Annotated in this window: 57 protein-coding genes and 3 pseudogenes; 57 read left to right on the top strand and 3 right to left on the bottom strand. The window is 51.7% G+C overall.

Annotation, left to right across the window (positions count from 1 at the left end; genetic code table 11):
- Positions 1 to 171: 171 nt before the first annotated feature.
- The 9 genes from LKD70_RS13700 to LKD70_RS13660 all read left to right on the top strand — a co-directional run bounded on the left by LKD70_RS13700 (position 172) and on the right by LKD70_RS13660 (position 9,770).
- The gene (locus LKD70_RS13700) at positions 172 to 1,020 is read left to right on the top strand and encodes a Cof-type HAD-IIB family hydrolase (protein ID WP_227708510.1); all 849 of its coding nucleotides are present in this window, start codon (positions 172 to 174) and stop codon (positions 1,018 to 1,020) included.
- Positions 1,014 to 1,841 carry an undecaprenyl-diphosphate phosphatase gene (locus tag LKD70_RS13695; protein ID WP_227708509.1) on the top strand — a complete coding sequence of 276 codons (828 nt, stop codon included), beginning with the start codon at positions 1,014 to 1,016 and terminating at the stop codon, positions 1,839 to 1,841. The genes LKD70_RS13700 and LKD70_RS13695 overlap by 7 nt, the downstream gene beginning before the upstream one ends.
- A gap of 135 nt (positions 1,842 to 1,976) precedes the next feature.
- Positions 1,977 to 3,734: an A/G-specific adenine glycosylase gene (gene mutY, locus LKD70_RS13690; protein WP_227708508.1), complete on the top strand. Its 1,758-nt coding sequence runs from the start codon at positions 1,977 to 1,979 to the stop codon at positions 3,732 to 3,734.
- Positions 3,735 to 3,862: 128 nt separating this feature from the next.
- Entirely contained in the window at positions 3,863 to 4,480 is a 618-nt protein-coding gene (locus LKD70_RS13685) for a TetR/AcrR family transcriptional regulator (RefSeq protein WP_227708507.1), read from the top strand.
- Between the two features lie 15 nt (positions 4,481 to 4,495).
- On the top strand, positions 4,496 to 5,449 hold the full coding sequence (locus LKD70_RS13680; RefSeq protein WP_227708506.1) for a diacylglycerol/lipid kinase family protein: 954 nt from the start codon (positions 4,496 to 4,498) through the stop codon (positions 5,447 to 5,449).
- A 131-nt stretch (positions 5,450 to 5,580) separates the two neighbouring features.
- Positions 5,581 to 6,267, top strand: a complete 687-nt coding sequence (locus LKD70_RS13675) for a phosphatase PAP2 family protein (RefSeq protein ID WP_227708505.1) — start codon at positions 5,581 to 5,583, stop codon at positions 6,265 to 6,267.
- Positions 6,268 to 6,290: 23 nt separating this feature from the next.
- Positions 6,291 to 7,382, top strand: coding sequence for a tryptophan--tRNA ligase (gene trpS, locus LKD70_RS13670; RefSeq protein ID WP_227708504.1), 1,092 nt, complete (start codon positions 6,291 to 6,293; stop codon positions 7,380 to 7,382).
- Positions 7,383 to 7,492: 110 nt separating this feature from the next.
- Positions 7,493 to 9,199, top strand: a complete 1,707-nt coding sequence (locus LKD70_RS13665) for an ABC-ATPase domain-containing protein (RefSeq protein WP_227708503.1) — start codon at positions 7,493 to 7,495, stop codon at positions 9,197 to 9,199.
- Between the two features lie 37 nt (positions 9,200 to 9,236).
- Complete coding sequence (locus LKD70_RS13660) at positions 9,237 to 9,770, top strand: prolyl-tRNA synthetase associated domain-containing protein (RefSeq protein ID WP_227708502.1); 534 nt, start codon at positions 9,237 to 9,239, stop codon at positions 9,768 to 9,770.
- A gap of 59 nt (positions 9,771 to 9,829) precedes the next feature.
- Here LKD70_RS13660 and LKD70_RS13655 read toward each other — a convergent pair whose 3' ends face one another.
- Positions 9,830 to 11,599 carry a vWA domain-containing protein gene (locus tag LKD70_RS13655; RefSeq protein WP_227708501.1) on the bottom strand — a complete coding sequence of 590 codons (1,770 nt, stop codon included), beginning with the start codon at positions 11,597 to 11,599 and terminating at the stop codon, positions 9,830 to 9,832.
- A gap of 109 nt (positions 11,600 to 11,708) precedes the next feature.
- Positions 11,709 to 12,614, bottom strand: a complete 906-nt coding sequence (locus LKD70_RS13650; RefSeq protein ID WP_227708500.1) for an AAA family ATPase — start codon at positions 12,612 to 12,614, stop codon at positions 11,709 to 11,711.
- A 169-nt stretch (positions 12,615 to 12,783) separates the two neighbouring features.
- On the opposite strand from LKD70_RS13650, the gene LKD70_RS13645 reads away from it, so the two are divergent.
- The 23 genes from LKD70_RS13645 (at position 12,784) to rpsR (ending at position 34,213) form a co-directional block, all read left to right on the top strand.
- Positions 12,784 to 13,683, top strand: a complete 900-nt coding sequence (locus tag LKD70_RS13645; RefSeq protein WP_227708499.1) for a Cof-type HAD-IIB family hydrolase — start codon at positions 12,784 to 12,786, stop codon at positions 13,681 to 13,683.
- An 83-nt stretch (positions 13,684 to 13,766) separates the two neighbouring features.
- A complete protein-coding gene (locus tag LKD70_RS13640; RefSeq protein WP_227708498.1) occupies positions 13,767 to 15,122 on the top strand; it encodes a MurT ligase domain-containing protein in 1,356 nt (451 codons plus the stop codon).
- Entirely contained in the window at positions 15,119 to 15,880 is a 762-nt protein-coding gene (locus LKD70_RS13635) for a type 1 glutamine amidotransferase (protein ID WP_227708497.1), read from the top strand. The genes LKD70_RS13640 and LKD70_RS13635 overlap by 4 nt, the downstream gene beginning before the upstream one ends.
- A 34-nt stretch (positions 15,881 to 15,914) precedes the next feature.
- The gene (locus tag LKD70_RS13630; RefSeq protein ID WP_227708496.1) at positions 15,915 to 16,205 is read left to right on the top strand and encodes a hypothetical protein; all 291 of its coding nucleotides are present in this window, start codon (positions 15,915 to 15,917) and stop codon (positions 16,203 to 16,205) included.
- Between the two features lie 40 nt (positions 16,206 to 16,245).
- Entirely contained in the window at positions 16,246 to 17,283 is a 1,038-nt protein-coding gene (locus LKD70_RS13625) for a leucine-rich repeat protein (protein ID WP_227708495.1), read from the top strand.
- Complete coding sequence (locus LKD70_RS13620; protein WP_227708494.1) at positions 17,273 to 18,613, top strand: vWA domain-containing protein; 1,341 nt, start codon at positions 17,273 to 17,275, stop codon at positions 18,611 to 18,613. Before LKD70_RS13625 ends, LKD70_RS13620 begins: the two co-directional genes overlap by 11 nt.
- Positions 18,614 to 18,624: 11 nt before the next feature.
- On the top strand, positions 18,625 to 20,136 hold the full coding sequence (locus LKD70_RS13615) for an AAA family ATPase (RefSeq protein WP_227708493.1): 1,512 nt from the start codon (positions 18,625 to 18,627) through the stop codon (positions 20,134 to 20,136).
- Between the two features lie 19 nt (positions 20,137 to 20,155).
- The gene (locus LKD70_RS13610) at positions 20,156 to 20,791 is read left to right on the top strand and encodes a lactate utilization protein (protein ID WP_227708492.1); all 636 of its coding nucleotides are present in this window, start codon (positions 20,156 to 20,158) and stop codon (positions 20,789 to 20,791) included.
- A 359-nt stretch (positions 20,792 to 21,150) separates the two neighbouring features.
- A complete protein-coding gene (locus LKD70_RS13605) occupies positions 21,151 to 22,425 on the top strand; it encodes an AAA family ATPase (protein WP_227708491.1) in 1,275 nt (424 codons plus the stop codon).
- 186 nt (positions 22,426 to 22,611) lie between these two features.
- Positions 22,612 to 23,526: a class B sortase gene (srtB, locus tag LKD70_RS13600; RefSeq protein WP_227708490.1), complete on the top strand. Its 915-nt coding sequence runs from the start codon at positions 22,612 to 22,614 to the stop codon at positions 23,524 to 23,526.
- 69 nt (positions 23,527 to 23,595) lie between these two features.
- Complete coding sequence (locus tag LKD70_RS13595) at positions 23,596 to 23,814, top strand: DUF951 domain-containing protein (protein ID WP_227708489.1); 219 nt, start codon at positions 23,596 to 23,598, stop codon at positions 23,812 to 23,814.
- Entirely contained in the window at positions 23,795 to 24,199 is a 405-nt protein-coding gene (locus LKD70_RS13590; RefSeq protein WP_227708488.1) for a DUF3842 family protein, read from the top strand. The genes LKD70_RS13595 and LKD70_RS13590 overlap by 20 nt, the downstream gene beginning before the upstream one ends.
- 378 nt (positions 24,200 to 24,577) lie before the next feature.
- On the top strand, positions 24,578 to 25,333 hold the full coding sequence (gene larE, locus LKD70_RS13585; RefSeq protein ID WP_227708487.1) for an ATP-dependent sacrificial sulfur transferase LarE: 756 nt from the start codon (positions 24,578 to 24,580) through the stop codon (positions 25,331 to 25,333).
- A gap of 84 nt (positions 25,334 to 25,417) precedes the next feature.
- Positions 25,418 to 26,209, top strand: a complete 792-nt coding sequence (larB, locus tag LKD70_RS13580) for a nickel pincer cofactor biosynthesis protein LarB (RefSeq protein WP_227708513.1) — start codon at positions 25,418 to 25,420, stop codon at positions 26,207 to 26,209.
- On the top strand, positions 26,209 to 27,648 hold the full coding sequence (larC, locus tag LKD70_RS13575; protein ID WP_227708486.1) for a nickel pincer cofactor biosynthesis protein LarC: 1,440 nt from the start codon (positions 26,209 to 26,211) through the stop codon (positions 27,646 to 27,648). The genes larB and larC overlap by 1 nt, the downstream gene beginning before the upstream one ends.
- Complete coding sequence (locus tag LKD70_RS13570; RefSeq protein WP_407690973.1) at positions 27,645 to 29,288, top strand: ABC transporter substrate-binding protein; 1,644 nt, start codon at positions 27,645 to 27,647, stop codon at positions 29,286 to 29,288. Before larC ends, LKD70_RS13570 begins: the two co-directional genes overlap by 4 nt.
- Before the next feature lie 119 nt (positions 29,289 to 29,407).
- Positions 29,408 to 30,406 (top strand): ABC transporter permease, encoded by a 999-nt coding sequence (locus LKD70_RS13565; protein ID WP_407690974.1) that lies wholly within the window; start codon positions 29,408 to 29,410, stop codon positions 30,404 to 30,406.
- Positions 30,403 to 31,239: an ABC transporter permease gene (locus LKD70_RS13560; protein ID WP_227708484.1), complete on the top strand. Its 837-nt coding sequence runs from the start codon at positions 30,403 to 30,405 to the stop codon at positions 31,237 to 31,239. Before LKD70_RS13565 ends, LKD70_RS13560 begins: the two co-directional genes overlap by 4 nt.
- A 13-nt stretch (positions 31,240 to 31,252) precedes the next feature.
- Positions 31,253 to 32,269, top strand: a complete 1,017-nt coding sequence (locus LKD70_RS13555; RefSeq protein ID WP_407690972.1) for an ABC transporter ATP-binding protein — start codon at positions 31,253 to 31,255, stop codon at positions 32,267 to 32,269.
- A 127-nt stretch (positions 32,270 to 32,396) separates the two neighbouring features.
- Positions 32,397 to 33,011 carry an ABC transporter ATP-binding protein gene (locus tag LKD70_RS13550; protein ID WP_227708483.1) on the top strand — a complete coding sequence of 205 codons (615 nt, stop codon included), beginning with the start codon at positions 32,397 to 32,399 and terminating at the stop codon, positions 33,009 to 33,011.
- 155 nt (positions 33,012 to 33,166) lie between these two features.
- A complete protein-coding gene (rpsF, locus tag LKD70_RS13545; protein ID WP_227708482.1) occupies positions 33,167 to 33,454 on the top strand; it encodes a 30S ribosomal protein S6 in 288 nt (95 codons plus the stop codon).
- Positions 33,455 to 33,470: 16 nt separating this feature from the next.
- Entirely contained in the window at positions 33,471 to 33,914 is a 444-nt protein-coding gene (locus LKD70_RS13540) for a single-stranded DNA-binding protein (RefSeq protein ID WP_227708481.1), read from the top strand.
- 32 nt (positions 33,915 to 33,946) lie between these two features.
- The gene (gene rpsR, locus LKD70_RS13535; RefSeq protein WP_015527519.1) at positions 33,947 to 34,213 is read left to right on the top strand and encodes a 30S ribosomal protein S18; all 267 of its coding nucleotides are present in this window, start codon (positions 33,947 to 33,949) and stop codon (positions 34,211 to 34,213) included.
- Between the two features lie 294 nt (positions 34,214 to 34,507).
- On the opposite strand, the gene LKD70_RS13530 is transcribed toward rpsR, so the two are convergent.
- On the bottom strand, positions 34,508 to 35,890 hold the full coding sequence (locus LKD70_RS13530; RefSeq protein ID WP_227708480.1) for an alpha-amylase family glycosyl hydrolase: 1,383 nt from the start codon (positions 35,888 to 35,890) through the stop codon (positions 34,508 to 34,510).
- 202 nt (positions 35,891 to 36,092) lie between these two features.
- Between LKD70_RS13530 and LKD70_RS13525 the strand changes: the two genes are divergently transcribed.
- The 25 genes and pseudogenes from LKD70_RS13525 (at position 36,093) to erm(52) (ending at position 55,851) form a co-directional block, all read left to right on the top strand.
- Complete coding sequence (locus LKD70_RS13525; RefSeq protein WP_227708479.1) at positions 36,093 to 37,082, top strand: hypothetical protein; 990 nt, start codon at positions 36,093 to 36,095, stop codon at positions 37,080 to 37,082.
- Between the two features lie 210 nt (positions 37,083 to 37,292).
- Positions 37,293 to 37,721: a 50S ribosomal protein L13 gene (rplM, locus tag LKD70_RS13520; protein WP_227708478.1), complete on the top strand. Its 429-nt coding sequence runs from the start codon at positions 37,293 to 37,295 to the stop codon at positions 37,719 to 37,721.
- Between the two features lie 26 nt (positions 37,722 to 37,747).
- Positions 37,748 to 38,140 (top strand): 30S ribosomal protein S9, encoded by a 393-nt coding sequence (gene rpsI / locus LKD70_RS13515; protein WP_227708477.1) that lies wholly within the window; start codon positions 37,748 to 37,750, stop codon positions 38,138 to 38,140.
- Between the two features lie 443 nt (positions 38,141 to 38,583).
- Entirely contained in the window at positions 38,584 to 39,405 is an 822-nt protein-coding gene (locus LKD70_RS13510) for a ParA family protein (protein ID WP_002576359.1), read from the top strand.
- Complete coding sequence (locus tag LKD70_RS13505; protein WP_002576358.1) at positions 39,362 to 40,288, top strand: ParB/RepB/Spo0J family partition protein; 927 nt, start codon at positions 39,362 to 39,364, stop codon at positions 40,286 to 40,288. Before LKD70_RS13510 ends, LKD70_RS13505 begins: the two co-directional genes overlap by 44 nt.
- A gap of 12 nt (positions 40,289 to 40,300) precedes the next feature.
- A complete protein-coding gene (locus LKD70_RS13500; RefSeq protein WP_002576357.1) occupies positions 40,301 to 40,576 on the top strand; it encodes a DUF5720 family protein in 276 nt (91 codons plus the stop codon).
- Between the two features lie 33 nt (positions 40,577 to 40,609).
- Positions 40,610 to 40,795, top strand: a complete 186-nt coding sequence (locus LKD70_RS13495; RefSeq protein WP_038270780.1) for a hypothetical protein — start codon at positions 40,610 to 40,612, stop codon at positions 40,793 to 40,795.
- Between the two features lie 69 nt (positions 40,796 to 40,864).
- Positions 40,865 to 41,758 carry a DUF6017 domain-containing protein gene (locus LKD70_RS13490; protein ID WP_002576355.1) on the top strand — a complete coding sequence of 298 codons (894 nt, stop codon included), beginning with the start codon at positions 40,865 to 40,867 and terminating at the stop codon, positions 41,756 to 41,758.
- Positions 41,759 to 41,806: 48 nt separating this feature from the next.
- Positions 41,807 to 42,169, top strand: coding sequence for a DUF7768 domain-containing protein (locus LKD70_RS13485; RefSeq protein WP_002578791.1), 363 nt, complete (start codon positions 41,807 to 41,809; stop codon positions 42,167 to 42,169).
- Positions 42,162 to 42,473 carry a DUF5720 family protein gene (locus LKD70_RS13480; RefSeq protein WP_002576353.1) on the top strand — a complete coding sequence of 104 codons (312 nt, stop codon included), beginning with the start codon at positions 42,162 to 42,164 and terminating at the stop codon, positions 42,471 to 42,473. Before LKD70_RS13485 ends, LKD70_RS13480 begins: the two co-directional genes overlap by 8 nt.
- 101 nt (positions 42,474 to 42,574) lie before the next feature.
- Positions 42,575 to 43,075, top strand: coding sequence for a PcfB family protein (locus LKD70_RS13475; protein WP_002576352.1), 501 nt, complete (start codon positions 42,575 to 42,577; stop codon positions 43,073 to 43,075).
- Between the two features lie 2 nt (positions 43,076 to 43,077).
- Positions 43,078 to 43,380, top strand: a pseudogene (locus tag LKD70_RS13470) (VirD4-like conjugal transfer protein, CD1115 family); the annotation flags it as partial.
- Positions 43,381 to 43,412: 32 nt separating this feature from the next.
- Positions 43,413 to 45,287, top strand: coding sequence for a recombinase family protein (locus LKD70_RS13465; protein ID WP_227708476.1), 1,875 nt, complete (start codon positions 43,413 to 43,415; stop codon positions 45,285 to 45,287).
- Positions 45,288 to 45,365: 78 nt separating this feature from the next.
- Entirely contained in the window at positions 45,366 to 45,560 is a 195-nt protein-coding gene (locus LKD70_RS13460) for a transposon-encoded TnpW family protein (protein WP_022030172.1), read from the top strand.
- Positions 45,561 to 45,693: 133 nt separating this feature from the next.
- Positions 45,694 to 45,990 (top strand): P-loop NTPase family protein, encoded by a 297-nt coding sequence (locus LKD70_RS13455; protein WP_070087571.1) that lies wholly within the window; start codon positions 45,694 to 45,696, stop codon positions 45,988 to 45,990.
- A 185-nt stretch (positions 45,991 to 46,175) separates the two neighbouring features.
- Positions 46,176 to 47,009: a methyltransferase domain-containing protein gene (locus tag LKD70_RS13450; RefSeq protein WP_002584969.1), complete on the top strand. Its 834-nt coding sequence runs from the start codon at positions 46,176 to 46,178 to the stop codon at positions 47,007 to 47,009.
- Between the two features lie 121 nt (positions 47,010 to 47,130).
- Entirely contained in the window at positions 47,131 to 47,436 is a 306-nt protein-coding gene (locus LKD70_RS13445; RefSeq protein WP_002584968.1) for a DUF3847 domain-containing protein, read from the top strand.
- A gap of 239 nt (positions 47,437 to 47,675) precedes the next feature.
- Complete coding sequence (gene mobQ, locus LKD70_RS13440) at positions 47,676 to 49,184, top strand: MobQ family relaxase (RefSeq protein WP_227708475.1); 1,509 nt, start codon at positions 47,676 to 47,678, stop codon at positions 49,182 to 49,184.
- Positions 49,185 to 49,199: 15 nt separating this feature from the next.
- Complete coding sequence (locus LKD70_RS13435) at positions 49,200 to 51,101, top strand: AAA family ATPase (RefSeq protein ID WP_227708474.1); 1,902 nt, start codon at positions 49,200 to 49,202, stop codon at positions 51,099 to 51,101.
- Between the two features lie 85 nt (positions 51,102 to 51,186).
- Positions 51,187 to 52,725, top strand: a pseudogene (locus tag LKD70_RS13430) (VirD4-like conjugal transfer protein, CD1115 family); the annotation flags it as partial.
- Between the two features lie 215 nt (positions 52,726 to 52,940).
- Positions 52,941 to 53,069 (top strand): annotated as a pseudogene (locus LKD70_RS13425) (Maff2 family mobile element protein); the annotation flags it as partial.
- 129 nt (positions 53,070 to 53,198) lie between these two features.
- A complete protein-coding gene (locus tag LKD70_RS13420) occupies positions 53,199 to 53,642 on the top strand; it encodes a zinc ribbon domain-containing protein (RefSeq protein WP_002571021.1) in 444 nt (147 codons plus the stop codon).
- A gap of 163 nt (positions 53,643 to 53,805) precedes the next feature.
- A complete protein-coding gene (locus tag LKD70_RS13415; protein WP_002571020.1) occupies positions 53,806 to 54,228 on the top strand; it encodes an RNA polymerase sigma factor in 423 nt (140 codons plus the stop codon).
- Positions 54,221 to 54,418, top strand: coding sequence for a helix-turn-helix domain-containing protein (locus tag LKD70_RS13410; RefSeq protein ID WP_002571019.1), 198 nt, complete (start codon positions 54,221 to 54,223; stop codon positions 54,416 to 54,418). The genes LKD70_RS13415 and LKD70_RS13410 overlap by 8 nt, the downstream gene beginning before the upstream one ends.
- Before the next feature lie 458 nt (positions 54,419 to 54,876).
- Complete coding sequence (erm(52), locus tag LKD70_RS13405) at positions 54,877 to 55,851, top strand: 23S rRNA (adenine(2058)-N(6))-methyltransferase Erm(52) (protein ID WP_227708473.1); 975 nt, start codon at positions 54,877 to 54,879, stop codon at positions 55,849 to 55,851.
- The last annotated feature ends 78 nt before the right edge of the window (positions 55,852 to 55,929 follow it).

Here is a 55,929-nt window from a genome sequence, read left to right as displayed (position 1 = left end):
TGTAGATTCTCATAAATGATTTTTCCTTTCTCTCATACTAACTCTTACGGTTTGTTTTCCGTTGGTTGTCAGTTGCCGGATCATTATTATACTACAAATTGCGTAATTTGGCAAACTCTGATAAAATAAACGAAAAAGCGGCGGAAAACGCGGACTTGGAGAGGGCAGGATATGAGCGGTAAGATAAAAATGATCGGGCTGGATCTGGACGGCACACTTCTGACGGATAAAAAGGAGCTGACGGAACGGTCGAAAGAGGTAATTGCGAAAGCGCTAAGACAGGGAATTATTGTGCTGGTTGCTACGGGCAGACCGTGGACGGGAGTTCCGGAAGAACTGAGAAATTTTCCGGGAATGAGATATGCGCTGACGTCCAACGGCGCGAGGGTCGTGGATACCTATACGGGAAGGGTGATCGAGGAACATCTGCTTTCCCCGGAATTGGCGAAAAAATCATTGGAAATTTGCGGAAAGTATGATACATTACAAGAGGTGTATTTTGACGGGCAGGGCTATGCGGAAGCAGATAAAATGGCTCATGTTGAGAAATATCACAAAAATCCCAATATGTGGGAATATATGAAGGCAACCCGCATTCCGGAAAACGATCTGGCCGGACTGGTGGAGCGGAAGAACAGAGGACTTGACAAGACCCAGGCACTGTTCGCGGATATGGAAGAACGGGGCAGGGCATGGGCAGAGCTGGAAGAAATAAAGGGGCTCGAACTTGTCGGGTCGCTGAAATACAATATCGAGATCAATGCGGCCGGGGTAAATAAGGGGACCGGACTTATCAGTCTGGGAAAGATTCTGGGCATAAAAAGAGAAGAGATTATGGCCTGCGGTGACGGAGATAATGATGCGGTAATGCTCCGCGAAGTGGGCTTGGGCGTTGCCATGGCAAACGCCGAAGAGCAGGTGAAAGCTGCCGCCGATTATATCACGCTGTCAAATGAAGAGGATGGCGTTGCCGGCGCGATTGAAAAATTCGCTCTTGAAGGAGGAAAAGGAGTATGTTAGACGCATTAAAGGTAATTATCTTTGGTATAGTGGAGGGAATCACAGAATGGCTGCCGATCAGCAGTACAGGACATCTTCTCCTGCTGAATGAATTTCTGACGCTCTCCCAGGGAGAGGACTTTTTTGAGATGTTCGAGGTGGTTATCCAGCTCGGCGCGATTCTGGCAGTTGTTGTTATTTATTTCCACAAACTGAATCCGTTTTCTCCGAAAAAGACGCAGAAACAGAAAATGATGACCATACAGATGTGGATCAAAGTGATTATCGGGTGTCTCCCGGCTGCTGTAGTGGGACTCCTTTTCAATGATCTGATTGACAGCGTTCTGTATCACTGGTATGTAGTTGCTGCCACGCTGATTATATATGGTATTCTCTTCATTGTAGTGGAAAATTACCAGAAAGGGAAAGAACCGGCAGTGACGAAAATCTCTCAGCTGACGGTACCGATGCTTCTGATCATTGGTGTTTTCCAGATGCTCGCCCTGATTCCGGGAACATCCCGGTCAGGTGCTACGATCGTGGGAGCGCTGCTCATCGGGGTATCCAGAAGCGTGGCGACAGAGTTTACGTTTTTCCTTGCCATCCCGGTTATGTTCGGGGCGAGTGCGCTGAAACTGATCAAGTATGGGCTTAATTTTACAGGAATGCAGGTGTTCCTTCTGATTCTTGGCATGGCGGTATCGTTTGTCGTGTCGGTGATCGCGATCAAGTTCCTGCTGAAATATATTAAAAATCATGATTTCAAAGTGTTCGGCTACTACAGGATTGTTCTCGGTGTGATCGTATTTCTGTATTTCGGAATTACTGCTCTGCTGGCATAAAGTTTTTGGGAAAACGGCGGAAATACCATGCCATATAATATACACAGAGGCTGCGGCTGCGCTGCGGTCCGGGGGAGAAGTCCCTCCCGGCCGGAGCTGCTGACGCAGCCTCTGTTTCCTGGAGGAGTGTGAAAAATGAAATATGAACGAATACACAGGGCGGTTTTTATAGAGAGACCGAACCGGTTTATTGCCTACGCTGATCTGGGCGGGAAGAAGGAGACGGTTCATGTCAAGAATACAGGAAGATGTGCGGAGCTTCTGATTCCCGGCGCGGCGATCTACATTCAGGAAAGCGACAACCCTGCGAGAAAGACGGGGTGGGATCTCATCGCGGTGGAAAAGGGAGACCGTCTGATCAACATGGATTCCCAGATTCCAAACCGGGTAGTGGAAGAATGGATCAGGGACGGAGGTTTTATCAGCGGCGTCACTGAAGTGAAGCCGGAAAAGACGTATGGAAGTTCCAGGTTTGACCTGTACGCGGAGGCGGGAGAGAGAAAGATCTTTATCGAAGTAAAAGGCGTTACACTGGAAGAAAACGGAGTGTGCCGGTTCCCGGATGCACCAAGTGAGCGCGCGGTAAAGCATCTGGAAGAGCTGATACGGGCCGGAAAAGAAGGATATGAATCCTATGTGATTTTTGTGATTCAGATGAAGGACGTGAAATATTTTACGCCCAATACAGATACACATCCGGAATTTGCGGAGGCTTTAAGAAAAGCGGCGAAAGCCGGAGTACATGTGCTGGCATATGACTGCGATGTGAAACCGGACAGCATCCGGCTGGGACGCCCGGTTGATGTGGTCCTGTCGGATCCCGTTTTAAAGGAATCGGCCGGGGCTCTGGTGGAGTGGTACCGGGCAAACAAAAGAGAGCTTCCGTGGAGAGAGCGGATGGACGCCTACCGGGTGTGGATATCGGAGATCATGCTTCAGCAGACCCGGGTGGAGGCGGTTAAGCCGTATTATGAGCGGTTTTTAAAAGAGCTGCCGGACGTCAGGGCGCTTGCGGAAGCGCCGGAGGACCGGCTTTTAAAACTCTGGGAAGGGCTTGGATACTATAACCGGGCGAGAAGTCTGAAAGAAGCGGCCGGAGAGATCGTGGAAAAATACGGAGGAAAATTCCCCTGTGAATACGATGAGATCCGTGCCCTGAAGGGAATCGGAAACTATACTGCAGGGGCCATCAGCTCTTTTGTCTACAATATCCCGAAGCCGGCGGTGGACGGAAATGTAATGCGTGTCGTGATGCGGGTTACCGCGGACAGCGCGGATATCACAAAGGCTTCGGTGAGATCCGGAATCGAGGAGATGGTAGAGGAGGCGATCCCGCATGAAGCGGCCGGGGATTTCAACCAGAGCCTGATCGAACTCGGGGCTATCGTCTGCCTGCCAAATGGGGAACCGAAGTGCGCAGAGTGTCCTCTGAGGGACGCGTGCAGGGCGCATGCCGCGGGAAATGAGACTGACTACCCGGTCAAGAAGAAGGCGAAGCAGAGGAGAATTGAGAAACGGACTGTTTTTATATTCCGGGATGCTGAGACGATTGCCGTTAGAAAAAGACCGGCCAGAGGCCTGCTCGCGGGGCTGTATGAGTTCCCGAATACAGAGGGACACTTAAGCCGGAAGGAAGCGATTGCATATGCAGGGAAGCTGGGGCTTTCTCCGGTGCGGGTGAGAAAACTTGGAAATGCGAAGCACATTTTCAGCCATGTGGAATGGCATATGACAGGATATGAGATTCTGGTAGATGAACTGGAGAAAAACATGAAAAAGAACAGGAAAGAGAACGTTCTTTTTGCAGGGCTGGATGAGCTGGCAGACAAATACCCCATTCCGTCCGCGTTTGAAGCCTTCCGCAGTGAGATTTTCGGAAACGGCAGAAAGTAATCGAGTCCGTCCTGCCGCATTAACTGAGCTCGCCTTGCTGCATTAACCGAGTCCGCTCTGTTTTCTTGAAACTTCCGGTGAACTGTGGTATACTTTCCTCGACAGAAGAGACAGGAGATAATCGTAAAATGAGCGAAAAAACGGAACTTTCCAGACAGCAGCAGAAATCACGGGAAACCCGGGAGAAAATATTTCAGGCGGCGAAGCGTATTCTTCAGAAAAAGGGCTATGAAGAGCTGTCCATCAAGAATATCTGCGAGGAAGCGGGAGTGTCAAACGGGAGCTTTTATCATCACTTTAAGACAAAGGACGATCTGCTCTCATATTATATCGAAGATCAGCCGCAGATAGATCCGGATCTTCTGGAACTGCCGGAAAATGCTGCGGGGGTAAAAGCGGGCATTATCCGGGTATATATGAATTATGTGAAATACTGCAGAGAGCTGGGGGTAGAATTTATGTCCGGCTATTATGACACAAAAAATCAGGCTCTCAATGCGGCCATCAGGACGGAGCGGCCGTATCCCATCGTAACGGTGCAGACTTATGTTGAGAAGGCGGAGAAAGAGGGGATTGTCCGTCTGAATGTAGAGATCGAGGAGTTTACGACAGATATCCGTATGATCGTAATAGGAAATGTATTTGAGTGGTGCGTGAAACATGGAGATGCTGATTTTGAAGGGAATATGAGCCGTTCCCTCGGAAAATATCTCGACGCAGTGCTCATGGACGGAACAAATGTATAATATGACAGGTGTTTTATGAAACTGTATGAATTTATTGTAAATCCGCAGGCGCGCTCCGGCCTCGGTATGCTTACGTGGAACACGCTGGAGCCGGAGCTGAAAAAACGGCGGTCAGACTACCGTCTCTATCTGACAGAGAGAAAGAAACACGCCGAAAAGATTGCCGCTCAGATCACCGCCGACGGGCAGGAGCACTGCATTGTCGTGCTGGGAGGAGACGGAACGGTAAACGAAGTGATAAACGGAATCCTGGATCCCGGAAAAGTGACGCTTGGGTATATTCCGATCGGATCGAGCAATGACTTCGCGAGGGGCCTTAAACTTCCGGTCCCGGCGGAGAAGGCGCTTGAGGCGATTCTGAATCCGGAGGGTGTGGTGCAGATCGATCTTGGGGTTCTGGAAAAAAACGGGGAGCGGAGACGGTTTGCCGTCAGTGCGGGCGTGGGATTTGACGCGGCCGTGTGCCATGAGGTGTGTGTATCCCGTTGGAAAAGGATTTTAAACAGATTTGGGATGGGAAAGCTTACCTATGCGGTCGTCGCGCTTGACCGCCTGATCAAAGACAAACCGGTGCGCATGACAATAAGGACGGATGACGGGACGGAAAAGACATTTGAGAGAACGTATTTCGCCGCATTTATGAATCTGCCTTTCGAGGGAGGCGGATTTAAGTTCTGCCCGGAGGCTTCTCCGAAGGACGGCATGCTGGATGTGGTTGTTGCCCACGATCTGACGCCGCTTAAAATTCTTTTTCTGCTTCCGCTGGCGCTCCTCGGAAAACATACGGGATTCCGGGAAGTCACGATTTTCCGATGCAGAAGAGCCGGGATTTTCACGGAAAAACCGCTGGCGCTTCACACGGACGGGGAACCGGAATTTCCGAGAAAAGCGGTTGCGATGGAGATATCAGGAGAGCGCCTGAGCGTGATCGGGGGAACGAAAGCGGCGGCAAATCGAAAGATTTCTTAAATGTTTTGTGAAGACAGTTGTTGAGCACTATAAATCATGCTATAATCGATGCAATCAAGGGAATGAAGAGGGAATAAAGAACAGGAAAACGAGAACGTCATATTGGAATATAATTAAAAGGGGCATCATTTATGAAGGCAAAAAGAAAACTTGCTTATCTGGCAAAAAAATACAGACATGCATGGGTGTTTTTGTATGTTCCTGTATATATGATCTGGTTTCTCTGGCTGGAACAGCATGTGACTTCACAATATCATGTGATTCAGACAGAGTTTGACGAAAGAATTCCGTTTATCGAGTATTTTATCATCCCGTATCTGCTTTGGTTTGCGTTTATATGTGTTGCATTTCTGTACTTTTTCTTTACGGATGTACCGGGATTTTACAGGCTGGCACAGATCATGTTTACGGGAATGACTATTTTTCTTGTTATATCAACGATTTTCCCGAATGGCCAGAATCTTCGGCCGGTCGTTTTTGAGAGAGACAATATTTTTGTGAATATGGTCAGGATACTGTACCGTGCGGATACGAGTACGAATGTGTTCCCGAGTCTGCATGTGTTTAACTCGCTGTGTGTATGCATTGCGGTGAATAAAAGCGAGGCCCTGCAGAAACATCAGGTTATCAGTTTCTTCACATATGTGCTGGCAGCGCTTATCATACTGGCCACGGTATTTTTGAAACAGCATTCGGTAGTGGATGTGATCGGAGCGTTCTGTATGGCGTATGTGCTGTACCTGTTCGTCTATGTGATGGAGAGAAAGCGCGTTCCGGGAACTGTGCGGATGAAGCGTCCGCTTTTGCAGAATAAGTAAGGCAATCAGGAGGAAAAAGAGAGATGAAGAAGATCATGCTTACAGGGGACCGGCCCACAGGAAGACTTCATGTGGGGCATTATGTGGGATCCTTAAGGCGAAGAGTTGAACTTCAGAATACGGGGGACTTTGATGACATTTTTATTATGATCGCAGATGCGCAGGCGCTGACGGACAATGCGGATAATCCGGAGAAAGTACGTCAGAATATCATAGAAGTAGCGCTTGACTATCTCGCGTGCGGGCTGGATCCGGAGAAATCCACGCTGCTTATCCAGTCGCAGATACCGGAGCTGTGCGAGCTTTCATTCTACTATATGAACCTTGTCACAGTGTCCAGGCTGCAGCGCAATCCGACGGTGAAGTCAGAGATTCAGATGAGAAATTTCGAGGCGAGCATCCCGGTCGGATTCTTTACGTATCCGATCAGCCAGGCAGCGGATATCACGGCGTTCAAGGCGACGGTTGTTCCGGTAGGAGAGGATCAGATGCCGATGCTGGAACAGACGAAGGAGATCGTCCACAAGTTTAATTCCGTGTACGGGGAAACGCTTGTTGAACCGAAGATCCTTCTCCCGGACAATGAAGCGTGCATGCGGCTTCCGGGAATCGACGGCAAGGCAAAGATGAGCAAGTCGCTGAACAACTGTATCTATCTTTCCGAGGAACCGGAAGATATCAAGAAAAAAGTGTTCAGCATGTTTACGGATCCGACCCACATCCGCGTCGAGGATCCGGGCAAACTGGAAGGCAATACCGTGTTCACCTATCTGGACGCGTTCTGCAGGCCGGAGTATTTCCCGGAATTCCTTCCGGAGTACGCAAACCTTGACGAACTGAAAGACCACTACAAGAGAGGCGGTCTGGGCGATATGAAGGTGAAGCGGTTCTTAAACAATGTGCTTCAGGCGGAGCTTGAGCCGATCCGGAACAGAAGAAAAGAGTTCCAGAAAGACATTCCCGCTGTGTACGAGATCCTGAAAAAGGGAAGCGAGAAAGCGGAGAAAGTGGCAGCTCAGACACTCAGCGAAGTCAAGGCGGCTATGAAGATCAATTACTTTGACGATGAAGAGCTGATCCGGGTTCAGTCAGAGATGTTTACAGAGAAAAATTAAACTTTTATACGAAAAATATGCGCCGCAGCTTGGCCTGTGCCGGTGAAGGGAAAGAACCCGGCCGGAGCAGTAAGCTGCGGCGTACCCTGTTTTGAAAAAGGAGAAATGAAATGCAGTCATCAACAGATTTAAGAGAATTGCTTCACAGGATTGACCATCGCGGATATCCCGCGTATAAAGACACGCGAGGAATGTACCAGTTCCCGGGGTATGTTTTGTCGATCGACCATGTGCAGGGAGATCCTTTTGCGTCGCCCTCAAAGGTGAGTGTGAGAGTGGCCGGAAAGAATGCGGGATTCCCGCGGGAGCTGTACGCGCAGGCACATCAGCGCATCGCGCTCCAGGACGAACTGACGCGGCAGTTTGGCCGGCGGGCGGATCAGTTTGCGTTTAAGGCGAAGGGATCGGGAAAGAGCGGCCTTATCTCTGTAAGCCGCTGCTCTCAGGAAGTTCTGGAGCGGACGGCCTGCAGGATTGATCCGGCGGGCGGTGACGTGACTCTGCGCATGGAGATCGGATTCCCGGCAAACGGAAGAACGATCAACGCGGGAGAACTGGAGAAGATTCTCTTTCAGTTTGTGCCGGACTGTGTAAAACATTCGCTCTTTTATAAAAACATGGACGCAGCGCGTCTGCGCGCCATTGCGGATCTGGCGGAGGACCAGCAGTATATCAGAGAAATGCTGCCGGAGATGGGGCTGTGCGCATTCGTGGCGGACGGAAGCGTTTTGCCGAGAGAGTCGGGGATTTCCCCGAGACCGATGAAAGGCGGTGTGAAGTTCAGATCCCCGGAGGAGCTGAAAGTGACGATGAATCTCCCCCACAAAGGGAAGATTACCGGAATGGGAATCCGAAAAGGAATTACACTTATCGTCGGCGGGGGATATCACGGCAAGTCAACGCTCTTAAAGACGCTTGAGCTGGGCGTGTACAATCATATCGCCGGAGATGGAAGGGAATACGTGATCACGGACAACACTGCGGTAAAGATCCGCGCGGAGGACGGCAGGAGCATCTCGCGGACAGATATTTCCATGTTTATAAATGATCTGCCGAACGGGAAGGATACAACTGCGTTCTGCACAGAGGATGCCAGCGGAAGTACGTCGCAGGCGGCAAACGTGGTGGAGAGCATAGAGGCGGGGGCTTCGCTTCTGCTCATAGACGAGGACACAAGCGCTACGAACTTTATGATCCGTGATGAGCTGATGCAGCGCGTCATTCACCGGGATATGGAGCCGATTACGCCGTTTATCGAGCGGATACGGGAACTGTATGACTGCTACGGCATCTCGACGATTATCGTGGCGGGCAGCTCGGGCGCGTATTTTCATGTGGCGGACACGATCGTACAGATGGACCGGTACGTTCCGAAGGACATTACGGAATACGCGAAGAACGAGGCAAGGGATTACCCGGTGATCAGCAGCCCGGAAGAACCGGCAAAGAAGCCGGATTTCCGAAGATGCCCGAAGCCGTCGCCTGCGTTTAAGGGAAATGACCGGATCAAGATGAAGACGATGGGACGGGAAGCTGTCATGATTAACAAAGAGACGATAGATCTGCGCTATGTGGAGCAGATCACGGACAGCGAGCAGGTGACAGCGCTCGGATACTGTATGCGCTACGCACAGAAGCACATACTGGACGGCAGGAAAGAGATGCGGCAGGTTGTGGACGAGCTTGAACAGGCGGTGAAAAAGGGCACGCTTGCAGCGCTCTGTGAGAGCCAGTCAAGTGTTTCCTGTATGGCGGCTCCGAGACGGCAGGAGATCTTCGCCTGCCTGAACCGGTACAGGGGACTGAAACTGAGCTGAGGAGAACGATAAAACAGATAACAGGAGAGGAAAGAAAATGAAACTGGTAAGCGGAAGACCGGAGAATACAGAAGGACGGCTTGACAAGGAGATACGGGTTTACGACTTTCTTGATTCACTGGGAATAACTTATGAAAGAATAGATCATGAGGCGGCAATGACGATGGAGGCGTGTGAGGAGATTGACAGAACGCTCGATGCGGCGATCTGCAAGAACCTTTTCCTGTGCAACCGGCAGGAGACGGATTTTTATCTGCTCCTGATCCCGGGGGACAAGCCGTTTAAGACCAAATACCTGTCCGCCCAGATCGGTTCTTCCCGGCTTTCCTTTGCAAAGCCGGAGTATATGGAGAAATATCTGGATATCACGCCGGGGTCGGTGAGCGTGCTCGGCCTGATGAACGACCACGAGAATAAGGTGCAGCTTCTCATCGATGAGGACGTTCTGACAGACGAGTATTTCGGCTGCCATCCGTGCATCAATACATCCAGCCTGAAAATCAGGATGGAAGATCTGACCGGGAAGATTATTCCCGCGCTGGGACATGAGCCGAAGATGGTCAAACTCTAGGAGGCTGCCGGGCAGCAGCCCGTGCAGTCCCCGCGCGGTACGATCATCCGGCTGAAAAATTATCCTGACAGGTCTGCGATCTTTTTCTGCAGCAGTGCGCCCACGGCCCCGGCCATCTGTTTGATGTCTTCAATCCGGACGAAGTCATTTCCGTATATTTTTCGGGCGGCCCGGGTGTCCCCGTCGCTGCCGTTTAATATGGCCATGACCTGAGTCCCGCTCTTTCTTAATCGGCGCACTTCCTCTGCTGTGTCTTCCACACCCGCGTCTCCGGAGTAGTCCCGGCTTAAGAGATGCCCGCTGAGCTGTCCGTTTGGGCGGCCGTTTCCGGGGGCGGGAGGAAGCTTCCGGTCATCATTGGGACTTGCATCGGTGAGCACGATCAGAATCCGCTTTTCGGCGCGGGACGTGCTCATTAGATATCCGGCGCCCCTGAGCGCCAGTCCGTCCCGGTTCCACCCGGCAGCAAAATAGTCAAAGACAGAATCCGTACTGTCTGAATACCCGCAGAACCGCCGCATCACTGTATATCCCCTGAGACTCAGAAAAGAGAAGACCTGAACCGGAATCCGGCATTCCCGCAGGCTTTGCGCGATCACATACGCCTGTGCGGCGATGATCTCCTGACTCTGAAGACGGGAGGCGGAGGCGTCAAGCATCAGATCCACGGAGAAATCCGGCCGCTCTTCCCGGAAAACGTCGGAGAAAACCCGCTCGTCGTTGAGATACACGGCTCTCCACATCTCGGAAGGAAAGAGCTGCCCTGTGCGGCTTCTCACCTTCAGGGGCTGCGGATAGACGAGCATGGCGTTCTGAATCCGGGAAGAGAGCCTGCGGATGCTGTTCTGATAGAAATGACGGTTGTCGCGGTAGTGCAGCCTGTTCTGGGCGGCCTGTGCCTGTGCGCCCTGCACGGCTCTGAGAATGAGCGGATCTGAGGAGGCACTGGCGGGATGTTCCCCGTCCGTAAAATACAGATGCATCCCTTCGTGCCGGTCCGTGCACAGAAGCTGCTCGATTTTGCTGCTGTCCTCTCTGCCGTACATCGGAAGGCCGAAGCAGTTTTCGATATAGGCAAGGTTTTCTGCTTCATCTGCCGGGCCGGACAGAGATTTTTTCCCGGTTCTGCGGGCAGTGACGATTCCGTTTCCAGAAGTGTCGCGGGCGAACGTCAGGTCCTCGGAGCGGATGACGCGGGAGGGGAGAGCGCGGGATGCGTATGCAGCCAGCGCGTTTTTCAGTTTCAGGAGAGGGGAGTGTACTGTGCGGTCCGCGTCAAAGCGGAAATAGGTTCTGAGAACCCGGGCAGCCTGTTCCGCCAGCTGGCGGCTGTTTAAGTTTCCGCTGAAAGAAAGTTCATTGAAAAGACGCCTCTCCCACGGGTTTACAAGCCCCGGCGCACGGCCCAGGACGGTGTTCCATCGGGCGGCCTGGAGAGCGTAAACGAGGCTGTTTTGTGCCATCCACTGCTGGCGGGACTTTGAGAACTGCTGATCGAAAAACTGTTCTGCGCAGGAAAGACGGAGCTCGGAGAGGACAGGACGCTCCCGAACTTCCCGCTCGTAGGCGCAGTTCTCCAGACCGATCCAGAGCACGCCGTCCAGAGTCTCTCTCATAAGAGAGAGGCCGACCGCGTCAAAAAGACCGGAGAGTTCCTCTCCGCCGTACCATTTCCGGACGTATCCGATGACGGAATTCATATAAAAATCGGGCTTCCCGTCCTGGGTGAAGGCGAGAAAATCCGGTTCAAACCCGTATTCTCCGGCAGCGGTCCATACGAGGTTGAGCGCTCTCTGCCGGGCGGAACGGTTCTGTTCATAACTTTCCATAATCTGTCTCGCTCCCTGCTTTTTATCTGTTTATCTGCATTTGTCACTAACTATCTGCAACCGCCTTTTTGTATTCGATCCGCCCTGCAACCGGATTCTGGCTTTCCGGTTAATCGAAAAAGGAAGAACTCCGGGCATTTTTTGAGATGCGTGACGCGATGATATCCCGCACGAGAGACTGCTCGTAGCTGTCGAAGGTCTTGTTTGTGATTCCCATGTCCAGCGCGGGAAGCGGGGAAAGACCGGCGCGGATGAGCCGGACAGCGTCGAGCAGCCCGCGCAGATCAAGCACTTTCGGCGTCAGCTCCCCGTTCTGGCATTTCTTTCCGATATCCGTGAACAGTCCTGCAAACTGAGCTGCCGCCTGGCGGTTTATGTCGGGAAAATCCTTCCGGAGAAGCTTCTCAAGGTTGTCCTGCGTGATTTCCGGCATATGGATGACTACAAAGCGGGAGGCGAGGGCTTCGTTGAGCTCGCGCGTCCCGGCGTACCCGTAATTCATTGTCGCAATGAAACGGGCGGCGTCGTGCACGCGGATGGCGTCGTATCCGGGAACGCTGATCATGCGCCGGAAGTCGAGGACAGAGTGGAGCACGGCAAGAGCTTCGTTTCTGGCCATATTGATCTCATCCAGGATGCAGAAGCCTCCCTGGTCGGCGCACTGATATACCGGCCCCGGGCGGAATACGACCTGGCCGTCCCGGAACGTATCCGTACCGATCATGTAGGATGCGTCCATATTGATATGGAACGAGACGCCAAAGGATGGTCTGCCGAAGACAGCGGCGAGATTGTCCGCCAGGACGTTTTTACCGGTTGCCTTTGCGCCCGCGAGCAGGAGATTTTCCCCGCAGAGAAGAGCCTGGGCTGCCTGTTCCCACACTTCTTTTCCATAGTAGAGATAGCGCGGCCGGATGGTGAAAGTATCGGTCTCTGACGGGTATTTTTCCCGGAACTGTTCGATCTGCCGTATGATCTGTTCACTGACATGTTCTTCTCTTAGAAATTCAAGCATAGTGGTCACCTCACTGCGTTTTCTGACGTAATCAGTATAGCATTACGGGGGACAGGTGACAACTTGAACAGCAGGACATTGCCGGAGATGTGTGACAACTTTTTGTATGCAGTTGCAGGAAACGCCTAAAACTTATATAATCTATAGCGTGAAAAGGAGAGAAACAGAGATGATAAAAGTAATAGCAAGTGATATGGACGGCACTCTTCTGGGAGATGACCATAAGCCGGCTCCGGAGACGCTTCAGGCGATCCGGGAAGCGTGCAGTGCGGGGATCCGGTTCATGATCGCCACGGGCAGAAATTTTCCCGGGGCAATGGCGGAGCTTGAGGGAGCCGGACTGGTGTGTGATTATATTTTAAGCAGCGGGGCGGAAGTCCGCGACCGGGAGAAGCGGATCGTCAGGACATGGCCGATCAGCATGGAGCAGTGCAGACGGATCTATGAACAGCTCAGAGATTATCCGGTATCTGTCATTTTCTGTACAGACGGCCCGGACTACCGTATCGGGACGCCGGAGGAGACAGAGGAGAGCCTGATCCTTCAGATCCAGGATTTCCATGCAAACGCGCCCCGGGAAGAGGTAGAGAAACTTCCGCTCTATCAGAGAATGAGAGAGAATACAAGGGCCGTGTCCGGACTGGATGAGCTCGAGGCGGCAGGGGTTCCGGTTTACAAGGTGTTCCTGTTTTCCAAAGACACGGACATGCTGGATAAGATCAGAAAAGAGCTGGAGAAACAGAAGGATCTTGCAGTGGCGTCATCTTTTGCGACGAATCTGGAGATCACGGATGTGAAGGCGCAGAAAGGGCCTGTTCTCAAAGAATATATCGAATCGCTGGGATATACAATGGACGAGGTGATGGTGCTTGGAGACAGCCTGAATGACTATTCCATGCTGTCTATGGACTTCGGGGCAACCGTGGCCATGGAGAATGCATCGCCGGAGATTAAAGAGGCGGCAAAATACATCACGAAGTCAAACACGGATCTGGGAGTGGCGTACGCTGTCAGAGAAGTGCTCAGAAGGCAGAAGTCCCCTTGTGCGGGAGAAGAAAATCGCGTATAATATGCCGAAGAAAAGCCGGCACGCCAAAGGAAAAGGCGGCCGAACTTTTATACTTAAGCTTAAGAAAGAGTTGGTTCATAATTATGAGATTGAGAAGCAGACTTGCGGTCAGATGCGCTAAATTTACAAGCGCGCTGATCAGGAAATTAAACCGGGGGAGCGGAGTGACGCTTCCGGGATATGTGGCCCGCCGGATTGATCCGGATATTCTGCGGGAGATGGCAGGCCAGGTGAGAGGAAAGATCATTGTTACCATGGGGACGAACGGGAAGACGACGACGAACGCGATTCTCTGCCGCGCCCTGGAGTCAGAGGGAAAGAAAGTCATTATCAACAGAACCGGCGCAAACATGTTAAACGGAATTATCTCCGCATTTGTGCTGGCGACGGATGCAAAGGGGAATCTTGACGCGGACTACGCCTGTATCGAGGTGGACGAGATCGCGTCGGTGGGAGTGCTGCCGCGCCTCCGCCCGGACTGTGCGTTGCTTACGAATATTTCCAGAGACCAGTTAGACCGGTTCGGCGAGGTGGATATCACGTACAACAAGCTTATGACCGCGGTAAAGAGCGTGCCGGATACAACGCTGATTATTAACTGCGATGATATCCTGTCCTACTCTCTGGCGGAAAAGAGCGGGAATCCGTTTGTGACTTACGGGATCAGCGAGCAGATCTTTGATGATATCTCACGCTCCGAGATCCGGGAGAGCATCTTCTGCCGGAACTGCGGGAAGAAGCTGGAGTATGATTTTTTCCACTACGGCCAGCTCGGGATCTACCACTGTCCGAATTGCGGATGGAAGCGGCCGGATCCGGACTACACGGCGGAGAAGATCGAGTTAAAAGACGAGCTGTATTCTTTTGACATGGACGGAATGCGCATCGATTCCACTGCCAGAACGCCGTATAATATCTACAACACACTCTCGGCGTACACAGCACTGAAAACACTGGGAGCCGGCCACGCCGGATTTAAGGATATGATCGAGGCGTTTGACTACGGAAACAACAGGGAGAGTATCTTTACGATTAACGGCGCCCGGGTTCAGCTCCATCTGGCGAAGAACCCGATCGGATTTCAGCAGAAAGTTTCCCTCGTGCTCAAAGACCCGAAGCCGAAGGACATTATCATTCAGATCAACGACACGTATCAGGACGGAGAGGATATTTCCTGGCTGTGGGATGTGGATTTCCAGTATCTCGCGGACAGCAGCGCACAGAGAATCATCACTGCGGGAACGAGAAAACACGACATGGGGCTGCGCCTGAAGTATGAGGACATTCCGTGCGAATCCACCTCAGACCTTAAGGCTGCGGTGACGGACTGCACGCAGAACGGAACGAAGAACCTGTATGTGATCGTGAACTATTCCGGGCTGTACAGCACGAATCATATGCTCACAGAACTTGAGAAAAACGGAGGTGCGGATTCATGAAAAAGCTGACAATCGGACACCTGTATCCGGATCTTCTGAATCTTTACGGCGACAGAGGAAATATCCAGTGTTTCCGCAAGCGTCTGGAATGGCGCGGGATGGAGGCGGAAGTGATCCCCTTCCTCTCGGGAGAGAAGATTGATTTTACGAAGCTCGATATCGTTCTGCTCGGCGGAGGTTCAGACAGAGAGCAGGAGCTTGTATGCGGGTTTTTAAAAGAGATCCGGGATGATTTCAGAGAATATGTGGAGAATGACGGAGTGGTTCTCGCCGTGTGCGGAGGATACCAGCTCCTCGGGAAGTACTATAAAACCGATAAAAAGATGATCGAAGGACTTGGAATACTCGATATCACGACCGAGTGGGAACCGGAGAGGCTGATCCGCAATATCGTCCTTCAGAGTCCCCTTTTCGAGCGCCCGGTGGTCGGGTTTGAAAATCACGGAGGACGCACGTACATCGGAGACCACACTCCGTTCGGAAAGGTATTCTACGGACTTGGAAATACGGGAAAATCCGGATATGAGGGCGTTGTGTATAAAAATGTAATCGCCACGTACCTGCACGGGCCGCTTCTGCCGAAAAACCCGCACGTATGCGATCACCTGCTCAAACGGGCGCTCCAGAGAAAATACGGGGCGGACGTGGAGCTTGAGCCTCTGCCGGACGAACTGGAGCACAAGGCGAACAGCTATATTGTGAACCGATACAGTGACAGAAAATATATTCTCAAAGAGACAATCAAAAGGCATACCTGATATCCGGCGCTGTTCATGAGCGGACGGCTGCCGTATGCGGGCCGGATTCCAGAAAGGAGCGCGGCGGTATGGGACATATCAGAGAAAAGAGCGTTTTATATGGGACTCCTCCATGGTTGACCGGAAGAGAGGGATACCGGGATATGTCTCCATCGTGGGCCATGTCCCGACTTTTATTATACGGGGCTATCCGGGGGAGCCTGCCGCGATATGGCGAAGCCCGGACGGAAGGCTCATCGATGTGGACTGCGGAGCGGCGTTCCCGGAACATGGCGGGCGGCTGGGCTGCCTGTGTCTGGACACGGACGAGGAATTTTATGTTTGATTATGTTTGAGAAGTTTGAGAAAGGCTGGAAGATTCGGGAATGAAGATTGCGTACAGAGAGCGGGAAGACGGGATTGAGATCGTCCGTTTATGGGGAACGGACGGCAATATTGTCGTACCGGATCAGATCGGCGGAAAGCCTGTGGTGCGCGCGGATGCGTACGCGTTTTCGGGCAGAAATGACAGTGGAAATGGCAATGGAAATCTCAGCGGAAATGGCAGTGGAAATCCCGGCAGAAATCCCGGGGAAAAGAGCGGTTCTTCTGCCGGTCCGGAAAGCGGCGTCCTTATGTGGGAGAGCAGCGATAACCGTATGTTTGAAAGCGGGGAGCGCCTTCTGGCTGGAGATGCGGTGGAGAGCGTGCGTTTCCCGGACAGCATGGAGGAGATCGGCAGATATGTTTTTTACGGCTGCCGGAACCTCAGGAAACTGTCCTTTTCCGACCGGCTGACGGGAATCGGAAGCGGTGCATTTACCAGATGCAGGTCGCTTTCCGAGCTGGATGTGCGGCTGAATCAGGGCAGCAGAACCTGTGTGCCCGACATTCTGGGGGATCTGTGGCAGCGGATCGACGTGACATTCCGGAAGGGAGAACGTGAGATACGGCTTGTCTTTCCCGAACACTACGAGGAGGCGGTGGAGAATACTCCCGCACGGATTCTCTTTACCCAGCACCACGGTTCAGGGAACAATTACAGACAGTGTTTTTACAACAAAGAGATGGACTACCGGAAATATGACTCTCTTTTCTATTCTGCCAGGGCGCAGGATCGTGTGGATGTGATTGCAGACATTATATTTGCAAGACTGTTGTATCCCGAGGATCTGACAGAGAGCGCGGAAGAAGAGTATGAGTCTTATATCCGTTCAAACGGGGCGCAGGTGGCCGGATACCTTACAGATACGGAAAACATGAAGGCACTCAGGGAGATGTCCGGGCGCGGACTGTGGAACGCAGAAACGATGGATCAGGCAGTTGATTATGCGTCAAAGACAGGCAGAAGGGAAGTGCTTGCGTTTCTCATGAATGAGAAACAGCGGCTGTTCCCTTCCGGGAGGAAGAAGTATGAACTCTGAAAAAATGCAGCAGACAGCGGAGGACGCTGCGGCGAGACTGGAGCAGATCGGGCGGGAGATTCTGGGAATATGCAGGGATGAACTGTATTTTTCCATGCGGTTTCTCGATGTGGCTCTGAGCAGTTTCGCGTATGTGATGGACGCGTCGGTAAGCCCCTTCGGGACGGACGGGTATCATATGTATTTCCACCCCGGAGAGCTGGGCGGACTTTACAGGGAAAACCGGATTCTGGCGAACCGGGGATATCTTCATATGGTGCTTCACTGCGTATTCCGGCATATGTTTAAAAACGTGCCGGGAATTTCAGATGCTTCTGCCGGGAGCATGGCGCTCCGGTATTTTGACCTGAGCTGCGACATCGCAGCGGAGCATATCATCGACGGGTGCGACCTGCGCCCGGTACGGTTCTCAAGAAGCCTTCTGAGGAGAGAGACATACCGGAAGATGGAAGCCGGAGGACACGTGCTCAATGCAGAGCGTGTCTTTCGCATTCTTCTTGAATGGAACCTTTCGGAGAAGGAAATCTCCCTTCTGGAAGAGGAGTTTCGGACGGATGATCACCGTTACTGGCGTGAACAGGGGAAAAAGCGGCCGCCGGATCAGGAGCTTCAGAACCGCTGGCGGGACATCGACGAAAAGATGGAGACAGATCTTGAGACGTTCTCAAAGGAAGCGGCGGAGAAGAGCGGAGACTTCCTCGGAGAGCTGAAAGTGGAAAACCGGCGGAAACACGATTACAGAGAGTTCCTGAGAAAATTTTCCGTATTCCGGGAGGAGCTGAGGGCGGATCCGGACACGTTTGATTATGGATTTTACAGTTACGGGCTGTCCATGTACGGCAACATGCCGCTGATTGAGCCGCTTGAGACGAGGGAGGTCCGGAAGATCGAGGAGTTCGCCGTTGTGATCGACACGTCCATGTCGTGTTCGGGAGAGCTGATCCGCCGGTTTCTGGAAGAGACATACAGTGTTCTGAGTGAGAATAACAGCTATTTCCTCAAAGTGAATATTCACATCATTCAGTGCGATGAGAAAGTGCAGCAGGATGTGAAAATCACATCGGAGGAAGAGCTGAAGTCATATATGGAGAATTTCAGGCTGTACGGAGAGGGCGGCACAGATTTCCGTCCCGCGTTCGCCTATGTGGATGAACTGGCAGCGAAAGGCGAGTTTACGAACCTGAAAGGACTCATTTATTTTACCGACGGGTACGGGATTTACCCGGAGAAAATGCCGCCTTACCGGACGGCCTTCGTATTTCTGGAAGAGGACTATCGGGATACGGATGTTCCGCCCTGGGCGATTCGGCTGATCTTAAGTGAAAATTAGGAGGAAGACATTTGGATATCAGACGGGCAAAACAGGAGATCAAAGATACAGTGGAGGCATATCTTGCGAAAGACGAATACGGGGCGTATCAGATACCGGTGATCCGGCAGCGCCCGGTCCTTCTCATGGGCCCTCCGGGAATCGGAAAGACACAGATCATGGAGCAGATCGCAAAGGAGATGAAGATCGGTCTTGTCGCCTATACGATCACCCATCACACGCGGCAGAGTGCGGTGGGGCTGCCCTTTATACGGGAGAAGGAGTACGGCGGGAAGATGTACTCGGTGACAGAGTACACGATGAGCGAGATTATCGCCTCCGTGTATGAAAAGATGGAGCAGACCGGGATGAAGGAGGGGATTCTCTTCCTCGATGAGATCAACTGCGTGTCCGAGACACTGGCGCCGGCCATGCTGCAGTTCCTTCAGGCCAAGACATTCGGCACCCACAGTGTGCCGGAGGGGTGGATTATCGTTGCGGCCGGAAATCCGCCGGAGTATAATAAATCTGTGAGGGAGTTCGATGTGGTGACGCTGGACCGCTTGAAAAAGATCGATGTGGAGGCGGACTTCCCGGTGTGGAAGGAGTACGCCTACCGCACAGGGGTTCACCCGGCGGTGATCTCTTATCTTGAAATGCGGAGAGAGAATTTCTGCCGTGTGGAGAACACGGTGGACGGCAAACGGTTCGCCACTGCCAGAGGATGGGAGGATCTGTCCCGGCTGATTCAGGTGTATGAGATGCTCGGGAAAAAGGTGGACCGGGATGTGGTGTATGAATATATTCAGCACAGATCCGCCTCAAAAGACTTCGCAAATTATCTGGAACTCTATTATAAATACCGGACGGATTACAGAGTGGAGGACATTCTGGAAGGCAAGTGGGACGATCTGACGCTGAAAAAGATCAACGCCGCGGCACTGGATGAGCATTTGAGCGTAGTCAGCCTTTTGAGCGGACGGCTGGGAAATATGTTTGCTGACTGTTACAGACTGGATGCGTATGTGGCGAAGCTCTATGAATATCTGATCTACTACAGGGACAACCGGGCAGTTATGATGCTGGACGATGTGCGCGTCATGGCGGAAAACGACCTGAAAGAACAGAAAAAAGCGGAGCTTCTGACGCGGGAGGAGGAGCAGATTCTCATCCGTACGGCCGAGACGCTGGGACGGTTCGCCCGGGAGTTAAAAGGCGAGCTCTTTATCGGGGACAGTGCGTTTGATGAAGTGCGCACGATGTTTGAAAGAGAGCGGGCACAGCTCGATGAGATGAGTGCCGACGCTTCTGTGGCGCTGGAAAACGTGTTCCGATTTATGGAGGAGGCGTTTGGCGAGAGTCAGGAGATGGTCTCATTTGTCACGGAGCTCAACGCGAACTATTACAGCGTCTGGTTTATAAAGGAGAACGGAAGTGATCTGTACTACCGGTATAATAAGGGACTGCTCTTTGACGAGCGCAGAGAGAGCGTGGTAAGGCAGATGGAAGAGGCGGAAGAGATGCTGAACAGAGGGATTAAGTAGCGGAGGAAGGTAAAGAAAAATGGATGTAAGACAGAAAAGAAATGAAGCTCTTGGAAAACGTGTTGTAAAAGCGCTTGAATCGAGAAACATGGAGGCGTATTATGCTGCGTCAAAAGAGGAAGCGGTAAAAAAGGCTCTGGAGCTGATCCCTGAGGGCAGTTCGGTCAACATGGGAGGATCAGCGTCAGTGCGCGAGGTCGGGCTGCTGGATGCAGTCAGTTCCGGAAATTATGAGTTTTACGACCGCGATAAAGCTGCAACTCCGGAGGAAAAAAACGAGATTGCATTAAAAGCTTTTACGTGCGACTGGTTTCTTGGCAGCGTAAATGCCATGAGCGAGGACGGTGTTTTTGTAAATATTGACGGAAATGCCAATCGCGTGGCAGCATATGCGTTCGGACCGAAAAATGTTCTTCTTATCGTCGGAATGAACAAAGTTGTTAAAACCGAGGAAGACGCGATGCACAGGGCAAGAAACGAGGCGGCTCCGATCAACACGCAGAGGTTTGGAATCGATACTCCATGTGTAAAAAACGGAAGCTGTTTTGACTGCAAGAGCCCGGACTGCATCTGCTGTCAGATTCTTGTAACAAGATTCAGCAGGATACCGAAAAGGTTTAAGATTATTCTGGTGGATGATGTGCTGGGTTTCTGATAGAGCCTGTTGAAAAAAATTCATATCTGATTTTCAGGTTATATGCCGGAAGATAGAAAAGATGGGGAGAGATCACGCCTACTGTGAAATGATCTCTCCCTGATTTGTACCCGTTTTTAACATGTTTTGATGAGTATATACAGGGCAGGATGGCGATTTATTTTGAGATATGCAAAATGAGGAAAGCATAGTAAAATAATGACATGAGCTGAAAAATCCTGGTGTGCCGGATATAGCTGGCGGTTTGTATGCCGGAGGAGAGGAGAGCGTGGATTCAATGCTGGACGGTATGACTTGGAAGAAGAAACTTCCGATCGGAATTGAGAATTTTGAGGAAATCCGAACAGAAGGGTTTTACTATGCTCCGGAGAATTCTGAATGAAGAGACTGACAGAATACAGAAGATGATTTCAGCAGATGCTCTGAATCGATATCAGAGAGATGCTCTGGAGAGGCTCTTGGATAATGAAATGAGCGATGCGGATCTGATGAATTCAATTCGTATGCTCTCAGCGATACTTTTTCAATATTATCAGAAGAAGGTCATAATTCTGATTGACGAATATGATGTGCCGCTGGCTAAGGCAAATGAAAAGGGATACTATGATGAGATGGTTGTTTTGCTCCGTAATATGTTTGAACATGCGCTTGAGACAAACGACAATCTCTATTTTGCGGTTCTGACGGGCTGTCTGAGGATTGCGAAAGAAAGTATTTTTACCGGACTGAACAATCTGAAAGTCCTTTCGATTACGGATGTACAGTTTGATGAGTATTTCGGATTTTCTGACAGTGAGGTACGAAAACTGCTGGAATACTATAATCTCTCAGAACATTATGTGCCGGTTAAAGAATGGTATGACGGTTATTGTTTTGGAAATGTAGAAGTCTACTGTCCGTGGGATGTGATCTGTTATTGTGATAAGCTGCGTATGAATCCGAACGCCAAACCGGAGACATACTGGTCTAATACCAGCGGAAACGATATTATCAGACACTTCATTGACGGGGCAAATGCAGGGACGAAACAAGAGATAGAGAAGCTGATTTCAGGAGAATGTGTGGCAAAAGCTGTCCGCCAGGAAATGACATACAAAGAACTGTATCAGTCTGTTGATAACATGTGGAGTGTTTTGTTTATGACCGGATATCTGACTCGGAAAGAGGAGCTGAAAGACGGCAGAGTACTTCTTGCAATTCCGAACACTGAGATAAGAAGTATTTTTGACGAACAGATCAGTGAATGGTTTATGGACAGGGTGAGAAGAGACGGAAAGTCGCTGGAAATTTTCTGCGAAGCGCTGAAAAGCGGAAATGTGGGTCTGGCGGAAAAGAAATTTGGCCTGCTCAGTTATAAGGACACGTGGTATATTTCGTCTAATAATAAAGAAACGGGTGCGGGATACAGTGATATTTTTGTTGAGATCAACGGAGAAAACATCGGCATCATTATAGAAATAAAGTATTCCGAAAATGAAGATTTGGAAGGAAAGTGCAGGGAGGCTCTTCGTCAGATTGAAGAGAAGGATTATGCTTCTCGAATGAGAATGGATGGAATACGCACCGTTTTGAAATATGGAGTTGCATGCCGGAGAAAAACCTGCAAGATGCTTTTGGAGCAGGGGGAATTATAGTGATGAAGATTATTCTTTGTGTTTTTCTGTAAAATGTGATATCCTATCTATGGCGCCGGTGACACCGACGCCAGTTAACTTTAAAACCGACAGTTATGTCAGCGAAACATAGAGGAACATGACATAACTCCTGCGCGGGCCCCGCAGAAGTGAAGAAGCGATGCCCGAACTTGGAGGACTGAAAAGATGGAAAAAAGAGACAGACATACAGTGGAGGACGGCCGGAGAACCCGTCCGGGCAGAAGAAGGCGGAGGAGAGGCGCGCGGCAGAATGATCGAAAGAGACAGGAAGCCATCCGCCGCCAGGAAGGAAACGGACGGGAAGAGTCAGTAAAAAATTCCGGGAAAAAGAAGCGGCAGAAAAGAGCTGCTTTCAATGCGGTGTCGGTTACGGTTCTGATCGCGGCGGTATGCGTGTTTGTATTTTCACTGTATCAGCTTGTCATGATGCTTGTCCCATACTATTCGGGAGGACAGGAATACGATGAGATCAAGGATATCGCGATTACCGCAGATGCGGACGGCAGCGGATTCAGTGTGGACTTCGACGCGCTGCTTGCGGAGAATCCGGATACTGTGGCCTGGATCCGTTTTGACCAGCCGGAGATCATCAGCTATCCGGTAGTGAAAAGCGCGGATAATGAAGAATATCTGACAAAGACTTTTTCGGCCAATGACAATAAACTGGGCGCCATCTTTATGGATATGAGAAACAGCACGGATTTCTCTGACAGAAACACATTTATTTACGGACACCACCTGAATGTGGGAGGAGAGATGTTCTCCCAGCTGCTTGAGTATGAAGATGAAGCTTTCTGTAAGGAACACCCGAATTTTTATATTTACACACCGGACGGGAAGGTTCGCACATATACGGTGTTTTCAGCAGGCGTGGTGAAAGACACTGCGGATAACTATAAGATTGATTATTCGTCTGATGCGGAGTATGAGGAGTATCTGGCACTCTGTCAGGAATCCTCGAACTATCAGGTGGATGTGGAGCTGAATGCACAGTCCCAGATTGTCAGCCTGTCCACATGTACGAATGTAAATGACGACGAACGTTTTCTTGTGCAGGGAGTGCTGACGGCGACGGACTGACAGAAAAGGGATGGCGGCGAGAACGGCAGAATCGGACTGACACAAAAGGGATGGAGAAAGGAACGGAGTATGGCAGACAGATTTGCAGTAGGAGATATTATCCGCATGAAAAAACCTCACCCGTGCGGGAGTCACGAGTGGGAGGTGCTGCGCGTGGGGGCGGATTTTCGCCTGAAATGTATCGGGTGCGGGCATCAGATCATGGTGCCGAGAAAGCTCGTGGAGAAGAATACGAGACAGATTACAAAAAAGGAAGAGAGGGAGTCTCATGAGAGTGCTGATCATTGACGGGCAGGGCGGAGGTCTTGGGCGTCAGCTTGTGGGCGCGGTGAAAGAGCGCTACCCGGATACAGAGGTGCTTGCGGTAGGTACAAACAGCATGGCTACCGGGGCGATGTTAAGAGCTGGGGCGGATCAGGCCGCTACGGGAGAGAACTCGGTGTCGGTTGCGGCTGCGAAAGCAGATGTGATCATGGGTCCGGTCGGAATTGTGATTGCGGATTCCATGCTCGGCGAGATTACACCTCGTATGGCTGCGGCAGTGGGACAGAGCCGTGCAAAGAGAATCTTGCTTCCGGTGAATCTCTGTGATAATATTGTCGTGGGCGTTACAGACGCGCCGATGGCGCAGAAAGTACAGATCGCGGTCGACAAGCTTGGCGAACTCATGTGAATACAGAGGAAAATTCCGGCAGGAAGCCGGGAAATACGGCAGCAGCCGGAGATGAAGAAAACTGCAGATAAGCTGCGGAAAACGGGAAAAGAGTGACGCGAAGAAGACTGGCGCAAAGAAAGATTGATAAGCGGCAGAAAAATCAGACGGAAACCGGATATGAACCGGAAATATTATCAAAAATAATACCAGAAATAATACCAGGAAGGTATTTGCTCTCAGAGGAGGGCGGATGCCTTCTTTTCTTTGTGCTGTCAGGAAAGCTGCGAGCGTGAGAAAACAGAGAAAAAGCTGGGAGCAGAGTGGAAAAGACAGAGAAAATGACAATTAAAGATAGAGAAAAACAAAAAGAACAGAGAAAAAGACGGAGGGAAAGAGATGACATTACAGGAATTTTTTAAGCAGCACCCCAAAGCGGCGATTGCGTTCTCCGGAGGAGTGGACTCCGCCTTCCTCCTCTGGGCTGCGGGAAAGTACGGGCGCGATGTATGCGCGTTTTATGTGAAGACGGTATTTCAGCCGGCTTTTGAACTGGAGGATGCGAAGCGGCTGGCCCGGGAGACGGGAGCGGCGCTGCGGGTGATAGAAACCGACATTCTGGATGTGCCGGAAGCGGCGGCAAACGGCCCGGACCGATGCTATTACTGCAAGAGAGCTCTGTTTACGAAGTTAAAAGAAGCGGCGGACGCGGAAGGATACCCGGTTCTTCTTGACGGGACAAACGCATCCGACGATGCGGAAGACCGGCCGGGAATGCGGGGGCTTAAAGAACTGAATGTCCGGTCGCCACTCCGCGAGTGTGGGATTACGAAGGCCGATGTGCGGAGAATGTCGCGGGAGGCAGGACTGTTTACATGGGAAAAACCGGCTTACGCCTGTCTTGCGACCCGCATCCCGACAGGGACGCCGATCACTCGGGAAGATCTTGCGCGAGTGGAACATGCGGAGAAGGTGCTGGCCGGTATGGGACTGTCTGATTTCAGAGTGCGGATGTACGCAGGTGCGGCAAGAATTCAGGTTACAGAAGAGCAGATGGATCTTGTCGTCGAGAATAGAAAGAAGATTATGGAGGCGTTGGGAGGACTTTTCCCGGCGGTCACTCTGGATCTGAATGTGAGGATGCCTTCGGAATAGGAAGAAGGCGGGACGGCAGAATATCAGGATAAAAGAATGGCAGAGATATCTGACGGAAAATATTTTGGAGAGAGGAAGACGGATATGGACAGCAAACACGAAATACTGACACTGCTCCGAAGTGTGGCGGATGGAAGCGTTACTCCGGAGCAGGCGCTTCTGAATCTGAAGGAAGCGCCATTTGAGGATTTGGACTATGCGAAGATTGACCTGCACCGGAGTGTACGCCAGGGGGCCTCGGAAGTGATTTACGGGGCAGGCAAGACACCGGAGCAGATCAGGGGAATTGTCACCGCGATGGGAGAAAAGGGGTGCAGAAACATTCTTGTTACGAGGATCAGTCCGGAGGCGGCAGATTGTCTGTGTGAAGCTGTGCCGGCAGATTACCACCCTCTTCCCCGGCTGGCGGTCGTCTACCCGGAGGAACGAAAACTCCGGGGGAATGTCGTGGTAGCGACCGGCGGGACGAGCGACATACCTGTGGCGGAGGAGGCGGCCCTTACTGCGGAAACGATGGGAAACAGAGTGACCAGGCTCTATGACGTGGGCGTGGCCGGGCTTCACCGGCTTCTGTCGAATCTGGACGAACTGATGAGCGCCCGCTGCGTTGTGGCTGTAGCAGGAATGGAAGGGGCGCTTGCGTCTGTCATAGGCGGGCTTGTGGACTGTCCTGTGATTGCAGTGCCGACAAGTGTCGGATACGGGGCGAGTTTCGGCGGCCTTTCCGCACTTTTGTCCATGCTCAACTCCTGTGCTTCGGGATGCAGCGTGGTAAATATAGATAACGGATTCGGCGCAGGGTATCTTGCGAGTATGATTAACCAGATGGAAGGAATAGAAGAAACAGAGCAGGGAGAAGAAAGGGGAACGAAATAATGAGGACACTGTATATTGAATGCAATATGGGAGCTGCGGGAGACATGCTCATGTCTGCGCTCTACGAACTTCTGGAAGACAGACAGGGCTTCCTTGATACGATGAACGGTCTCGGCCTTCCCGGAGTGGAGATTCAGGCGGAAAAGGGGACAACGTGCGGAATCGCGGGGACGCATCTGGCAGTCACTGTGTACGGGGAAGAAGAGACAGAGCCGGGGGATGGCCATGAACATCATCACGGCCATGACCATCATCATGAAGCGGAGCACTGTCATGACCACGGTCATGAACACCATTATGGGCATGAGCACAGCGACGAACAAGGTCACGAACACCATCATGAAGCAGAGTGCCGCCACGAACATGATCACGAACACGCGCATGAGCACGGCCACAGTCACGACCATGTACACAGTCATGAGCACAGCCACAATCATGCGCACGGCCATCACCATGCGGACCCGGGACATATTGCGGAGCTGATCGGCTCGCTTTCCCTTCCGGACAGTGTGAAAAGGGAAGCGCGCGCGGTATATGATGCGATCGCAGAGGCGGAGGCAGCGGCGCACGGCTGTCCGGTGGGAGATGTGCATTTCCACGAAGTGGGAGCGCTGGACGCGGTGGCGGACGTCACAGGGGTCTGCTATGCGATTTCCCTTTTGAAGCCGGAGCGCATTATTGTGTCGCCTGTTCATGTGGGAAGCGGGACGGTGCGCTGTGCCCACGGCGTTATGCCGGTGCCTGCGCCTGCCACGGCAAATCTGCTGAAGGGAGTGCCTGTCTACGGCGGCGCTGTGCAGGGTGAGCTGTGCACACCTACCGGAGCGGCTCTTCTGGTCCATTTTGCCGATTCTTTTGAGACAATGCCGGTGATGCGTACAGAGGGAGTCGGAATCGGAATCGGCACGAAGCAGTTTGAGCAGGCGAACTGTGTCAGAGCATTCATCGGTGAGACGGAAGATGAGAGCAGTGAGACGGTCTTTTCCGGCGGGGAAAACGGAGAGATTACAGAACTTGTCTGCAACATCGACGATATGACTCCGGAGATGCTTTCCTACGCCATGTCCCGGATTCTGGAGAAAGGCGCGCTGGATGTATATGCGACACCGGGAACGATGAAAAAAGGGCGCCCGGGGCATGTGCTGACTGTGCTGTGCCGGCCGGAAGAGGAAGAGCGGATGGCTCGCTGCGTTCTTGAGGAAACTACGACAAATGGACTCAGAGTGCGCAGATGCGGAAAATATTTCCTTACGCCAGGGAGCAGAAGCGTGCAGACGGAGTACGGCGAAGTCCGGATTAAAACAGCGGAAGGATTTGGTATCCGGCATGAAAAGCCGGAATATGAAGATGTGGCTGAACTCGCACAGAGAAACAGTGTTCCCTGTCAGCGCGTACAGGATGCGGCGATCAGGGCGATGGAGAAAGGAGAAATACAGTGAAGGGAAGAAAGCTGACATCCTGTGCTGCTGCATTCTGTCTGGCGATCTCGCTTCTTGCCGGATGTACCGGGGGGAGTGGGACAGAAGAGAGTGTGTCCGTCTCAGAGACGGAAACAGGAACCGGAGGGCAGGAGCAGGGGCAGACATCTGTAGTCATTGCCATGGGACCGACGTCGGAACCGGAGGCCGGGTTTGACCCTGCCTATGGATGGGGAGCCGGAGAACATGTCCATGAGCCGCTGATCCAGAGTACGCTTACTGTGACAAATGCGGATCTCACGGTGGGATATGATCTGGCCACAGGTTATTCTGCAAGCGAGGACGGCATGACATGGACGGTGACAATCCGGAATGACGCTTACTTTACCGATGGAGAACTGCTGACAGCCGGGGATGTGGCGTTTACATATAATACAGTGAAGGAAACCAGTTCGGTGAATGACTTTACCATGCTTGATTATGCGGAGGCGGTGGATGACACGACGGTAGTCTTTCATATGACGAGACCCTATTCGATCTGGCCGTACACGATGGCTGTTGTGGGAATCGTACCGGAACACGCCTATGACAGCGCCTCATACGGTTCCAATCCCATCGGATCAGGACGGTATATTCTGAAGCAGTGGGACCGGGGACAGCAGGTGATTCTTGAGGCAAATCCGGATTATTACGGAGAAGCCCCGAAGATGCAGCAGGTTACGATCCTTTTTATGGAAGAGGACGCTGCGTTTCTGGCGGCCCGGGCAGGTGAGGTGGATCTGGCGTACACATCGGCGACGTACTCGGATCAGACGGTTGACGGCTACAGCCTGGCTGCCTGCGCAAGTGTGGATAACAGGGGATTCAATCTTCCGGCTGTTTCGGAGCGAAAGGATGAGGATGGAAATACGATTGGAAATAATTTTACATCGGATGTGCTCGTCCGCCGCGCCATCAACATCGGCGTGGACCGGCAGGAGATGATTGATAACGTGCTGAATGGCTACGGAAGTCCGGCGTACAGCGTGTGTGACCAGCTTCCCTGGTATAATGAGGCTTCTGAGGTGGAGTATGATCCGGAGGAGGCGGCCGCGCTGCTTGACGAGGCGGGATGGCACATGGGCGATGACGGTGTCCGGGAGAAAGACGGGGTAAAGGCGGAGTTAAATCTTCTCTATTCTACAGGAGACACAGTGCGTCAGGCGCTTGCCGCGGATTTTGCGGGACAGATGGAAGAGCTTGGGATTTCCTGTACGCTCGAGGGCGTGGGCTGGGATACTGCCTATGACCGGGCGCTCAGCGACCCGCTCCTGTGGGGATGGGGCGCGCATACGCCGATGGAACTTTATAATATTTACCATACGCTTGAAGGGACGAACTCTGCCGGGTACTCGCCGTATTCCAATGAGACAGTGGATGCCTACATGGATCAGGCTCTTGCCAGCAGTGATCTGGAAGAATCCTATGAACTCTGGAAACTGGCTCAGTGGGACGGGACAACCGGGGTGACTCAGGACGGCGACATTCCCTGGGTATGGCTCGTCAATATTGATCATCTCTACTGGGTGAGAGACGGGCTGAATGTGGCTGAACAGAAGATTCATCCTCATGGGCACGGCTGGTCTGTCGTCAATAATGTGGATCAGTGGACGTGGTCATAAAGATACAGCCGCAGAAAGATATTGCCGCGAAAAGGCATGGCTGTGGAAAAATATGACCGCGAAAAGATGTGGCTGTGGAAAGACATGGCCGCGAAAAAGTATGATCTCAGAAAGGAATGATGATTTTGAAACACCGCCTGAAGTTTACGGGGAAAAAGCTGATCCGGATCGGGATTCTCCTGCTTGGAGTCAGTCTCGTTACATTTCTCCTTATGTGCGCTTCTCCGCTTGATCCTCTGCAGACAAATGTGGGGCAGGTGGCGCTCGGCTCAATGAGTGCAGAACAGGTGGAGCGGCTGGAAGCGTACTGGGGCGTGGATACGCCTCCGGTGCAGCGCTATCTCGGCTGGCTCTCAGGAGTGCTTCAGGGCGACTTCGGCACATCGCTTCTCTACCGGCAGCCGGTGATGACGGTGATCGGGGAGAGGCTTGGGAATTCCTTCCTTCTTCTGCTGGCAGCGTGGATGATCTCCGGTGTGCTTGGAATGGCGCTCGGAGTGACGGCCGGGGCATTCCGGGGAAAGTGGCCGGATAAACTGATCCGCGGGTACTGTATCGTCATTTCTTCCACGCCGGCGTTCTGGCTCGCGATCCTTCTTCTTATGATCTTTTCGGTCTGGCTTGGCTGGCTGCCGGTGGGGCTGTCTGTTCCGGCGGGGATGGCGGCAGAGGCGGTGTCTGCCGCGGACAGACTGCGGCATGCCATCCTTCCTGCGCTTACGCTGAGCATTACGGGCGTGGCCAATATCGCGCTCCACACGCGGGAAAAGATGATCGACGTGATGGAATCCGACTATGTACTTTTTGCCAGAGCGCGCGGAGAATCGGAACTGTCTGTTGTTCTGAGGCACGGACTGAGAAATGTTTCCCTCCCTGCCATTACGCTTCAGTTTGCCTCTGTCAGTGAGATCATCGGAGGGTCAGTGCTTGTGGAACAGGTATTTTCCTACCCGGGACTGGGACAGGCGGCGGTGACGGCAGGACTGGGAAGCGATCTCCCGCTGCTGCTCGGGATCACGGTTATTACTGCTGCAATCGTATTTGCAGGCAATCTGATCGCGGATCTGCTTTACGGTGTGGTCGATCCCAGAATAAGAAGGGGGACGGCCAGAGAATGAAACGAAGAGAGAAACTTTACAATCGAAGACAGACCACGCTGTTCTTTCTCGCTGCTGCGATCTTTGTTCTTGCGGCGGTGACGGTGTCCGGGATTCTTGTGGAAGAGAGGGCGGCGGCAACGGACTTTTCACGGACGAATCTGGCTCCGGGAATCCCGTATCTGTTCGGCACAGACTGGATGGGGCGGGATATGTTTCTGCGCACGCTCTCAGGGCTGTCCTTAAGCATCCGTATCGGCGTGCTTACTGCGGCGGTGAGCGCGGTGACAGCGCTCTGTCTGGGGACGGCAGCCGCAGTTTTCGGCTCAAGAGTGGATGCGGCAGTTTCCTGGGTAATTGATCTGGTGATGGGGATTCCGCACATTCTTCTTGTGATGCTGATTTCCATTGCCTGCGGCCGCGGGTTCGTCGGCGTAGTGGCGGGAGTGAGCCTGAGCCACTGGCCGTCTCTTGCGAGAGTTGTGCGGACAGAAGTACTTCAGATAAAGTCCGCGCCTTATGTTCTGGCGGCAGAGAAACTCGGTGTATCCCGGCTGCAGATCGTGAGAAGGCATATGATTCCCCATCTGTTTCCGCAGTTTTTAACCGGGACGATTCTTCTGTTCCCCCATGCGATTCTGCATGAGGCAAGTGTTACCTTTCTCGGATTCGGGCTGTCCTCTGAGCAGCCGGCCATTGGCGTGATTCTCTCGGAGAGCATGCAGTACCTGACTACGGGCCGCTGGTGGCTTGCCCTTTTCCCGGGGCTTGCGCTTGTGTTCGTGGTTGTGCTGTTTGCCATGCTGGGAGAGCGGGTACGAAAGCTTCTGGACCCGGCCAGTGTCCACGAGTGAGAGGAGGATATTTTTGGAAGCGATATTGGAGATACAGCATATGTCTGTCAGTTTTACACAGTACGGCAGGGGAATCCGCCGAAGACAGCTTCCGGTGATCCGGGATCTCTCCCTGTCCGTTGGGCCCGGTGAAGTGGTGGCCGTAGTCGGAGCAAGCGGTTCGGGAAAAAGCCTTCTGGCTCACGGGATTCTCGGCATCCTTCCGTACAACAGCTGCATGGAAGGGAAGATTTATTATGATGGGCAAGTGCTTACCCGGGAGCGCGCGGGGAAACTAAGAAAAGGCGAGATTGCGCTCATCCCTCAGGGGGTGACGTATCTTGATCCGCTTATGAAGGTGCGGGATCAGCTTACCGGAGGGAAACGGGATAAGGAAACGCTGGACAGATGCCGCCGGGCACTTGAAAGATACGGACTTGGGAAGGAGACGGAAGAGCTCTATCCCTTTGAGCTTTCGGGAGGCATGGCACGGCGTGTCCTGATTGCCTCCGCTGTGATGCAGAATCCCAGGCTGATTATTGCTGATGAGCCTACGCCGGGGCTGGACGTGCGCGCGGCGAAACGGATATTGGGACATTTTAGGGAGCTGGCGGATGAAGGTGCGGGTATGCTTTTTATCACGCATGACCTGGCGCTGGCTTTGGAGGTGGCGGACCGGGTGACGGTGTTTTATGCGGGAGAGACGATCGAGGAGGCTTCTGTTTCGGACTTTGCCGGGGCAGAAAGACTTCGTCATCCCTTTACGAAAGCACTGTGGAGGGCCATGCCGGGAAACGGGTTTGTTCCGCTGAGAGGCGCCCAGCCCTATCCGGGGACGGTCAGACAGGGATGCCCTTTTGCGGAGCAGTGCGAGAGGTGCCGCAGGGAATGCACGGAGACAGAGCAGATTCCGCTTCGACTGTCCGGGGGAGGGAAAGTTCGATGCCTGTACCCGGAGGAAGGAGATTGTACAGCGTTGGGCGCAGAGATCGGGAAAGCAGAAGCGGAAGATAACAGCGCCGGACACGCAGGGCGGGAAATCGCAAGATAACAGCGTAAGACGTACAGGAGCGGGAAAGCGAAGCGAAAGATAACAGCGCCGGGCGCACAGGGCGGGAACGCAAAAGTGAAAAATAGCAGCGCAGGGCGCGAAAGACAGGAAAAGCGGGGCATCGAAAATGACGCTTGAGGCAAAGAAAATTACATTCTGGTACAGAGGGAAAAAGAAGAAACCGGTTCTTTCAAACTTTGATCTCACGCTCTCCTCCGGGGAGCGTGTCGGACTGAAGGCGCCGAGCGGGAGGGGAAAAACGACGTTGTGCCGGATCCTTGCCGGATATGAGAGGCCGCAGAAAGGAACGGTCCTTCTGGATGGAAGTCCGCTCAGAAAAGCGGCGGGAACATACCGGGGCGCGTGCCCGGTGCAGATGGTGTGGCAGCACCCGGAGACTGCGGTGGATCCGCTTCTGAGGCTCGGGACAACGCTGCGTGAGGCGGGCATGCCGGACAGAAGGCTGCTGGAGCGGCTTCACATAGAAGAAGGCTGGCTGGAACGGTTTCCGGCGGAGCTTTCGGGCGGGGAACTGCAGAGATTCTGCCTGGCGAGGGCACTGCGGCCGGAGACGAAATTCCTTCTCTGCGACGAAATTTCCTCCATGTTGGATCTGGCGACACAGGCGCAGATCTGGCATTTCCTTCTGGAGGAAGCAGAGGCGCGCGGAATGGGGCTTCTTATTATAAGCCATGATGATGCGCTTCTGGATCATCTCTGTACAAGAATTGTGGCAATTTAAAAGGATGCAAAATATAACAAAAATACTTGAAAAATAAAAAAGCATGTGTTATCATGAATAACCGTGACATACTGTCGGAGCTATTCCGGACAGATTCATAATTCCTTGCTCCTGCGTGAAGGACGGGGGCCAGAGACCATAAGGAGGTGCAGAACATGAACAAGTATGAATTAGCTGTTGTTGTGAGCGCAAAACTCGAAGACGAAGCAAGAGCAGACGTAATCGAGAAAGTGAAAGCTCTGATCACACGTTTCGGCGGCAACGTAACAGACGTGGATGAGTGGGGCAAAAGAAGATTCGCTTACGAAATCCAGAAGATGAGTGAAGGATATTACTACTTCGTACACTTCGAGGCTGAGCCGACGGTTCCGGGCGAAGTGGAACAGCGTATCCGCATTATGGACAACGTGCTCAGATATTTATGCGTGAAACAGGAAGCATAAGCGGAAAGAGGTATATATGAATAAGGCGATTTTAGTAGGAAGGTTGACGAGAGATCCTGAAGTCAGATATTCACAGGGCGACAGCGCAACTGCGGTTGCGAGATATACCGTTGCTGTGGACCGCAGATTCAAGAGGGACGGAGAGCCTACGGCAGATTTTATTCCGTGTGTTGTGTTCGGACGTTCCGCTGAGTTCGCGGAGAAATATTTCCGCCAGGGAATGCGCGTTTCCATTTCCGGCCGTATCCAGACCGGAAGCTACACGAACAGAGAGGGTGTGAAAGTTTACACAACCGAAGTGATCGTGGAGGAACAGGAATTCGCAGAGAGCAGAGCTGAGAGCGAGGCCAACAGGTCATCTTATCAGCAGTCCGCTCCGGCACCGGCACCGAGTGCGCCGGCGGGAGACGGATTTATGAATATCCCTGATGGAATTGATGAGGAACTGCCGTTTAATTAGCCTTCCGCTATTCCGGAGAAAGGAGAATTATCATGGCTTACGAAAAGGGAAGCAGACCTGAGGGTGGATTCAAGAGAAGAGGCCCGGCGCGCAGAAGAAAAAAAGTGTGCGTATTCTGCGGTAAAGAGAATAACGAAATCGATTACAAGGACGTAGCAAAGTTAAAGAAATATGTTTCTGAGAGAGGGAAAATCCTTCCGAGAAGAATCACAGGAAACTGTGCGAAACATCAGAGAGCTCTTACAGTAGCAATCAAGAGAGCAAGACATATTTCCCTGATGCCGTACGTTCAGGACTAATTGAGAAAGAAAGGCTGATTTCAAAGGGGTATCCCTGAGAGTCAGCCTTTTTCTTTTTGTACAGGCGACGAGCCAAAGCCCGGGCTTGACCGAGGCCTTGGCGACCGCTTACAATCCCGGAATGTGCCGCCAGGCACTTCCGGTGATTAATACTGTTGAATTGTCGGGAGGATATACCTTTGTTCTGATGAAGCCTGACGTGTGGCAGGGGAAGGAAATTCCGGAGCAGGCCCGCGAGGAATCCCCTTCCCCACCTCTCGGCGGAAGCATACAGATAACTCGACAAATCACAAGTTATACCATTTTTAAATACTGCACACTGTAAGCCGGCATCGCGATCTGTCCCTGCAGCGCGACGATCTCGGGCTCGTTTTTGCCCGCAGTGTTGACGCTGTCAGAATCGGATGTCTTCTGTCCTTCTGCAGAGCCGACCTGATAGAGAACTGTGCGTTCAAAAGTTCCCTGCAGTTCGTGGCTGCCGCCTGTATACTCCTGATCGGAAGCGTTGATTGCGACAAGAACCCGCTCACTGTCGCTTCTGCGTTCAAAGACAAGCTGATGATTGGTGAGCACTACATTGCGGTAAGAGCCGTTGCACAGGGCGTCGCTCTCACGACGTACGGCAATCAGTTCCCGGATAAAATCTGTCAGTTCATTGGGCTTGGGCTCTTCAAAACATGGCCGGAGCGCATAGTCATTATCCGGCGCCTTAGCTCCTTCCTCGCCCCATTCGCTTCCGTAGTAGATGCACGGAATGCCGGGCATTCCGAAAAGAAGTCCGTAAGCCAGAGGAATATGATTTTTATTTGTCAGTATTGTAGCCAGCCTTGAGACATCATGATTGTCTACAAATGTCATCAAATGCTTTCCGCGGTAAATACACCACTGTTCCGGACCGTACTGGCGGTTCAGTGAATGGGCGATCTCAAACATGTTCATGCTGTTGAAACTGGAGTAAATTCCCTTGTAGCATTCATAGTTTGTGCAGCTGTGGAGCATTTCATCGTTTACAATCAGGTTGTAATCTCCGAAAAGCACCTCGCCGATCAGGGCAAACCCGGGTTTAAGCTCTTCGCAGAAACTGCGCAGACGCTTCATGAAGTTGTGATCCAGACTGTACGCCACATCGAGACGGAGCCCGTCGATTCCGAATTCTTCGATCCACATTTTCACACAGTCCAGAAGATAATCAACGACAGCCGGATTCTGAAGATTCAGCTCGACGAGTTCGTAGTGACCCTCCCAGCCTGCATACCAGAAACCGTCGTTGTAACAGCTGTTTCCGTCGAAGTTGATTTTAAACCAGTCTTTGTACGGAGAGTCCCATTTTTTCTCCTGAACATCCTTAAATGCCCAGAATCCGCGGCCAACGTGATTGAATACTCCGTCCAGCATGATTTTAACGTCGTGTTCATGGAGTCTTTGGCAGACTTCTTTGAAATCCTCGTTCGTTCCAAGCCGGCAGTCGATTTTCGTAAAGTCTCTTGTGTCATATCCGTGATTATCAGACTCAAAAATCGGATTCAGAATGATGGAGCCGATCCCAAGTTTCTGGAGATATTCCGCCCATTCTCCGATTTTCAGGATGCGGTGTGCCTCGATTCCGTCATTGTGAACGGGAGCCCCGCAGAAGCCGATAGGATATATCTGATAAAAAGTTTCGTTATAAGCCCACATAGTCATGTCCCTTCCTTCATTTCTTTCAATAAGAATACTTAACCAGTATACCACAAAAGTAAGCGAAAAAGAAGACGAAGAAGACGAAAGAGGAGACTTGGATTGACACTTGAATTGACACTGCGTTCCGCAGAAGATATACTGTAAAGAAGAGAAAACCCGGCGCTGGCCGGTATGGATAACATTGTTTGGAGGGATTGTTTTGAAAAGACGGAACTCAGTAAGAAAAGGACTGTCAGTGCTGATCATGTCCGTCATTCTGGCCGGCATGGCACCGCTTGGTATTCAGGCAAAAGAGGTGACGGCAGAAACGGAAGAGAACGCTGTGGAAGCCATGTCAGAGACGGGGACAGAAGGGATAACAGATGGAAATGATTCGGCAGGTGCATCAGACGGACTGACAGGAAACAGCGCGGCAGACACGTCAGGCGGTCTGACAGAAAACGGCGCAGCAGACACAGCGGGCGGACAGTCAGGAAACGGCGCGACAGACACATCGGACGGTCTGAACGGAAATGGTTCGGGAAATGCATCAGAAGATGGAACGGAATCAGATGTTCCGGGAGATGCGGGAGATAACGGAGACGGTGAATCGGGCGGACAGGAGATACCGGATATGATTATTCCGGTTGTGCTTCCGTTTGAAGCAGGGGAAGAGTATGCCGGCCTGGACGAATTTCTTGCTCTGTCTGCGGAAAAGTTTGAGATTTACACTGTCGCATTTGTAAATGCGGCAACGGGAATGCCCGTGCAGCCGGAAGAACCGATGGAAGTCTCTGCTGCGGTTCCGTCTGATTATAATGCAGAGCGGACTGTGATCAGCGAGATATCCATGAACGGAGAGACGCCGCAGCGAACGGAACTGCCGTGTACGATTGAAAACGGAACAGCGGTGTTTAAGACGGATCACGCCGGGCTGTACGTCGTCATGGAGAAGAAGGTGCAGGCAGAGCTTCCGCCTTCACTTGAACCGACGGATAAAGTGGACAGACTGGATCTTGTGAAAACACAGGAACCCGCATCGTCACTGCCCTCTGTATCGGGGACGGCATCCGTGTCCCGCATCTCGTCGGTAAGTCCGGACACCGGGGATCAGTCCGCGGGAATCGGGTATGCGGTGGCAGGCATGGCGCTTGCAGCTGTGGCAATTGTGGCGGTGATCATTATACTGGTCAAAAACAGAAGAAAATAGCGGAGAAGCAGAGAAATCAGGAAGTCACTGAACTGCAGAAAGCATGAGAATGTAAGAAAAGTGGAAGAAAAAACTTGACACAGAAAAGAACGGGTACTATAATATTACAGCATGACTAAAGGAGAAACAGTATACGCCATAGCCCCGGAGTATGCTGATTTCAAATAGACAAACCAATGTTATCTGATGATTTTAATAGGAGGAACACCCATGAAAACGTATATGGCTAACCCTGACAAGATTGAGAGAAAATGGTACGTGGTTGACGCTGACGGCTGCACATTAGGACGTCTTGCTTCTGAGGTCGCTAAGGTACTCAGAGGAAAGAACAAGCCGGAGTACACACCGCACATTGATACAGGCGATTATGTAATCGTTGTTAATGCAGAGAAAGTAAAAGTAACAGGAAAGAAACTTCAGCAGAAAGTTTACTATAACCACTCCGATTATGTAGGAGGAATGAAAGAGACTACACTTGCCGAGATGATGGCAAAGAAACCGGAGAAGGTAATTGAGCTGGCTGTTAAAGGAATGCTTCCGAAAGGACCTATGGGAAGAGACATGATCAAGAAGCTTCATGTTTACGCTGGCCCAGAGCATGCACATCAGGCTCAGAAGCCGGAAGTTCTTACATTTTAGTCAGAGGTTGAAAGGAGGATATAACAGTGGCTAACGCAAAATATTACGGAACAGGAAGAAGAAAAAAATCAATCGCGAGAGTATACCTTGTACCTGGAACAGGCAAGATTACAATCAATAAAAGAGATATCGACGAGTACCTTGGACTTGAGACACTGAAGGTTGTTGTTCGTCAGCCGCTCGTGGCTACAAACACAACAGATAAGTTCGACGTAATCGTTAACGTACAGGGCGGCGGCTACACAGGACAGGCTGGAGCAATCCGTCACGGTATCGCAAGAGCTCTTCTTGAGGCTGACGCTGATTACAGACCGGTGCTCAAGAGCGCAGGATTCCTGACACGTGACCCGAGAATGAAAGAGCGTAAGAAATACGGCCTCAAGGCTGCCCGTCGCGCTCCGCAGTTCAGCAAGCGCTAAACTTTATCAAAAGTGGTCAAAAACCCCGGAACTACGCGGTTTCCGGGGTTTTTCCTTTTCAAATGGTTTGACGCAATTTGACAGAACGAAGCCTCTTTTAACCCGTTTTCTATGGGTTAAATGGTGGACAACCACCCCAAAAAGAGGGCTTATGGGTTAAAAAATAGGACAACCGAGACGCGATTTTGGGATGCCAAGGGGATGTTTATTTATACATCTCCAAGAGACCTTTTTCGTGAAAACGGTTTGTCTGAATTTGACCTAATTTGAACAAAAGAGAATAAATCTAATCGCCAAGCGCTCAGTATTTTCTACTGGGCGCTTTTTGCGTTTCCGGGGAATTTCATTCCGGGATAAGAAAAGGCCGTCACTTTCAATTTTTGAAGTGGCGGCTTTTTCTATTTCCAGAAGCCATAGAACAATTCAGAAATGAGGTGAAGTCATTGAACACGCAAATCATCGCCATCGCCAACCAGAAAGGCGGCGTTGGCAAGACAACCACCTGCGCGAACCTGGGGATTGGGCTGGCGCAGGCCGGAAAGAAAGTGCTGCTGATCGACGGGGACCCGCAAGGCAGCCTGACCATCAGCCTGGGCCACCCCCAGCCGGACAAGCTGCCCTTTACCCTGTCCGACGCGATGGGCCGTATCCTGATGGACGAGCCGCTGCGCCCCGGCGAGGGTATCCTGCACCACCCGGAGGGCGTTGACCTGATGCCCGCAGACATCCAGCTCTCCGGCATGGAGGTCTCCCTGGTGAACGCCATGAGCCGAGAGACCATCCTGCGGCAGTATCTGGACACGCTCAAGGGACAGTATTCCCATATCCTGATTGACTGCCAGCCATCCCTGGGTATGCTCACGGTCAACGCCCTGGCCGCCGCCAACAGGGTCATAATCCCCGTTCAGGCGGAGTACCTGCCCGCCAAGGGCCTGGAACAGCTGCTCCAGACCGTAAACAAGGTGAAGCGGCAGATCAACCCCAAGCTCCAGATCGACGGCATATTGCTGACGATGGTGGACAACCGCACCAACTTCGCCAAGGAGATTGCCGCCCTGCTGCGGGAGACCTATGGCAGCAAAATCAAGGTGTTCGGCACCGAGATTCCCCATTCTGTCCGGGCAAAGGAGATCAGCGCCGAGGGCAAAAGCATTTTTGCCCATGACCCTAATGGCAAGGTGGCCGAGGGCTATAAGAATCTGACCAAGGAGGTGATAAAACTTGAAAAGCAGCGCGAAAAAAGTAGAGCTGGCTCCATACGATGATTTGTTTTCCACCGAGGAAAGCCGCCAGGATGCCAAGCTGGAGAAGATACAGGAAATTCCGCTGTCTGAGCTGCACCCATTTAAGGGGCATCCCTTCAAAGTCAAGGATGACGAGGCCATGATGGAGACCGCCGACAGCGTTCGGCAGTATGGTGTTCTGGTTCCGGCGATCGCCCGCCCGGACCCGGAGGGCGGCTATGAGCTGGTTGCCGGTCACAGGCGGCACCGGGCCAGTGAGCTGGCCGAGAAAGAAACCATGCCTGTCATTGTCCGAGACCTGGACGATGATGCTGCCACTATCATCATGGTGGACAGCAACTTACAACGTGAAAGCCTGCTCCCCAGCGAAAGGGCCTTTGCTTACAAGATGAAGCTGGAGGCTATGAAACACCAAGGCGCACGGGGGGACTTAACTTCGTCCCAACTTGGGACGAAGTTGCGTGCAGATGAATTGTTGGCGCAGCAGGCTGGTTCGAGTAGGAACCAGGTGCAGCGCTATATCCGCCTGACGGAGCTGATTCCCGAACTGCTGGATATGGTCGATGAAAAGAAAATCGCCCTCAATCCGGCTTATGAGCTGTCCTTTCTCAAAAAAGAAGAACAGCGGGATTTGCTGGACGCGATGGACAGCGAACAGGCTACCCCCTCTCTCTCCCAGGCTCAGCGACTCAAGAAATACAGCCAGGAGGGACATCTGACCCTCGATATGATGCGCGTCATCATGGGTGAGGAAAAGAAAAGTGATCTCGACAAAGTGACTTTCACCTCCGACACCCTGCGGAAGTATTTCCCCAAAAGCTATACGCCCCAGCGGATGCAGGAAACCATTATCAAACTGCTGGAGGCGTGGCAGAAGAAGCGCCAGAGAGACCAGGAACGATGAAAGGAGCCGCCTATGAGGGATATTTCAGCCCGTGAGCTGAAAGGACACAATATCTTGGCCGTAGAGCGTTTTCAGGACAGCACCCGCTGGATGATCGAGTTTTCCGTTCAGCGCCCTTGTTCCTACGGCTGCCCCGGCGATGATATGCGGCTGTTTCTTACGGAGGACGGGTATCAGGCCGCCCTCGTAAGCCAGAAGCGTCGGGAAATCAAAATCAAGCGGTATGCCCGTGTGATCGAGGGCCATGTGCTCGACTTCAAACCGGACAAGCGCCGCCGCCACCCGTAAACTCATTATCACTACGAAAGGAAAGGAATGAATATGTGTACTGTCCAGAGCATCAAAGATGCCATCCGGGAAAGTTGCCAGTCCCAGTATGATATGGAATCCACCGACATTGACCGGGTTTTGCAGACCCTCCCGTTTTCGGAGCATGAGCCGATGTTCAGTCATCCGCCGAAGTACAAGCGTCCTTACCGGCCCTGGCAGAACAACAAAAACAGCTGAAAGCCACAGTCTTTTTCACGAAGGATTGTGGCTTTTTTCATGCCCTAAAATTAGAAAGGAGTGAAGTCAATGGCCGTTTTTCGCATTGAACGGACCAAAGATTATACCGTGATGAGCAATCATCACCTGCGGAACCACGAACTATCCCTCAAGGCAAAGGGGCTTCTTTCCATGATGTTATCCCTGCCTGATGACTGGAACTATACTACCCGTGGACTTGCGAAAATCTGCAAGGAGGGCGTTGATGCCATCGGCAGTGCGCTGCGGGAGTTGGAAACCGCCGGTTACATCGTGCGGAACCAGCTGCGGGACCAACAAGGCCGGATCAGCGACACCGAGTATGTGATTTATGAGAAACCCCAGCCCAGGCAGCCAGAAACGCCAAGGCCGGATACGGCTGTACCAGATACGGCTTCACCAGATACGGAAAACCCGTATCTGGATAAACCGGATACGGAAAAGCCCGCAGAATTAAATATAGAGAAACCAAATACTCAAAAACAAAATACTCATGGAGCAAGTACCGATTCCATTCCCTTCCGGGAAACAGCGGCAGCACAGCTGCCGGAACGGAAAGGAAGGGATGCGATGTCTGTCTCAGAGATAGAAAATTATCGGGAATTGATTCTGGAGAACATCGAGTATGACTATCTGTGCAGAGAGTTTTCGACCTACCGTGAGGACCTGGACGAGATTGTGGAGCTGATGGTGGAGACCGTTTGTGCCAAACGTAAAACCACTCGGATCGCTGGCAGCGACTTTCCCCATGAAGTCGTGCGCTCCCGGTTCTTGAAGCTGGATAGCGAGCATATCCGATTTGTCATGGACGGTATGCAGAAAAACACCACGGAGGTCCGCAATATGAAACAGTATTTGCTTGCAGTGCTGTTCAACGCGCCCACCACGATCAGCAATCACTACACCGTACAAGTCAATCACGATATGAACACAGGCGGCTGGTAAACAGCCGCTTTTCTGTTGCCCGGCAATACCGGGAGAAAGGATTTTGCCATGAAACGACCTCTTGCCTACATTACGGCTCCCTGGAGCAACAACCAGTATGAGAACGCCGAGAACGCTGCCACCTACTGCCGCCAGGTGTACGACGCCGGGTATTCGCCCATCTGCCCGGTTCTGTTCTTGTCCACCTTCCTCAAGGACGAGATTCCCCAGGAACACAAGGACGGGCTGGATATGGTGCGAGACTATCTGCGCCGGTCCCATGTGCTGGTGGTCTGCGGCCACGGCATCGACGAGACCGTGAAGAATGACATCGCCACCGCTGAGCGCCTGCGGATCACCGCTACCACCCTGGACGGTATCCTGACTGTGAAAGGCCAGGGACGCGGGAAAGGAGGTGCGCGCCATGCCTGAGCGTAAGACCGTGGGCCAGCTGATGGAGGAAATGCGGCTCAAGGCCGGGGCGCAGAACTACCACGGCCATGAGTACATGGATTTGGAGCGGTTTGCCGAGGACACCCGGCACATGATTATCTTCGATGTGCTGACCCACGATTCGCCGGTGGGCTGGAAAGGCGAACGGACCCGCCTGTTTCTGACGGAGGCCGGATACCAGAAAAGCCTGGAGAACCAGGAAAAGGGCCACATCAAGATTCTCAGCCATGCCAAGGTGCGCCAGGGACATCTGTACTATGACCGCTCCGATCAGCTGCGTTGAAAGGAGCCTGCCATGATGAAATACCTGCTGCGGCGGCTGGTGGTCCCGCCTTAGTATCAAGCGCCACCCCTGCAAAATCCGTGGAAAGGAGGCGATGACCTATGCAGGAGGAAGTGGAAAACAGGACTTTGACGCTGGTAGTCAGCGGAACAAAGTTTACCGGGCGGCTGTTTAAGGCCGCCATCACCAAGTACCTTGCCCACCGCAAGGAAAAGAAGCTGCAAAAGCAGAAAAGCCGGGATACCCCCGTGATTCCCCACGGCAAACAGACGGTGAAGCAGCTGATCGGCCAGAATCAGGGCGTTTCCAACATCGAGATCACCGACCCCTCCATCAAGGAGTTTGAAAAGATCGCCCGGAAATACGGCGTTGACTATGCGGTGAAGAAGGACCGCAGCAGCTCCCCGCCCAAGTACCTGATCTTTTTCAAAGGCCGCGATGCGGATGCCCTGACCGCTGCCTTTACCGAGTACACCGGCAAGAAGGTCAGAAAGGCGCAGAAAACAGAGCGTCCGTCCGTGCTGGCAAAGCTGAGCCAGTTCAAAGAGCTGGTGAAACACGCCGTTGTGGACCGGAACAAGCGGAAGGAGCTGGAACGATGAAGATGAAAAAGCAACTTGACATCAAAAAGCTCCTTTTGCTGAATATGCCCTATATCCTGATGGGGCTGTTCGCAACCAACTTCGGTGAAGGATGGCGGATGGCCGTGGGTGCGGACGCTTCGGCAAAAATGCTTTCGTTCTTCTCCACGCTGCCGGTGGCGCTGGCCAGCTGGTGGCCCAGCCTGCACCCTTTGGACCTGCTGGTGGGGCTGTGCTGCGGCGCTGGCCTGCGATTGGCCGTGTATCTCAAAAGCAAGAACGCCAAGAAGTACCGGCACGGTATGGAGTATGGCAGCGCCCGCTGGAGTGCATAATTTTAAGTGTAAAGGAAGCCTATATGGACGCACAGGAGGTTATGCACATGAATGATTACAACAAAATCACAGCCCTTTACTCCCGTCTTTCCGTAGGGGACGAGGACAGGGACGGCGGCGAGAGCAACAGCATACAGAACCAGAAAATCTTTTTGGAGAACTACGCCAGAGGGCAGCGGCTGACGAATATCCGGCACTACATCGACGACGATGAAAGCGGCAGATTTTTTGACCGTTCTGCCTACTCCCGCATGATGGAGGACGTTGAAAACGGGAAAATCGGCGTTTGCATTATGAAAGACCTTACCCGCTGGGGGCGCGACTATCTCCAAGTCGGCAACGCTATGGAGATATTCAGACGGAACAACGTGCGTTTTATCGCGGTCAACAACGGCATTGACAGCGAGAAGCCCGACACATTGGAGTTTGCGCCCTTTATCAACATCATGTCGGAGTGGTACGCAAAGGACATCAGCAAGAAAGTGAAAACGGGCATTAAGACCAAAGGCATGAGCGGAAAGCCGATTGCCACCGAAGCCCCCTATGGCTATGTCAAAGACCCGGACAACAAGGATTTTTGGATAATCGACGAGGAAGCCGCCGAGGTTGTGCGCCTTATTTTCCGTTTGTTTATCGGCGGGAAGAACCGCAACCAAATCGCCGTATATCTGAAAAACGAGCAAATCCCTACCCCCACTTTCTACATGAAAGACCGGGGACGGGGAACGTGTAAAAACAAGGCGCTCAATGAGGATAACCGCTACAAGTGGAACAAAGCCACCTTGACCCATATCCTTACGCGGCAGGAGTATTGCGGCGATGTAGTCAACTTCAAGACTACAAAGCATTTCCGGGACAAGCGGAACCACTATGTAGACCGGAGCCAATGGCAGATAACCGAAAATGTGCATGAGCCGATTATTGACCGCGCCGACTTTGAAACCGCACAGCGGATTTTGGAAAACGCGCCCGTCAGACGCCCCAACGGGGACGGGGAAATCCACCCTTTGTCGGGCTTGCTTTTCTGTAAGGATTGCGGCGCAAAAATGCACATCCGCATAGATTACAGAAACGGCGGCAAGCGGCACGTTGCCTATTGCAGCGAGTACCACAAGGGGAAAGCCAAAAACCCCAAGTGCCATTCCCCACACATCATTGACGCTGACTTGCTTATGCAGACCGTCGCGGAAGTGCTGAAGAAAATCGAGGACTACTCTATCAGCAACCGGGCGGAGTTTGAAGCCTTAGTGAAAAAGAGCCTTGCCATGCAGCAGACCGACCAGACCAAGAAACAGCAGAAACGTATCCCGCAAATCACGACACGCCTTGAACAGATTGACAAGGTGCTGAATAAGCTCTATGAGGACAACGCCCTCGGCACTATCCCGCAAGACCGCTATGAGCAAATGTCGCAGAAGTATTCGGAAGAATACTACACACTGAAAACGGAGCTTGCGGGACTCCAAGAGCAGCTATCCGCTTATGAGAACGCGGGAGGGCGGGCGCAGAAGTTTTTGAAGCTGACGGAACGCCATGCCGCCTTTACCGACCTCACCCCCGCCATTCTCAACGAGTTTATCAGCAGGATTGAAGTGCATGAGCGCGACCAGAAAAGGGCGAGATACGCAATCCAGCACATCAGCATATATTTCAACTATATCGGCAGGTTTGAGAACGAAGTAACGCAGCTTGCAGAGCCGACCGAGCAGGAAATCCGGCAAATGCGGGAGGAAATCGAAGAAGCCAAAAAGAAAAAGAGCCGCGCCTACCACCGGCAGTATTCAAGGGAGTACCGGGCGCGAAACCTTGAAAAGCAGCGGGAGTATGACCGTATCAAGGCGCGGGAATACCGGGCAAAGAAAAAGGCACAGGAAGCCGCCGCAGCACCCGCACAGTAAAACCGAATACTGACAACCAAGAGGGATTTTCCGGGCTACGGGAAATCCCTCTTTTGCACCCAGAGAAAGGAGCCGCCTATGGCAGAACAGAACGGGACACCTCAATCCCCCGACAGTGTTATCACGACACAGAGGGACGGACAGACCATCGTTGCGGAGTTGTTTTTCAACCACAGCGGCACAGAAACATTCCGCGACAAGCTGCTCAAAGTGATACTTGCCGACAGCTTGCAGGACGGTCAAGAGCCGGAAAAAACGAAAATCACGCGATAGGAACCGCCCGGACGAAGAATGGTTCGCCGGGGCGGTTTCTATTTGAAAATCCCCATTTTCCCCAAGTCAAGAGCCGGGAAAATTCCCTCAAAAATGCCCCTCTCTCCAAACGAGGGCGCAGAAAGGAGAGTTTATGCGAACAGGGCTTCCCAAGCAAAAAAAGGTCACAGACATCTGGTTTGATGAGAAAGACCCGTTGATCCATATCCGTACCCACAACACCGACTTGAAGAAGCGGCTTGCCGCCTATGCCGAGCAGCACCCCGATGTGTGCCGCCAGACCGACGCAGACCCGGAAACGGGCTGCATGGAGTTTGACATTGAGAAAGGCCGCTTCTCTTTCCGTCTGACCGCCCCATACAGCGAGGAACGGCGGGAAGCGGCGCGGCGGTATGCCAGAGAGAGCAACGTCGCCGACAGGCTGAAATAGAGTTGAAATGTTCATAGTTTTGTGCTATACTTTTTCTAAAAGCAGAGTAATACTGCGGAATTGATTGGAGGACAACACAATGGTTACATTTATGAGATTAAGATAAAACCGCGAGTTATGTTGCGGTTATCCGTATTGCATAACTCGCTTATTGAAGCAGAGATGTAATTACGGAGGAAAAACAAATGAATAATAATTTATCACGCTTTGCAGACAGCAAGGTTTATTTTCAATGCCCAATTTGCACAAAATCAATGGATATACAAGGCAATAGCCTAATTTGTAGACATGGACATTGCTTTGATATTTCAAGATATGGGTATGTAAATTTGTTGTTAAAATCATCGCCCAAAACCAACTACAGCAAGCGGTCTTTTGACAACCGGCACCAAATTTTGGAGTATGGCATGTATGATGTTGTGTTGGAGAAAATCATACAGTTTATTTCTGATACGCCATCTATAAGAAACATTTTAGATGTTGGTTGCGGCGAGGGTTTCTATGCAAGGCAGATACAGCAAAGAACAGAACGAAACATCTTTGCCTTTGACTTGTCAAGGGAGGCAATACAGATTGCATCAAAAAAAGACAAGCGCAAAGCAGTGAAGTGGTTTGTTACTGACTTATCAAAAATCCCTTTGAAAGACGGAAGTATGGATTGTATTTTAGACATATTTTCGCCTGCACACTACAAAGAATTTCAGCGATTGCTATCTCCTAACGGATATGTTGTGAAAGTAATTCCTACGAAAAATCATTTGAGGGAAATCAGGACTAAAGTGCAAGCACACTTGAAAAATCCAGATTATTCAAATGAGTCTGTCGTTGAATATTTTGAGAAATATCTTAAAACCATTTCAAGAGAAACGGTTTCAGCCACCGTACAGTTGTCATCAGAACAAAGAATGTCGTTTATTGAAATGACGCCGCTTCTCTTTTGCGTTGAAAAAGATTGCGTTGATTGGCGTACTCTCACACATTTGACAATCGAAGCTGATGTTTTAATAGGAATGTATTAAAGGGCGTATTGATATTTAATATTCCCATTTATTGAGCAGAACGGAGTAAACCAAACACCCTAATCAAAAGGACAGCCGAGGAAATCGACTGTCCTTTTTCTGTGCCGACAGGTAGAAAGGAGTGACCACCCATGACGAAACCGAGAGAAAAAAACGCGAGGAATTGCAAGCCGAGATTGAGGACGGGAAGAAGAAAATCCGGCAGCTTGAAAATCGGGAAAAGGTGTTGCGGCAAAAGTTATCCCAAGAGGAACGCAGGACGCGCAGCCATCGGCTGATCGTCCGGGGTGCGGTCTTTGAGAGCATTGTGCCAGAAGCAAAGACCATGACCGACGAAGAAGCCGCCGCCTTTCTCCGGCTTGCCCTGACGAGCGAGGAAGCGCGGGGCTATCTGAAAAAACGCACCGAGGGCGGGAAAAGCGAATAATCCCTTTGGTACAAAGGGCGCACTTATACACCCTTACGGGTGCGTGCGCTCTGCCGAGGGCTTGTCGGCACAGAGAGAAAGCCGCTTGCTTCCCTCTCTGACCGACATTGGCGGCTTTGCCGCAACAAGGGGCTGCACCCCTTGCGCCGCTTACGCGGCTATCCCTGCACACCCACAAAAACAGTATACCCGCCTTTGGCGTCTGTACCATTTTTGCGGGTTTTCATTTTATCCGGGAGGTGATACCCATAGCCATCTATCATTGTAATATCAGCATTGTCAGCCGGGGCAAGGGCAAATCAGCCGTTGCCGCAGCCGCCTACCGAAGCGGCGAAAAGCTGACAAATGAGTGGGACGGAATGACACACGACTACACCCGCAAAGGCGGTGTTGTCCATACGGAAATTATGCTGCCACCCCACGCCCCGCCCTCTTTCTCTGACCGTTCAACCTTGTGGAACAGCGTGGGGCTTTACGAGAAAGCCGGGAACGCCCAGCTTGCCAGAGAGATTGACGCGGCGCTCCCCATAGAGTTATCCAGAGAGGAACAGATCCGGCTTGTCCGGGAATACTGTTCCTCTCAATTTGTTTCCAGAGGAATGTGCGTTGATTATGCCATTCACGACACCGGCAAGGGCAATCCCCATTGTCACATCATGCTTACCATGCGCCCCCTTGACGAGCGCGGCGCATGGGCGGCAAAGTCCCAAAAGGAATATGACCTTGATGAAAACGGCGAGCGTATCCGCTTGCCAAGCGGCAGATACAAGACGCACAAAGTTGACCTGACCGGCTGGAACGACAAGGGCAACGCCCTCTTGTGGCGTAAGGCATGGGCGGATATTTCAAACGCCTACCTTGAACGAGCCGGAAGCCCGGAGCGTATCGACCACCGCAGCAACGCCGAGCGCGGCATTGGCGAGATACCCACCGTCCACATGGGCGTGGCGGCTTGCCAGATGGAGAAGAAAGGTATTGCCACCGAGAAAGGCGAACTGAACCGGAATATCCAAAAGGCAAACCGCCTTATACGGGAAATCCGAGCGCAGATTGGAAAGCTCAAAGAATGGATTGCCGACCTGTTCAAAGCGTGGGAAACCGCCCCGGAACAGCCGCAACAATCCCCCGGCCTTGCAAATCTGCTGATGAAGTATTTGAGCGTTCAGAGAGAAAAGAGCCGGAAGTATTCGCAAAGTTGGCAAAGGCAGCACGCCGCCGATGAACTGAAAACCGTTGCAAAGGCAGTAGGCTATCTTTCCGAGCATGGCATTTCCACCCTTGCGGAGCTGGACGCTACCCTTTCCTCTGTCAGCGACCAAGCCGACGCTATCCGGGCGGGCATGAAAACCGCCGAGAAGCGCATGAAAGAATTACAAAAGCTGATTGAATACGGGAAGAACTACACCGAGTACAAGCCCATTCACGACGAGCTGAAAAAGCTGAAAAATGGCTGGACGAGCAAGCGCGACAAGTACGAGGAAGCCCACCGCGCCGAGCTTACGCTATGGAACGCAGCGAGCCGCTATCTCCATGCAAATCTGCCGAAAGGGACAAAGAGCTTGCCTATCGCTGAATGGGAAAAAGAGTACGCCACCCTCAGCGGGCAGAGAACAGCGGAATATACCAAGCTGAAAGAAACCCGCGCCGAGGTTGCCGAGCTGCACAATATCCGCAAGTGCGTTGATATTGCGCTGAAAGCCGACCAGCCGGAGCAGACCCGCACCAAGCAGCACGACTTAGAACGATGAAAGGAGTTGAGATTTTTGTACTACACCCAAGAACAGATAAACCGGGCGAACCAAGCCGACCTTGTTTCTTTCCTGCAATCACAGGGCGAGCAGCTTACCCGCGCCGGGAATGAATACCGCTGGAAACGGCACGACAGCTTGACCGTCCGGGGCAACAAGTGGTATCGCCACAGCCAGAGCAAGGGCGGCGGCCCCATTGATTTTGTCATGGAGTTTTTCGGCAAGAGCTTCACCGAAGCCGTGGAACTTCTCACAGGAGAAAAGGGAGCCGCACCGCCGCCGGACAGACCTTGCCCCACGTCCCTTTCCGACTTTCGGCTACCACCCCCAAACAGCGACAACCGAACAGCGAGGAACTACCTTACAGCAGCCCGCCGCATTGATGAAGATGTGACGGGCTTTTTCTTTGCCCGCGGCGATATTTATGAGGACGCAGCCCACCACAACGCCGTATTTGTGGGGCGGGACGAGGACGAAATACCGCGCTACGCCCACAGCAAGGGAACGGCGGGAAACTTCCGGCTTGATGTGAAAGGCAGCGACAAAGCCTTTAATTTCTGCTACCGAGGCGAGGGTGACAGGCTTTTTGTCTTTGAAGCCCCCGTTGACCTGCTCTCTTTCCTCTGCCTGTTCAAAAAGGCGTGGCAGAAGCAGAGCTATTTGTCATTGGGCGGCGTGGGAGAAAAAGCCCTGTTGCGTTTCCTCTCTGACCGCCCGAACATCAAGACCGTTTACCTCTGCCTTGACAGCGACCAAGCCGGAAACGACGCTTGCAGCCGCCTTGCGGAGCTTGTGCCGGAGGGCTTGACCGTCCACCGCCTTGTGCCGCTTTACAAGGACTGGAACGAGGTATTGCAGCACCGGGCAGAAATCACAGACGGGAAGTATATCCGGGAAGCGGTTTACGGATTGAAAGAACCGCCGCAGGAAGAAACCGTCGAGATTATCCGCATGAGCGAGGTTGACACACAGACCGTTGAATGGCTATGGGAGCCGTATATCCCTTTTGGGAAAGTAACCATTGTGCAAGGCAACCCCGGCGAGGGCAAGACCACCTTTGCCCTACGCCTTGCCGCCGCCTGCACCACCGGGGGAACGCTGCCGGGAATGAAGCCCTTGCCGCCATTCCAAGTGATTTACCAGACCGCCGAGGACGGGCTGGGCGATACCGTCAAGCCCCGCTTGATAGAAGCCGAAGCCGACCTTGACCGCGTGCTTGTGATTGATGAAGCCAAACGGGAGCTTACCCTCTCCGACGAGCGCATAGAAAAGGCAATCACGCAGAACGGGGCGCGGTTGATTATCCTTGACCCCATACAGGCGTACATGGGCGAAAAGACCGACATGAACAGGGCAAACGAAGTGCGCCCCATGTTCCGCCGCCTTGCCGATGTTGCCGAGCGTACCGGGTGCGCCGTTATCCTTATCGGACACTTGAACAAAGCCGCCGGAGGACAGAGCGCATACCGGGGCTTAGGTTCTATTGACTTCCGCGCCGCAGCAAGGAGCGTCCTGCTGATCGGGCGCGTGAAGCGGGAGCCGAATGTGCGCGTTATCGTCCATGACAAATCTTCCCTTGCGCCGGAGGGCAAGCCCGTTGCCTTTTGCCTTGACCCGGAAACAGGCTTTTCATGGATAGGCGAATATGACATAACCGCCGACGAGCTGCTATCCGGCGCGGGCGGGAACACCGCCACCAAGACCGAGCAAGCCGAGAAGCTGATACTTGACCTGCTTGCAGACGGGAAAGAACTTGCCAGCGAGGACATTGTAAAGGCCGCAGCCGAAGCCGGAATATCCGAGAGGACGGTACAGAACGCCAAGCGCAACATGGGCGGTATTTTAGGCGCAAGGCGTGTCGGCGGTCAATGGTATAACTTCATCAAGAAGAAGCAGCCACCCGAACCCGCAAGCTGAAAGTGCAAAACGCAGACCCTTTGCACTTTGCACTTTCGCACTTTCACAAGAATTTGCGTCAATAACTCAAAAAAGCACTTGACAAAACGCTTCATGGGGCACCCATGAGGACATCGCACCCTACATCGACCCGGTGTTCCAGAACAATGTGATTCTGACTAAAACCGAGAGCCTGACCATGAACAGCCGCCCCAAGGACCCCAAGACCGCCAGAAACAAAAATGTGCTGGTGATCGGTGGCTCCGGTTCCGGCAAGACCCGCTTCTGGCTGAAACCGAACCTGATGCAGATGCACAGCTCCTATGTGGTGACAGACCCAAAAGGCACCATCCTGGTGGAGTGCGGCAAAATGCTTCAGCGCGGCACACCCAAGCTGGGCAAGGACGGCAAGCCCATGAAGGATAAGCACGGCAAGGACATCTATGAGCCTTATCGGATCAAAGTCCTCAATACCATCAACTTCAAGAAGTCCATGCACTATAATCCCTTTGCCTACATCCACTCCGAAAAGGACATCTTGAAACTGGTCACGACGCTGATCGCCAACACCAAGGGCGAGGGCAAGGCCGGGGACGATTTTTGGGTTAAGGCCGAGACGCTTTTGTACTGCGCCCTCATTGGGTATATCCACTACGAGGCCCCGGTGGAGGAACAGAATTTCTCCACCCTCATCGAGTTCATCAACGCGATGGAGGTCCGGGAGGATGACGAGGAGTTCAAGAACTCCGTGGACCTGATGTTTGACGCGCTGGAGGCAGAGAAGCCCAACCACTTCGCCGTCCGTCAGTACAAAAAGTACAAGCTGGCTGCGGGCAAAACCGCAAAATCCATCCTGATTTCCTGCGGTGCGCGCCTTGCCGTGTTCGACATCGCGGAGCTGCGGGAGGTCACGGCCTACGACGAGCTGGAGCTGGATACCCTGGGAGACCGGAAAACCGCCTTGTTCTTGATTATGAGCGACACGGACGATAGCTTTAACTTCCTGATCTCCATGTGCTACACCCAGCTGTTCAATCTGCTCTGCGAAAAAGCGGACGATGTGTACGGCGGGCGGCTGCCGGTCCATGTGCGGTGCCTCATTGACGAGGCCGCCAATATTGGACAGATCCCTCGGCTGGAAAAGCTGGTTGCCACCATCCGAAGCCGTGAGATTTCCGCCTGCCTGGTGCTGCAAGCACAGTCCCAGCTCAAAGCTATCTACAAGGACAACGCCGATACCATCATCGGCAACATGGATACCTCCATCTTCCTGGGCGGCAAAGAGCCGACAACCCTCAAGGAGCTGGCCGCCGTGCTGGGCAAGGAGACCATCGACACCTACAACACCGGCGAGAGCCGGGGCCGCGAGACATCCCATTCTCTTAACTACCAAAAGCTCGGCAAAGAGCTTATGAGCCAGGATGAACTGGCCGTCATGGACGGCGGCAAGTGTATCCTCCAGCTGCGCGGTGTGCGGCCTTTCCTCTCGGACAAGTACGACATCACCAAGCACCCCAATTACCCGTACACCGCCGACGCGGACCCCAAGAACGCCTTTGACATCGAGGCGTTCCTGTCCACCCGGCTCAAGCTCAAGCCCAACGAGGTCTACGATGTGTATGAAGTAGACGCAGAGGGCGTGTAAATCTGTTCCGCTGTGAAAGGAGTGATCTTATCTACCCGCCTCAACCGCCCCGGATGGGGCCATCGGCGTACAAAGTGGACAATCACCAAAAAATAATGAAAAAAGGAGGACAGCCGGAATCAGGCCCCGGAAACCGGGTGCCGATTGTTCCGGCTTTTGTATGCCTATGAATGACTAAATCAAACTTTTCAAATGATTCCGGCTAACTATAATTTATGGCATTTTTCAATCAGGCTATCACCGTTCTTCAGACCCTCGTTATCGCTCTGGGCGCTGGTCTCGGCATCTGGGGTGTCATCAACCTGCTGGAAGGTTACGGCAACGACAACCCCGGTGCGAATGCTCATGTGCCATAAAGTAACACATAAGAATTGATAGACAGCAGCCCACTATTCCGCAGCAACAGCGAGTTGCTTGTTAAAACCCCATTTTGAAGTTATAATGAGTAAAAACAACCTTTAGGAGGGACGGGCATGGAAATACAAGGTATTCTTAAAAATTTACGCGAGAAAAACAACCTTACGCAAGAACAACTGGCTGAACGTGTGCAAGTTACCCGACAGGCGGTTAGTCGCTGGGAAACAGGCGAAACGCAGCCAAATACAGATACCTTAAAACTGTTATCACGAGTTTTTGATGTGTCAATCAATACGCTTCTGGGTTCTCCACGGCAACTTGTTTGTCAGTGTTGCGGAATGCCATTGAATGAAGATGGTCTGATTAGCCGAGAACCAGACGGAAGCTATAACGAGGACTATTGTAAATGGTGCTATGCTAATGGGAAATTTGCATATCAATCCAAGGAATCTTTATTGGATTATCTGGTTGCGAATATGCCAAATCCCGATAACGCAGATGAAGAAACCAGACGTAATCAGTTTGATTTGTACCTTTCGCAATTAAAGCACTGGAAATAACTATATTGTCATAGCAAAGCCAGCCGAGCCAGTCAACGGTCAAGATGAACGGCGCGTACCGCGCCGCCGTTGACAGCCCCGCCCGCCTTTGCTGGTAGGCAATCAAGGGGCGACAGCAAGGAGTGCTGCCGCCCCGCACTATTATCAGAGAGGGGGAATTTCCATGACCGAAGATGAAGCCTACAAAGTGCATATCCAGTACACCTTTAACGCCTTTTGCAAGGTTGTCATTCGTCACGCCGCCATAGATATAATTTTGAAGCTGCGCCGGAGGTGGGAACGGGAAGTTTCCCTTGACTATCTGATGAATGAGAAGTTTGTCCAGCTTGCCGAGCCGGAGCAGCTTGAAGAATATCTTTTTACCGCCTGCGGCCAGACCGCCGTTCTGTACCATGCGGAACTCGCCGCCGCCCTTGCCCTTTTGCCAGAGCAGACACAGGAAGAAATTTTCCGTTACTATTTCCTGCGCCAGCCGCAGCGGGTGATCGGCGTACATATCGGACGGACACGCAGCACAGCAGGGCGGCATATCCAGCTTGCCTTGAAGCGGCTCCGGCGGCTCATGGAGGGAAAACGCTATGAGTAAACTTCTCCCCTATGAAACAATCGTCAAGGCGCATGAGGGCGACCCGGACGCAATCGACACCGTTCTTTCCCACTACGTCGGATATATCCGATACTGTTCCAAAGTACACGGGAAAGTCAGCGCCGAGGTTGAGGAACATATAAAACAGAAGCTAATCGCCGCGCTGTTCAAATTTCGCTTTGACCGATAAGCAAAGAACGAACACCGACTGTCATTAGCGATTTTCACCAGCAAGTTTACAATTCATCTATTCCCATAAGTAAGCGGTCATAGTATAATAAAGCCATCGACAAATAGTAATTATATTTTTTGAAAGAATTCTATAGAGTAAAAATATTTTGTCTTCTATGTTTTAGAAAATGTGCAACAGTCGTTCCGTGAGACTGGTATGTGCCCAAAAAAAATGGTCTATGCAAGAAAATAGATACAACAATAGTGAGCAAATGATTCAGGTAAAGATCAGATATATAATATTTTAAAGTAATTGTACATTTTTTAAGAAATTACAATGGTCATTCATCGTGTTTGAAAGAATAGGTTATTGGCGCACTTTACTTATATATCGTTTTACAGGGGCTGTTTTTTATGCAACGTTAGGGCTTACTCGTATATAGTTATGAAAATAAATAGAGAATGAGGTGCGATTAGATGAAAAATCTTGGATATTCACAAAATTTTTTGGTTAATAAAAAGTTGGTAGAACGTTTAATAAGCAAGTCAAATATTGATGTAACAGATTATGTTATTGAAATTGGTCCTGGAAAAGGGATAATAACAGATGTACTTTCTCAGCATGCTGGAGAGGTTGTTGCAGTTGAATATGATCAAGAATTATATAATAATTTAGTAAGATATCACAGTCATGATAATGTTACATATATATTTGGTGATTTTTTAAAATATAAGTTGCCTTTAAATCGCAGATATAAAATATTCTCCAATATTCCTTTTCAGATAACAGCGGATATTATTAGGAAATTAACAGACGATGTAAATCCACCATCAGATATAAATATCATAATTCAAAGAGAGGCAGCTAAAAAGAATTGCGGTATTCCATTACAAAAATATGAAGGTTTTCGTGCTGCTATAATAAAGGCACAATATAAGGTAGAAATTACACATAGTTTTAAAAGGAGCGATTTTTTTCCTTCGCCTAATGTTGATACAGTTATGCTTCATATGCAGTTATGGGATGATAGATTGAGTGGTGATGATCTTCAAAATTATAAAGATTTAGTGGCTTTTTTTTACACTAATATTAAAGGAGAGACTGCTAAAGAGAGACTTTCTATTTTATTTTCTAATGAGCAAATCAAAAGATTGGGAAAAGCCAATAGAATTAGTCTTTCAAATTCATATACGTTAATCACGGCCGAGCAGTGGATGAATATTTATTATTACTCCAAAATTGGATTGACAGATGAAAAGAAAAAAAAGTTTCAAGATGCATATAAAAAACTTCAAAAAATGAATAAAAAATTGAAAAAGCAAAACAGAACATCTTTACGAAAGTCTAGTAGCAATAAGAAATGTAGAACAAGGATTGATACTTCTAATGGTACAAAAAATAGACCTGAATTATTCATGATAATTCACTTCACTGCGGTCAATGCTGCATAGTTGCTGATATTTTTGATATTTCCTACTTTCACTTAACAGATGAAGAAATTTTTATAGAAAAAGAACTTCAGCTTTGTT

Origin of the sequence: Ruminococcus turbiniformis (genome assembly GCF_020687545.1) — a bacterium.
GTDB lineage: Bacteria > Bacillota > Clostridia > Lachnospirales > Lachnospiraceae > Mediterraneibacter > Mediterraneibacter turbiniformis.
The sequence above is the reverse complement of the archived record's forward strand: the minus strand, read 5'-3'. Positions and strand labels throughout refer to the sequence as shown.

What these genes read in the sequence shown, in the direction of transcription:
- mutY (WP_227708508.1), top strand. Translation starts at nt 1,977, where the DNA reads ATGAAATATGAACGAATACACAGGGCGGTTTTTATAGAGAGACCGAAC.
- trpS (WP_227708504.1), top strand. Translation starts at nt 6,291, where the DNA reads ATGAAGAAGATCATGCTTACAGGGGACCGGCCCACAGGAAGACTTCAT.
- larE (WP_227708487.1), top strand. Translation starts at nt 24,578, where the DNA reads ATGACATTACAGGAATTTTTTAAGCAGCACCCCAAAGCGGCGATTGCG.
- LKD70_RS13645 (WP_227708499.1), top strand. Translation starts at nt 12,784, where the DNA reads ATGATAAAAGTAATAGCAAGTGATATGGACGGCACTCTTCTGGGAGAT.
- rplM (WP_227708478.1), top strand. Translation starts at nt 37,293, where the DNA reads ATGAAAACGTATATGGCTAACCCTGACAAGATTGAGAGAAAATGGTAC.
- larC (WP_227708486.1), top strand. Translation starts at nt 26,209, where the DNA reads ATGAGGACACTGTATATTGAATGCAATATGGGAGCTGCGGGAGACATG.
- LKD70_RS13465 (WP_227708476.1), top strand. Translation starts at nt 43,413, where the DNA reads ATGGACGCACAGGAGGTTATGCACATGAATGATTACAACAAAATCACA.
- LKD70_RS13490 (WP_002576355.1), top strand. Translation starts at nt 40,865, where the DNA reads ATGGCCGTTTTTCGCATTGAACGGACCAAAGATTATACCGTGATGAGC.
- LKD70_RS13455 (WP_070087571.1), top strand. Translation starts at nt 45,694, where the DNA reads ATGCGAACAGGGCTTCCCAAGCAAAAAAAGGTCACAGACATCTGGTTT.
- LKD70_RS13495 (WP_038270780.1), top strand. Translation starts at nt 40,610, where the DNA reads ATGTGTACTGTCCAGAGCATCAAAGATGCCATCCGGGAAAGTTGCCAG.
- LKD70_RS13460 (WP_022030172.1), top strand. Translation starts at nt 45,366, where the DNA reads ATGGCAGAACAGAACGGGACACCTCAATCCCCCGACAGTGTTATCACG.
- LKD70_RS13605 (WP_227708491.1), top strand. Translation starts at nt 21,151, where the DNA reads ATGCTCCGGAGAATTCTGAATGAAGAGACTGACAGAATACAGAAGATG.
- LKD70_RS13680 (WP_227708506.1), top strand. Translation starts at nt 4,496, where the DNA reads ATGAAACTGTATGAATTTATTGTAAATCCGCAGGCGCGCTCCGGCCTC.
- LKD70_RS13450 (WP_002584969.1), top strand. Translation starts at nt 46,176, where the DNA reads ATGAATAATAATTTATCACGCTTTGCAGACAGCAAGGTTTATTTTCAA.
- LKD70_RS13540 (WP_227708481.1), top strand. Translation starts at nt 33,471, where the DNA reads ATGAATAAGGCGATTTTAGTAGGAAGGTTGACGAGAGATCCTGAAGTC.
- rpsR (WP_015527519.1), top strand. Translation starts at nt 33,947, where the DNA reads ATGGCTTACGAAAAGGGAAGCAGACCTGAGGGTGGATTCAAGAGAAGA.
- larB (WP_227708513.1), top strand. Translation starts at nt 25,418, where the DNA reads ATGGACAGCAAACACGAAATACTGACACTGCTCCGAAGTGTGGCGGAT.
- srtB (WP_227708490.1), top strand. Translation starts at nt 22,612, where the DNA reads ATGGAAAAAAGAGACAGACATACAGTGGAGGACGGCCGGAGAACCCGT.
- LKD70_RS13595 (WP_227708489.1), top strand. Translation starts at nt 23,596, where the DNA reads ATGGCAGACAGATTTGCAGTAGGAGATATTATCCGCATGAAAAAACCT.
- LKD70_RS13560 (WP_227708484.1), top strand. Translation starts at nt 30,403, where the DNA reads ATGAAACGAAGAGAGAAACTTTACAATCGAAGACAGACCACGCTGTTC.
- LKD70_RS13695 (WP_227708509.1), top strand. Translation starts at nt 1,014, where the DNA reads ATGTTAGACGCATTAAAGGTAATTATCTTTGGTATAGTGGAGGGAATC.
- LKD70_RS13625 (WP_227708495.1), top strand. Translation starts at nt 16,246, where the DNA reads ATGAAGATTGCGTACAGAGAGCGGGAAGACGGGATTGAGATCGTCCGT.
- LKD70_RS13655 (WP_227708501.1), bottom strand. Translation starts at nt 11,599, where the DNA reads ATGGAAAGTTATGAACAGAACCGTTCCGCCCGGCAGAGAGCGCTCAAC.
- LKD70_RS13630 (WP_227708496.1), top strand. Translation starts at nt 15,915, where the DNA reads ATGCGGGCCGGATTCCAGAAAGGAGCGCGGCGGTATGGGACATATCAG.
- LKD70_RS13650 (WP_227708500.1), bottom strand. Translation starts at nt 12,614, where the DNA reads ATGCTTGAATTTCTAAGAGAAGAACATGTCAGTGAACAGATCATACGG.
- LKD70_RS13620 (WP_227708494.1), top strand. Translation starts at nt 17,273, where the DNA reads ATGAACTCTGAAAAAATGCAGCAGACAGCGGAGGACGCTGCGGCGAGA.
- rpsF (WP_227708482.1), top strand. Translation starts at nt 33,167, where the DNA reads ATGAACAAGTATGAATTAGCTGTTGTTGTGAGCGCAAAACTCGAAGAC.
- LKD70_RS13530 (WP_227708480.1), bottom strand. Translation starts at nt 35,890, where the DNA reads ATGTGGGCTTATAACGAAACTTTTTATCAGATATATCCTATCGGCTTC.
- LKD70_RS13480 (WP_002576353.1), top strand. Translation starts at nt 42,162, where the DNA reads ATGCCTGAGCGTAAGACCGTGGGCCAGCTGATGGAGGAAATGCGGCTC.
- LKD70_RS13675 (WP_227708505.1), top strand. Translation starts at nt 5,581, where the DNA reads ATGAAGGCAAAAAGAAAACTTGCTTATCTGGCAAAAAAATACAGACAT.
- LKD70_RS13475 (WP_002576352.1), top strand. Translation starts at nt 42,575, where the DNA reads ATGCAGGAGGAAGTGGAAAACAGGACTTTGACGCTGGTAGTCAGCGGA.
- LKD70_RS13590 (WP_227708488.1), top strand. Translation starts at nt 23,795, where the DNA reads ATGAGAGTGCTGATCATTGACGGGCAGGGCGGAGGTCTTGGGCGTCAG.
- LKD70_RS13415 (WP_002571020.1), top strand. Translation starts at nt 53,806, where the DNA reads ATGACCGAAGATGAAGCCTACAAAGTGCATATCCAGTACACCTTTAAC.
- LKD70_RS13665 (WP_227708503.1), top strand. Translation starts at nt 7,493, where the DNA reads ATGCAGTCATCAACAGATTTAAGAGAATTGCTTCACAGGATTGACCAT.
- LKD70_RS13410 (WP_002571019.1), top strand. Translation starts at nt 54,221, where the DNA reads ATGAGTAAACTTCTCCCCTATGAAACAATCGTCAAGGCGCATGAGGGC.
- LKD70_RS13550 (WP_227708483.1), top strand. Translation starts at nt 32,397, where the DNA reads ATGACGCTTGAGGCAAAGAAAATTACATTCTGGTACAGAGGGAAAAAG.
- LKD70_RS13420 (WP_002571021.1), top strand. Translation starts at nt 53,199, where the DNA reads ATGGAAATACAAGGTATTCTTAAAAATTTACGCGAGAAAAACAACCTT.
- LKD70_RS13685 (WP_227708507.1), top strand. Translation starts at nt 3,863, where the DNA reads ATGAGCGAAAAAACGGAACTTTCCAGACAGCAGCAGAAATCACGGGAA.
- LKD70_RS13640 (WP_227708498.1), top strand. Translation starts at nt 13,767, where the DNA reads ATGAGATTGAGAAGCAGACTTGCGGTCAGATGCGCTAAATTTACAAGC.
- LKD70_RS13485 (WP_002578791.1), top strand. Translation starts at nt 41,807, where the DNA reads ATGAAACGACCTCTTGCCTACATTACGGCTCCCTGGAGCAACAACCAG.
- LKD70_RS13700 (WP_227708510.1), top strand. Translation starts at nt 172, where the DNA reads ATGAGCGGTAAGATAAAAATGATCGGGCTGGATCTGGACGGCACACTT.
- LKD70_RS13610 (WP_227708492.1), top strand. Translation starts at nt 20,156, where the DNA reads ATGGATGTAAGACAGAAAAGAAATGAAGCTCTTGGAAAACGTGTTGTA.
- LKD70_RS13500 (WP_002576357.1), top strand. Translation starts at nt 40,301, where the DNA reads ATGAGGGATATTTCAGCCCGTGAGCTGAAAGGACACAATATCTTGGCC.
- LKD70_RS13660 (WP_227708502.1), top strand. Translation starts at nt 9,237, where the DNA reads ATGAAACTGGTAAGCGGAAGACCGGAGAATACAGAAGGACGGCTTGAC.
- LKD70_RS13635 (WP_227708497.1), top strand. Translation starts at nt 15,119, where the DNA reads ATGAAAAAGCTGACAATCGGACACCTGTATCCGGATCTTCTGAATCTT.
- LKD70_RS13565 (WP_407690974.1), top strand. Translation starts at nt 29,408, where the DNA reads ATGATTTTGAAACACCGCCTGAAGTTTACGGGGAAAAAGCTGATCCGG.